Origin of the sequence: Pantoea sp. JK, assembly GCF_026130245.1 — a bacterium.
Lineage (GTDB): Bacteria > Pseudomonadota > Gammaproteobacteria > Enterobacterales > Enterobacteriaceae > Pantoea > Pantoea trifolii.
In genome coordinates, this window is record NZ_JAINFN010000009.1 from 228,304 (window position 1) to 272,264 (window position 43,961).

The 43,961-nt window shown below is 58.4% G+C and carries 35 protein-coding genes (1 of these 35 running past the window's edge); 20 read left to right on the forward strand and 15 right to left on the reverse strand.

The window, feature by feature from the left end:
* A protein-coding gene (fepB, locus tag PanJK_RS19265; protein ID WP_256698517.1) for a Fe2+-enterobactin ABC transporter substrate-binding protein crosses the window boundary here: on the forward strand, positions 1–881 show its 3' portion. It extends 70 nt beyond the left edge of the window; 881 of the gene's 951 nt are visible here — the last part of the coding sequence; the start codon falls outside the window, past its left edge; it ends in the stop codon at positions 879–881.
* On the opposite strand, the gene entS is transcribed toward fepB, so the two are convergent.
* The 4 genes from entS to fes all read right to left on the reverse strand — a co-directional run bounded on the left by entS (position 878) and on the right by fes (position 12,311).
* Positions 878–2,140: an enterobactin transporter EntS gene (gene entS, locus PanJK_RS19270; protein ID WP_256698518.1), complete on the reverse strand. Its 1,263-nt coding sequence runs from the start codon at positions 2,138–2,140 to the stop codon at positions 878–880. The two genes, fepB and entS, sit on opposite strands and share 4 nt — an antisense overlap.
* A 145-nt stretch (positions 2,141–2,285) precedes the next feature.
* Positions 2,286–10,688, reverse strand: a complete 8,403-nt coding sequence (locus PanJK_RS19275; RefSeq protein WP_265302130.1) for an amino acid adenylation domain-containing protein — start codon at positions 10,686–10,688, stop codon at positions 2,286–2,288.
* Between the two features lie 50 nt (positions 10,689–10,738).
* Positions 10,739–10,960: an MbtH family protein gene (locus PanJK_RS19280; RefSeq protein WP_256698520.1), complete on the reverse strand. Its 222-nt coding sequence runs from the start codon at positions 10,958–10,960 to the stop codon at positions 10,739–10,741.
* Positions 10,953–12,311 carry an enterochelin esterase gene (gene fes, locus PanJK_RS19285; protein ID WP_265302133.1) on the reverse strand — a complete coding sequence of 453 codons (1,359 nt, stop codon included), beginning with the start codon at positions 12,309–12,311 and terminating at the stop codon, positions 10,953–10,955. The genes PanJK_RS19280 and fes overlap by 8 nt, the downstream gene beginning before the upstream one ends.
* Positions 12,312–12,589: 278 nt before the next feature.
* Here fes and PanJK_RS19290 point away from each other — a divergent pair, with 278 nt between their 5' ends.
* Both PanJK_RS19290 and PanJK_RS19295 read left to right on the forward strand, forming a co-directional pair.
* The gene (locus PanJK_RS19290) at positions 12,590–14,776 is read left to right on the forward strand and encodes a TonB-dependent siderophore receptor (RefSeq protein ID WP_265302135.1); all 2,187 of its coding nucleotides are present in this window, start codon (positions 12,590–12,592) and stop codon (positions 14,774–14,776) included.
* A gap of 172 nt (positions 14,777–14,948) precedes the next feature.
* Positions 14,949–15,434: a hypothetical protein gene (locus tag PanJK_RS19295; protein ID WP_265302137.1), complete on the forward strand. Its 486-nt coding sequence runs from the start codon at positions 14,949–14,951 to the stop codon at positions 15,432–15,434.
* 69 nt (positions 15,435–15,503) lie between these two features.
* Here PanJK_RS19295 and PanJK_RS19300 read toward each other — a convergent pair whose 3' ends face one another.
* Positions 15,504–16,133 carry a LysE family translocator gene (locus PanJK_RS19300; RefSeq protein ID WP_256698524.1) on the reverse strand — a complete coding sequence of 210 codons (630 nt, stop codon included), beginning with the start codon at positions 16,131–16,133 and terminating at the stop codon, positions 15,504–15,506.
* A gap of 93 nt (positions 16,134–16,226) precedes the next feature.
* The gene (locus tag PanJK_RS19305) at positions 16,227–16,538 is read right to left on the reverse strand and encodes a PTS lactose/cellobiose transporter subunit IIA (protein ID WP_256698525.1); all 312 of its coding nucleotides are present in this window, start codon (positions 16,536–16,538) and stop codon (positions 16,227–16,229) included.
* Positions 16,539–16,706: 168 nt separating this feature from the next.
* Between PanJK_RS19305 and PanJK_RS19310 the strand changes: the two genes are divergently transcribed.
* The 4 genes from PanJK_RS19310 (at position 16,707) to PanJK_RS19325 (ending at position 20,657) form a co-directional block, all read left to right on the forward strand.
* Complete coding sequence (locus PanJK_RS19310; protein WP_256698526.1) at positions 16,707–18,041, forward strand: PTS sugar transporter subunit IIC; 1,335 nt, start codon at positions 16,707–16,709, stop codon at positions 18,039–18,041.
* A gap of 9 nt (positions 18,042–18,050) precedes the next feature.
* Complete coding sequence (locus PanJK_RS19315) at positions 18,051–19,478, forward strand: glycoside hydrolase family 1 protein (protein WP_265302140.1); 1,428 nt, start codon at positions 18,051–18,053, stop codon at positions 19,476–19,478.
* 9 nt (positions 19,479–19,487) lie between these two features.
* A complete protein-coding gene (locus tag PanJK_RS19320; RefSeq protein ID WP_008110135.1) occupies positions 19,488–19,805 on the forward strand; it encodes a PTS sugar transporter subunit IIB in 318 nt (105 codons plus the stop codon).
* A 78-nt stretch (positions 19,806–19,883) separates the two neighbouring features.
* Positions 19,884–20,657 carry an FCD domain-containing protein gene (locus tag PanJK_RS19325; RefSeq protein WP_036650080.1) on the forward strand — a complete coding sequence of 258 codons (774 nt, stop codon included), beginning with the start codon at positions 19,884–19,886 and terminating at the stop codon, positions 20,655–20,657.
* A 58-nt stretch (positions 20,658–20,715) separates the two neighbouring features.
* On the opposite strand, the gene PanJK_RS19330 is transcribed toward PanJK_RS19325, so the two are convergent.
* Positions 20,716–21,624, reverse strand: coding sequence for a LysR family transcriptional regulator (locus tag PanJK_RS19330; protein WP_265302144.1), 909 nt, complete (start codon positions 21,622–21,624; stop codon positions 20,716–20,718).
* Positions 21,625–21,766: 142 nt separating this feature from the next.
* On the opposite strand from PanJK_RS19330, the gene PanJK_RS19335 reads away from it, so the two are divergent.
* Together PanJK_RS19335 and nfsB are read left to right on the forward strand one after the other, a co-directional pair.
* Positions 21,767–22,768 carry a zinc-binding alcohol dehydrogenase family protein gene (locus PanJK_RS19335; protein ID WP_265302146.1) on the forward strand — a complete coding sequence of 334 codons (1,002 nt, stop codon included), beginning with the start codon at positions 21,767–21,769 and terminating at the stop codon, positions 22,766–22,768.
* Between the two features lie 28 nt (positions 22,769–22,796).
* Entirely contained in the window at positions 22,797–23,450 is a 654-nt protein-coding gene (gene nfsB / locus PanJK_RS19340) for an oxygen-insensitive NAD(P)H nitroreductase (RefSeq protein WP_256698536.1), read from the forward strand.
* A 46-nt stretch (positions 23,451–23,496) separates the two neighbouring features.
* Here the strand turns inward: nfsB and PanJK_RS19345 are convergent, their stop codons facing one another.
* The 3 genes from PanJK_RS19345 to PanJK_RS19355 are packed head-to-tail and all read right to left on the reverse strand — an operon-like array spanning position 23,497 to position 26,332.
* Positions 23,497–24,876 carry a heavy metal sensor histidine kinase gene (locus tag PanJK_RS19345; RefSeq protein WP_265302148.1) on the reverse strand — a complete coding sequence of 460 codons (1,380 nt, stop codon included), beginning with the start codon at positions 24,874–24,876 and terminating at the stop codon, positions 23,497–23,499.
* A complete protein-coding gene (locus PanJK_RS19350; RefSeq protein WP_265302150.1) occupies positions 24,873–25,547 on the reverse strand; it encodes a heavy metal response regulator transcription factor in 675 nt (224 codons plus the stop codon). The genes PanJK_RS19345 and PanJK_RS19350 overlap by 4 nt, the downstream gene beginning before the upstream one ends.
* A gap of 23 nt (positions 25,548–25,570) precedes the next feature.
* Positions 25,571–26,332: an alpha/beta hydrolase gene (locus PanJK_RS19355; protein WP_265302152.1), complete on the reverse strand. Its 762-nt coding sequence runs from the start codon at positions 26,330–26,332 to the stop codon at positions 25,571–25,573.
* 259 nt (positions 26,333–26,591) lie between these two features.
* On the opposite strand from PanJK_RS19355, the gene PanJK_RS19360 reads away from it, so the two are divergent.
* The gene (locus PanJK_RS19360) at positions 26,592–27,362 is read left to right on the forward strand and encodes a transporter substrate-binding domain-containing protein (protein WP_256698540.1); all 771 of its coding nucleotides are present in this window, start codon (positions 26,592–26,594) and stop codon (positions 27,360–27,362) included.
* A gap of 74 nt (positions 27,363–27,436) precedes the next feature.
* Positions 27,437–28,510 (forward strand): M14 family metallopeptidase, encoded by a 1,074-nt coding sequence (locus PanJK_RS19365; RefSeq protein ID WP_265302155.1) that lies wholly within the window; start codon positions 27,437–27,439, stop codon positions 28,508–28,510.
* Here the strand turns inward: PanJK_RS19365 and PanJK_RS19370 are convergent.
* Positions 28,505–29,275 carry a 2OG-Fe(II) oxygenase gene (locus PanJK_RS19370; RefSeq protein ID WP_265302157.1) on the reverse strand — a complete coding sequence of 257 codons (771 nt, stop codon included), beginning with the start codon at positions 29,273–29,275 and terminating at the stop codon, positions 28,505–28,507. The genes PanJK_RS19365 and PanJK_RS19370 overlap by 6 nt on opposite strands.
* A gap of 99 nt (positions 29,276–29,374) precedes the next feature.
* On the opposite strand from PanJK_RS19370, the gene PanJK_RS19375 reads away from it, so the two are divergent.
* From PanJK_RS19375 to PanJK_RS19390, 4 genes are read left to right on the forward strand one after another with little or no spacing between them, the layout of a single operon-like run.
* Positions 29,375–30,274: a LysR substrate-binding domain-containing protein gene (locus PanJK_RS19375; protein ID WP_265302159.1), complete on the forward strand. Its 900-nt coding sequence runs from the start codon at positions 29,375–29,377 to the stop codon at positions 30,272–30,274.
* Positions 30,275–30,332: 58 nt separating this feature from the next.
* Positions 30,333–31,631, forward strand: coding sequence for an SLC13 family permease (locus PanJK_RS19380; protein WP_265302161.1), 1,299 nt, complete (start codon positions 30,333–30,335; stop codon positions 31,629–31,631).
* A 21-nt stretch (positions 31,632–31,652) separates the two neighbouring features.
* The gene (locus PanJK_RS19385; RefSeq protein ID WP_256698545.1) at positions 31,653–32,510 is read left to right on the forward strand and encodes an AraC family transcriptional regulator; all 858 of its coding nucleotides are present in this window, start codon (positions 31,653–31,655) and stop codon (positions 32,508–32,510) included.
* 34 nt (positions 32,511–32,544) lie between these two features.
* Complete coding sequence (locus tag PanJK_RS19390) at positions 32,545–32,952, forward strand: DUF2000 family protein (RefSeq protein WP_265302164.1); 408 nt, start codon at positions 32,545–32,547, stop codon at positions 32,950–32,952.
* A 115-nt stretch (positions 32,953–33,067) separates the two neighbouring features.
* Here PanJK_RS19390 and PanJK_RS19395 read toward each other — a convergent pair whose 3' ends face one another.
* From PanJK_RS19395 to PanJK_RS19405, 3 genes are all read right to left on the reverse strand, one after another.
* Positions 33,068–34,393 (reverse strand): amidase, encoded by a 1,326-nt coding sequence (locus tag PanJK_RS19395; RefSeq protein ID WP_265302166.1) that lies wholly within the window; start codon positions 34,391–34,393, stop codon positions 33,068–33,070.
* A 4-nt stretch (positions 34,394–34,397) separates the two neighbouring features.
* Entirely contained in the window at positions 34,398–35,219 is an 822-nt protein-coding gene (locus tag PanJK_RS19400) for an MBL fold metallo-hydrolase (RefSeq protein ID WP_265302168.1), read from the reverse strand.
* Positions 35,220–35,577: 358 nt separating this feature from the next.
* Positions 35,578–36,258: an SDR family NAD(P)-dependent oxidoreductase gene (locus tag PanJK_RS19405; RefSeq protein WP_265302170.1), complete on the reverse strand. Its 681-nt coding sequence runs from the start codon at positions 36,256–36,258 to the stop codon at positions 35,578–35,580.
* A gap of 132 nt (positions 36,259–36,390) precedes the next feature.
* Here PanJK_RS19405 and PanJK_RS19410 point away from each other — a divergent pair, with 132 nt between their 5' ends.
* Positions 36,391–37,326 (forward strand): LysR family transcriptional regulator, encoded by a 936-nt coding sequence (locus PanJK_RS19410; protein ID WP_265302172.1) that lies wholly within the window; start codon positions 36,391–36,393, stop codon positions 37,324–37,326.
* On the opposite strand, the gene PanJK_RS19415 is transcribed toward PanJK_RS19410, so the two are convergent.
* Entirely contained in the window at positions 37,284–38,318 is a 1,035-nt protein-coding gene (locus PanJK_RS19415; RefSeq protein ID WP_265302174.1) for a LacI family DNA-binding transcriptional regulator, read from the reverse strand. The genes PanJK_RS19410 and PanJK_RS19415 overlap by 43 nt on opposite strands.
* A gap of 217 nt (positions 38,319–38,535) precedes the next feature.
* Between PanJK_RS19415 and PanJK_RS19420 the strand changes: the two genes are divergently transcribed.
* The 4 genes from PanJK_RS19420 to PanJK_RS19435 all read left to right on the forward strand — a co-directional run bounded on the left by PanJK_RS19420 (position 38,536) and on the right by PanJK_RS19435 (position 43,786).
* Positions 38,536–39,564 (forward strand): ABC transporter substrate-binding protein, encoded by a 1,029-nt coding sequence (locus PanJK_RS19420; protein WP_258145403.1) that lies wholly within the window; start codon positions 38,536–38,538, stop codon positions 39,562–39,564.
* Between the two features lie 126 nt (positions 39,565–39,690).
* On the forward strand, positions 39,691–41,913 hold the full coding sequence (locus tag PanJK_RS19425; RefSeq protein ID WP_265302179.1) for an ABC transporter permease: 2,223 nt from the start codon (positions 39,691–39,693) through the stop codon (positions 41,911–41,913).
* Positions 41,910–42,971: an ABC transporter ATP-binding protein gene (locus tag PanJK_RS19430; RefSeq protein WP_265302181.1), complete on the forward strand. Its 1,062-nt coding sequence runs from the start codon at positions 41,910–41,912 to the stop codon at positions 42,969–42,971. The genes PanJK_RS19425 and PanJK_RS19430 overlap by 4 nt, the downstream gene beginning before the upstream one ends.
* 14 nt (positions 42,972–42,985) lie before the next feature.
* Positions 42,986–43,786 (forward strand): inositol monophosphatase family protein, encoded by an 801-nt coding sequence (locus tag PanJK_RS19435; RefSeq protein ID WP_154183011.1) that lies wholly within the window; start codon positions 42,986–42,988, stop codon positions 43,784–43,786.
* Positions 43,787–43,961 lie beyond the last annotated feature (175 nt).

Consider the following 43,961-nt stretch of genomic DNA (forward strand, 5'->3'; position numbering starts at 1 on the left):
CCTGGCCGCGCACTCTCGCCACACCTAAAGGCCCGTTCACTCTCCAACAGCCGCCGCAGCGTATTGTCTCTACCAGCGTGACGTTGAGTGGCACTTTGCTGGCGATTAACGCGCCGCTGGTGGGATCCGGGGCTACCAGTCGCAGCAGCAGCGTGTCGGATGCGCAGGGTTTTTTCACGCAATGGAGCGCAGTGGCAAAAGCGCGACAGGTTAAGCCGCTCTATATCTCGCAGCCGAATGCCGAAGCGATTGCCGCCGAAGCGCCAGATTTGATCGTGATGGCTGCCACCGGCGGCGATTCGGCGCTACGCTTGTACGATCAGCTGCAAACCATCGCTCCGGTGTTAGTGATCGACTACGGCGACAAGAGCTGGCAGGCATTGACCTTGCAGCTGGGCGAGATTACCGGCCATGAAGCCGATGCTAAAAAGGTGATTGCAGCGTTCGACCAACGGGTAGACGCGGTGCGTCACAAGATCACGCTGCCGCCGCAGCCGACCTCTGCGCTGGTCTATTACGAAGATGGACGCGGAATGAACTTGTGGACGCCAGCATCGGCGCAGGGCGAGCTGTTGCAGGATTTGGGCTTCACGCTGGCCGCGCCGCCCGCCAGTTTTCAGGGCAGCACCAGCATGGGCAAGCGCAATGACATTATTCAGCTGAACGGCGAAAACATGGCCGATGGTATTACCGGCAACACGCTGTTACTGTTCGCCGCCGATGAAAAAACCGTGCCGCAGGTGGCGAAGAATCCGTTCCTCGCCCATCTGCCTGCAGTACAGCAGCACGACATCTTTGCCGTAGGTAACGACACCTTCCGCCTCGATTACTACAGCGCCAGCAATATGCTCAGCAGCATCGAGCGGCAGTTTAGCCGTTAAGCATCGGCGGTGGCGGGTTGTGGCGCGTCCGGTTGTTCACCGAGGCGCGCCGAGCGCAGACCGCGCGCCGCCAGCGACAGCAGCACCAGCAATCCCGCCGCCAATCCGCCAAACCACAGTACGCTGCTCAGCGGTGCCAGCGCGCGAGCCAGCGCACCTAAACCTAATGCACCAACGGAATCGCCGGTGACATCCTGCGCGGTACCGAGGCTGTTGACGCGTCCCAGCAGCGCATCCGGCGTGTGATGCTGCGTCAGCATAAACTGCAACAGCGAGGCGATGGCGTTGCTGTAGCCGTAACACACCAGCGCCAGCAGCGCGGGCAGAAGATGGCTAAAAAGGCCGAGCGAGGCGATGCAGGCAAACGCCAGCAGCGCACAGCCAATCAGCACGAATCCCGGACGCGCCAACTGCCGCACCCAGCCGCTGGTAAAGGCACCGATCATCGCGCCCAGCGGCACCGCCGAGTACATCAATCCTAATGCGGACGCATCGGCGTGATAGGTCAGCGCCAGCGCCGGGAACAGAATACGCACCGCGCCAACCATGCTGAGCAGCAAGCCAACCAGCACTACCGCGCCAACCACTTTATGCTGGCAGACAAACTGCATGCCGCTTGCCAGCGCACGCAGCGGATGCTCCGGTTCCTGCTGTTCGGGCTTCATCGACGGTAAACGCACCAGCGGAATCAGCGTCGCCAGCGTGCCCATCGCGGCGACCGCAAAGGCCCAGCCGACACCTGCCGCGACGATGATCATACCGCCGAGCGCGGGTGACAAAATCGCGCCGAGGCGCACCGTTAGCATGCTGAGCGCACCGGCTTCTGCCAGATGTTCACGTCCAACGATTAATGGGATCACCGCCATCAGCGCAGTCATGCCGAGCGCGCCAAAGAAGCCATCCCAAAAGGCGAGGAAGTAGAGCGCCAGTAACGACGGCGCTGGGCTGAAGGCGTTGAGGCTGAGCAGCACAAAGCCGATGCCGCAGGTGCCGCGTGCGAACAGGATTAGCTTGCGGCGATCGTAGCGATCGGCCAGCACGCCGCCGAGCAGCAGGCCGATAAACATGCCGATGCCGTCGAGCATGACCGCCACGCCGACCTGCAGCGTGGATCCGGTCATCGCCTGAATTTGCACCGGCACGCCAACCGCCAGCATGCCAAGGGCGAATACCGAGAGCATGCGCGCGCAGAATATCGCGCGGAACGATGCGTTGTTTTTGAGCAAACTGAAATCTAAGAATATCGAGGGCTTAGCCATGATTCTCCAGTGTATGTGAACGAGGTCGCCATTAATGGCGACCCTACGGTGCGCGGTTGTTGCCGGTCGCCATAAATGGCGACCCTACGGTGCGCGGTTGTTGCCGGTCGCCATAAATGGCGACCCTACAAAAACGTATCTAACCTCAACCCGCCAAAAAACGATTAATCAACGGTCCCAACACCTTCAACGAATCCGCCGAAAGAATATCGGCGTGCTCGCAATCCAGCGGGAAGATGGTTAATTCATCAACGAACGGTGCCCAACTGGCGCGCACATCCATATCCGGCGGCAGGGTTTTCTCAGCCATAAACAGCGTGGCGTTGCCGGCGTAACGCGGGGTGCGCGCTTCGGTGAGGCGCGCGACCGCGTCTTTGTAGTTGGCGACGATGGTGTTAAACATTGCCGCCTTCTCCTCACGCAGCAGCGGATCGCGCTCATCCTCGGTCGCAGCCATAAACTCGGCCTGCTCGCGCGCCACTTCCTGTTCCGCTTCGTCGGCATCTGGCGTGCGCCAGTCCTGACCTTCTGCCGGATAGGTATCCAACAGGCCAAGGAATGCCACCGTTTCACCCTGCGCCTGCAAACGTGCCGCGATGCCTTGCGCCAGCGTGCCGCCGAGTGAATAGCCGAGCAGGAAATAAGGGCCGCTCGGCTGCTGCTGGCGAATCGCCTGCAGATGGTGATCGCACATCGCTTCCACGCTGTGACACGCGGCAATCACGCCATGTGGACGCGGCGATTGCAGGCCGACAATCGGGAAGTCGCCGTCGAGATAATGCAGCAGGGCGCTGTACTGCCAGGCGAAGCCGGATGCCGGATGGATGCAGAACAGCGTCGGGCCGTGACCAGCGCGCAGCGGCAGCAGTTCGCCGTTACCACCGCTTTCACTGTTGGCACCGCCGTCGAGCAGCGCCGCCAGTTTCTCCACGCTGCGCGCGGCGATGATCTGCCCAACGCTGAGCGGCGGCACCTCACGACGACGCAGTTCTGCCGCCAGACGCATTGCCAGCAGCGAATGACCACCGAGCGCGAAGAAATCGTCATCGGCAAATACGCTGTCGCAACCGAGCAGCTGCTGGAACAGATCCGCCAGCAGACGCTCGTTGGCGCTGTGCGGCAGGCGACCGCTGCGCGCGCTGAGCTGCGGCATCGGCAGCGCTTTACGATCCAGCTTGCCGTTGGCGCTGAGTGGCAGATGGTCGAGCAGCAGATAGCTGACCGGCTGCATATGCGCCGGCAGACGTTCACCCAGCTGCTGCTTCACCGTTTCGATATCCAGCGCTGCGCCCGCTTCGGCCACCAGCCAGCCGAGCAGCTGACGGTTATCGACGCCCGGCGTGGCGTGCTGCGTCAGCGCGCGCGCCGCGACCACTGCCTGCGCCACGCCCGGCAGCGCCACTAACGCCTGTTCGATTTCACCTGGCTCGATACGCTGTCCGCGCATCTTCAGCTGATCGTCGCTGCGGCCGAGATACTCCACCGCACCGTCGGCGCGCCAGCTGGCGATATCACCGGTGCGATACATGCGCTCGCCCTCGGCAAACGGCGCGGCGACAAAGCGCTGTGACGTGAGGTCGGCGCGATGCAAATAGCCATCGGCCAGCTGCACGCCGCTGAGATAGAGATCGCCTGGCACGCCAACTGGCACCGGACGCAGCAGGCTATCGAGAATATGCAGCTGCGTGTTCCACACTGGACGGCCAATCGGCACGCCCGGCCCGTTGAGGCCGTCCAGCGCGCTGCCGCTGGCCGGTTGCCAGGTGACATCGACTGCGGCTTCGGTTGGGCCATACAGATTGTGCAGCGGCGCGGCGATCACCTTCTGATAGCTGCGCGCCAGGTCGCACGCCAGCGCTTCACCGCTGCAGAATACGCGGCGCAGCGTTGGGCAAGCCCGATCGGTTTGCGCGGCAAGATGGCCGACAAAGGCCGCCAGCATTGAGGGAACGAAGTGCAGGGTGGTCACGCGATAATCGTCGATCAGCTGCCACAGCGCCTGCGGATCGCGGTGCGCTTCCGGCGGAGCCATCATCAGCTGCGCGCCGGTCATCAGCGGCCAGAAGAATTCCCACACCGAAACATCAAAGCTGCACGGTGTCTTCTGCAATACCACGTCGTCAGCGCGCAGCGGATAGCAGGCCTGCATCCAGCGCAGGCGGTTGACGATGGCGCGTTGATTCACCACCACGCCTTTCGGTTTACCGGTTGAGCCCGAGGTATAAAGCACGTAAGCCGGGCTATTAGCATCCGCCTGCGGCAAAGCGTGGCGCGGCTGAATGTGTTCACTGGCTAAGCCATCAAACATCATCAGCGTGCCAAACGTGGCGAAGCGGGTTTCCAGCGCAGATTCGGTGATCAGCACCCACGGCCGCGCATCTTCTACCATGTAAGCCAGACGTTCATCGGGATAACCGATATCCAGCGGTAAATAGGCCGCACCTGCCTGCAGGATGGCGGTGAGCGCGATGCTGAGACGCACCGAGCGCGGCAGCGCCACGGCAACGATATCGCCCGGCATCACGCCCGCTTCAATCAAGCGATCCGCCAGCAGCATGGCCTGACGCTGCATTTCGCCGTAGCTCAGACGATGCTCCATATCCATCAGCGCCAGCGCGTCCGGCGTGCGCGCCGCCTGCTGGGCAATCGCCTGTTGCAGGGTTTCATTTTCCAATTGCACGCCAGTGTTGTTGACCCAGGCGAGCAGCGATTGCTCGGCCAGCGTTTGCAACTTCCACTGCGTCAGCGGCAGATCCGGCGTGCTGACCAGCTGTTGCAGCAGCAATAGCAGCCGCTCGGCCAGACGTTCCGGCTCGCTAACGCAGTCGCGATACTCCATCAGCAACGTCAGCTGTTCGCCCGGCAGCACCAGCAGCGTCAGCGGATAGTGCGTGTAACCACGGTTGTGAATCGCTTCGCAGCGCACGGCGGCGTTGGCGTCCAGCAGCGTTTGGTTGTCCGGATAGTTCTCCACCACCAGCAAGGTATCGAACAGCGTTCCGGCACCGACCAGCTGCTGGATCTCGGCGAGACCGAGGCAATCTTGCTCAATCAGCTGGATTTGCTGCGCCTGATGATCGGCGAGCTGCGCCAGCAATGGACGATGATGATCGAAGCGCAGGCGCACCGGCAGCGTGTTGCTAAACAGGCCAACGTGCTGATCGATGCCGTCAATCTGGCCAAAACGGCCAGAAACCGGCGCACCAAACACCACGTCTTGCTGGCCGCTGGCGACCGACAGCATCAAGCCCCACAATCCCTGCATCACGGTGTTCAGGGTTAAGCCGCGCGCCCGGCACAGCGCATAGAGTTCCCGCTCCAGCGTGGCATCCAGCGTAATGCGCTTTTCATTGACCGCGCTGTCGGCAGCCTGCGGATAGAGCAGCGTCGGACGCACCTCTTGCAGGCATTCCTGCCACTGCTGACGCGCTTCGTGGCTGTCGCGCTGGCTGAGCTGACGCACAATGTCGGCGTAGCTGCTGCTGTGCGCGGGCAAGGTGTGCTGGCGCAGCGCGCTGAGCAGATCGTTGAGGATCACCGGCGTTGACCAGCCATCCACCACCAGATGATGCGCGTTGAGCAGCAGCGTCCAGCGCATGCCATCGCGATGGGAGATCAACGTGGCTTGCAGCATGATCGACTGGCTAAACAGATCCTGCGCCAGCGCCTGATGTTCCAGCGCTACAAGGTCATCTTCGTCGGCTAGCTGATGCAGCGTCAGCGGCCAGTGCAATTCCGTTTCAGGTATCAGCTGCAGCGGTTGCAGGCTGAGTTCAGCATCGAAGCGCGCCGCCAGCTGCGGATGGCGTTGTAACACCGCGTCGAGCGCGGTTTGTACCGCTGCGGGGCTGATATCGCCGCTGATTGTCAGGCGGGTTAACGAGTTATAGCTGCCTTGCTGCGCGGTGGTTTGTGCGTGGAACAGCAGACCTTTTTGCAGCGGCAGCAGCGGCAGCGCATGGCTGAACGCGCCGTGACGCGCATACAACTGTTGCAGCACAGCATCATCAACGCCTTCCAGCGCCACCTCGGCGGCCACCAGCGTATTGGCGGCGTGCTGCGGCTGCTGTTGTGCCAACGTGATCAGCGCCTGTGCGGCAGCGGCCATTGCCTGATGTAATTTGGCAATCGCCTCGGCGTTGAGCACGCCTTCCGCCCAGCTCCAGTTCAGCGCCAGCTGCGCCGCATGCGGCTGCTCTTCAACGAAGACGTTGAGTTCCAGCGCGTGCTGCAGCGGCAGCGCCTCATCCTGCAGTACCGCAAAGGTGTCGCGGAACTGCTGCGCGGTGCGCTGTGGTGACCAGTCACCGCTGCGCTGCGTGAAACGTCCAAGGTAGTTGAACAGCACCTGCGGCGCGTGTTGTGCCGCCAGTTTTTCCAGCGTCACGCCGCGATGGGCATCAAGCCAGCGCAGCTGCCCGTAGCCAATACCGCGATCCGGCACCGCACGCAGCACCGCTTTCACCGCGCGTACGCACTCATTGAGCGGTGCGTGTGGATTTTCGGGTAACGGCAGCAGCAGCGGGAATTCCGCCGTCAGCCAGCCGACGGTGCGCGCCAGATCCTGCTGTGCATGCAGTTCGGCACGACCATGCGACTCCAGCGTGACGCGCTGCTGTGCGCTGCCGTTGAGTTGGCGCAATGCCATCGTCAGCAGCGTCAGCAGCAGCTCTTCGCTGGTGGCGCGATAGTGTTGCGGCAGCGTGTTGAGTAGCGCGTGGGTAGTCGAGGCATCCAGCAGCGTGCGTTGATGCTGGTGGCGATCGCTGGGCTTAATTGGTCGTTCACCGACAAGTGGCAGCGGTTCGGCCAGCATCTGTTGCCAGAACGGTAACTCCGAGGCGCGCGCCGAAAGGTTCGCCAGCAGCGCGGCCGACCAGTCATGTAGCGAGGTTTCCTCGGCGGGGATCACCAGCGGCGTGTTATTGATCAGCGCGTCACCGGCCTGTTGCAGCTCATCCAGCAATACGCGCCAGGAGACGCCATCAACAATCAGGTGATGCAGCGTCAGCACCAAACCACAGCTGATACCGTCTTGCTGTAGCAGCGTGGCGCGAAGCAGCGCGCCGTTTGCCGGATCGAGCGCCTCCGCATCTTCGCTAAACGCCTGTTCCGCTGCGCGGTCGCGATCCTGCACCTCAAGCACACGCACGCGGGCAGGGCGCGACGCCAGCGCTTCGCCAACAAACAGCTGATCGCCGCGCGTGAAGGCGTTGAGCGCCGGATGCGCCTGCGCCAGCTGATCGATCAACTGTTCCAGCTGTGCGAGCTGCAACTGCGGCGGCACCGACAGCAGCACGCCGTGCGCAAAGCGCGCATTGATGCCCGCCTGGGCGTTGAACCAGTGCAGAATCGGCAAGCCGCCAATCGCGCCCTGTTGCGCTACGCGCACGCCAGTGTGGTGCTGCGCCAGCGGCTGCAAATCCCGCGCCATGCGTGCGGCGGTGCGTTCGGCAAAGATTTCGCGTGGACGCAGCAAATAACCGGCGCGACGTGCGGCGGTGCTGAGCCCCATTGCAGAGATACTGTCGCCGCCCAGCGCGAAGAAATCATCTTCTGCACCAACGCTCTCCAGCCCCAGCAGGCTGGCAATCGCGTGGCAAATCAGCTGCTCCTGCGGCGTGCTGGCGGCGCGACTTTGACTTTGCTGCGCCTGTTGCGGTTTCGGCAGCGCCTGGCGATCAATCTTGCCGTTAACGTTGAGCGGCAACTCATCCATCACCATCAACACCGCAGGCACCATGTAATCCGGCAGCTGCGTGGCGAGCTGAGCCAGCAAACGGGCATTGAGATTGGCTTCGGCGCGCAACGCGTCATCTTGCACCGAGCAGTAACCGATCAGGCGATGCGTGGCGCCCATCACTTCGGCGATCACCACGGCGGTGCTGACTTCCGGCAGCGCCACCAGCGCGTTTTCCACTTCACCAAGTTCAACGCGGAAGCCGCGCACTTTAATCTGGTGATCGGTACGCCCAATAAACGCCAGCTGACCATCCTGCCGCCAGCGCATCAGGTCGCCGCTGCGGTACATCACATCGCCGTCGCGGAAAGGGTTAGCGACAAAGCGTCCGCTGGTGAGATCGGGACGGCGCAGATAACCGCACGCGATGCCGGTTCCGGCGATATACAGCTCGCCAGCGCAGCCAATCGGCACCTGACGCAGCTGGTTATCCAGCAGATAGACTTCGCTGTTGCCCACCGGACGACCAATTACCGGCTGCGGCGAAGCCATGACGCTGGCGCCCAGCGTATCGATGGTGTATTCCGACGGGCCGTAATAGTTGTGAATCTCCATCTGCTGCTGTTGCTGCATCAGCTTCCATAGCGTTGGCGTGGCCGCTTCACCGCCAATCATCACAAAGGAGGGACGATGGTTGTCGGCTTCCAGCAGGCCGCTGTCGATCATCTGCGAGAAGAACGACGGGGTGATATCCAGCAAGTCGACCGGCACCGCATTCATCTGCTGAATCAGGCCCCATGCATCGCGGCGCAGCTCTTCGTCGAAGATATTCAGCTCGCAGCCCATCAGCATGCAGAACAGCGGTTCCCATGAAGAATCGAACGAGAAGGAGGCGGTGTGACCGGCGCGCATGCGGCGCGGGCTGTTGGCAGTGAAGCGCGCAATCGCCGGGCCGAACAAATGCTCGCGGTGCGACAGGAACAGATTGAGCAAACCTTGATGGGTGCTCATCACGCCTTTCGGGCGGCCGGTCGAACCTGAGGTGTAGATCATGTAGGCCAGATCGTCGCCGCACAGTTGGGTGTCAGGTCGTGCGGTGGAATAATCGCTCAATACAAGCTGGTCAATGCGCAGATGCGGCAACTCAGGCATTTGCGCCAGCGTGCTGGAGTGCGTCAGCAGCAGCTTAGGCTGCGCGTCATCACACATCAGCGCCAGGCGTTCGCGTGGATAATCGAGATCGAGCGGCATATAGGCCGCGCCGCTCGCCAGCACGCCGAATATCGCCACCAGAGAATCCACTGAACGTGGAATACCAATCGCCACTACGTCGTCCGCTTGTAAACCGCGTGCGATCAGCAGGTGCGCCAGTTGCATCGCGCGATCGGCGAGCTGGCGATAGCTGAGGCTGCGCTCGGCGCACACCACCGCAGTTTGCGCGCCGTATTGCTCCGCAGCTTGCAACAGGATATCGACGATGGTGCAGGTATCGGCAGGCGGCACGATGGTGGGGCCGGTCGACCAGCGTTGCAGATCGATCTGCTCCTGCGGCGCCAGCAATGACAGCGCGCCCAGGCTCATGTTGGCATCCGCCGCGAACTGCGTGAGCAGATGGCTGATACGCTCGGCGTGACGTTGTAGCGTTTGCGCATCGTAGCGGCGCGGGTTAGCCACCAGTGTGAGCTGTAATACGCCATCGCGGAAGCCGACTTCAAACTCCAGATCGTCTACCGGGCCCATCGCCAGCGTGTGGGTTGGGGCAGCATGGCCGTCGAATTGCAGATCGTCGTGGTAAACCTTGACGTTAATCACCGGGCCATACAGCGTCTGGCTGCTGCCGACCAGGCCGAGATCGCGGCGCAGCTGTTCTGCTTCATAGCGCTGATGACGGCGCGCTTTGCGGATTTCGCCTTGCACCTGCTGCACCAGCATCGGCAACGTCATCTCATCGCTAACGGTGAAAATCAGCGGCAACACGTTGACCACCGGGCCGAGCGTGGAAATCGCCGCCGAACCCATGCGGCGCATAAACGGGAAGCCAATCGACAAACGTTGGCTGTTGCTGAAGCGGGCCAGATAAGCCACCAACAGCGCGCTGACGATATCGCCTTCGCTACTGTCGGCCAGTTGTTGTTGCTGACGCAGCGTGGCCAGTTGCGGCAGCGTGACCTGACAGCTGATCGGACGATCGCCATGATCGCTCACATTTTCGCTGGACAGCGTCAGCGTCTCTGGCAGATCCGCTGCGTAGCTTTGCCAGTGGCTAGCGGAGCGCGCATATGCAGGTGAATCCTGCCACTGCTGAATCTCTTCAATCACCGTGGTGAACGGGGTAAACGGCGAGGGCGCGGGCGTTGCTCCGGCGCAAAGGGCGGCATATATCGCCGCGACGCGTTGGGTCAGCGCTTCAAAACTGAAACCATCCACCAGCAAATGGTGATAGCGCTGATACCACAGCCAGCTGCCGTCGCCGATGCGCATCAGCGCGTGACGATAAAGCGGTTTGTCGCCGTCGGCGGGCAGCTCGGCGGCGAGATCGGCCTGCATTAGTTTGTGCGCCTGGCTGCTCGCATCGGCACGCTGGCTGAAATCGTGCCATTCCGGCGCGACCGGCGCTTGCGCATCAAACCACTGCGCCGGATTGCCATTATCGTCAAGGCCGAAGCGCGCCTGCACAGTATCGGCTTCCGCCATCGCTTGCTGAATGGCGCTGTCCAGCGCCGCCCGATTGATGTTGCCGTGCAGCACGCTGTAGTGCGCCACGGTAAATTGGTTGCGCGGCTGCGCAATGCTGTCAGCGATCCAGATGCCGGGCTGCGCCGCGACTAAAGGATAGGCCGCTGAAGGGGCCGGATTAAACGTTGCCAAAGGACAATTCCTGTCGAGAAAAACGATTAAAAAAAGAGAAAGTTAAAAAATTAATGCGCGGTAGACGACGTCTGTTGCGTCGCTGGCCGCATGTCGTGCCAGTTTGCTTCGATAAACTCAATGGCGGCGCTGCGCGTCAGCGGTCCCGCCACGTTGTGCCAGCCTGCCGGAACCGGAGCAAAAGCCGGCCACAGGCTGTATTGCTGACGCGCGTTGAGCAGCACCAGAAAATCGAGCGTGTCGTTATCAAACGGATTCTGTTGTTCAGACATGGTTATTACCTTCAGAAGGTGAGGTTGTAGGGAGAAAATCGGCCAGCAGCCAGCGGCAGCCGTCGATCAGACCGCCGCGCCAGCACAACGCATCGTGCCCTCCGGCGAAGCGGCGAAAATGTAATTCATGGCCTGCGGCTTGCAGCGCCGGGACGATCTGCTGGTTGACGTACACCATGTCTGCCTCGCGATCGCCCACTTCCTGGAAAATCTTCAGCTTGCCCGGCGGTAAATCGCCCTGTTGCAGCCGTTCCAGTATCAAACCCGGCGCGTGCTGCTCGCGGTTGGCGTAGTCGCGGATGTATTGCAGATGCGGCCACCAGAAGGAGCCGGATTGCGTGAGAATGCGGCCAAAACGCTGCGGCCAGTGCAAACCCGCATACAACGCGGCAAGTCCGCCATAGCTTTGTCCGGCTACCAGCGTGCGGTCGGCGTCGCCGCTGAACGCTGCGTGCTGGCGTGCCAGCGGTAACAGTTCCTGCTGCACCGCCTGCCAGAAGGTTTCATTGCACGGCAATTCGGCTTCGCGATGCTGGCTATCGATGACATCGATAAACAGCCAGCAGGCGGGCGGAAGTTCGCCATCGGCGGTGACCTGATCCAGCGCGCTGAAAATCGGTTGGCCGTACACCCAGTTTTGTCCGTCGAGTAGGATCGCCAGCGGACGCTGTTCGGGCTGAGTTGTTGTGCCGGTGCTGTAGAGCCAGACGTTACGCATGACGTTGAGCAACGTGCTGTGCCACTGCAGGGTTTGCAGCGTATCTGGCCAGGTTTCCGCCATGCCGGCATCCAGCGCGCGCCAGGCGGATTGATCCGGCGAATCCGGCATGTGCGCATTGCTTAAGGCAAAACGGCGGCTGCTGAGAAATGGCGGCGTGGGATTGAATTTGTCGGGGATCGCCAGCGGCATCAGCGAGATCCACCACTTGCGCTGTAGCGCGCGACAGGCGGCATCGTCGCCACAAAACAGCGGCGGCAACTGCTGTGCGGTGGCGGGAATCAGGCTGTAACTGCCGCGCCAGTCGGACTCAATGGCGGACGACCAATGCCAGACGTTGCTGTCATCCACGCGCACCAGACTTTCTGGCGCTTTGCTGTGGTGATCGGTGACGCCGTTAATATCGACGTAAACCCGTTCAGTGGAAGAAAGTGCGGAATGTCCTTCAGGATCGCGCCAGAAGAAGTGCATGGTCGTTTGGCCATTTTCGTCACGCTCAACCAGCGGCGTACCGACCGCATAAAGCCGCTGCCACCAGCCTTCGCTACCCAAATCCGCCTGCTGCAACCATTGCGCAACTGTCCCGGCGGGCAACCACGTCTGTGTCGTTTTTTCTGCGCTTATCAGAAACATCCTGCAACCCATCTCCACATTTTGTTCACTGTCTTTACTTAACCAAAGCTAATGCAAATGCTATTGATAACGATTTACATTTGCAATATGATTTTTCGCGCCTAAGAAACCTTCGGATTATCAGTGGATTATTTTGTGAAGGACGTCACGCAGGGAGATTAGGGCCGTAAATAACGCAAGCGAGTAATATTTCAATCCGTTACAGCCATTGTCGTTGGGCGAGGGCGACTGAACGGATTATTTCATCTACAAGGCAGTTTGAAATAGAGATGGCAACTATGTCCGTTAAAGCAAGAAATTCAGCAATACCTGCTGTGGCACGTCAATTCAGACTTAATCCTCTGTACCTTTCTCTGGCCTCAATTCTGTTGGTGGCACCGGCTGCCTTCAGCGTGGCCGCCGAAGAGACCCTTACCGTAAACGCCGACACGCGTGAAAGCGTGACCTCGCCGCTGCAAGGTTATGTGGCGAAAGAGAGCGCGGCGGGCACCAAAACGTCCACGCCGCTGCGCAAAACCCCGCAATCCATTTCGGTGATTACCCGCGAGCAGATGGACGATCAAGCCGCGGCCTCTGTTGCAGATGCGTTGAGCTACAGCAGCGGCGTGCTGACCAACTATCGCGGTAACTCCAACCGAAACGATGAGATCATCGCGCGCGGTTTCCGCTATGCGCCTAAATTCCTCGATGGCCTGAGCTACGGTTTATCCGGCCAGGCGGGCGCAGCGGGGCAGATCGATCCCTGGTTGCTGGAGCGCGTAGAGATGATCCACGGCCCAGCATCTGTGCTGTATGGCCAGGTGAATCCAGGCGGCATTGTGGCGATGACTAGCAAGCGCCCAACCGCGCAGAGCATTCACAAAGTACAGCTCAGCACCGGCAACCAGCATTTGGGTGAAGCGGCGTTTGATTTCGGCGGCAAGCTGAATGATGACAACACGCTGTTCTACCGCCTGAACGGTATCGCCAGCACCAAACATGAGTTCGTGAAGGACAACAAACAGCAGCGCATGGCGATTGCGCCAGCGATGACCTGGCTTCCGAACGCGGATACCAGCTTTACGCTGCTGACCATGTACCAGAACGAGCCGAAAGCGGGTTATCGTAACTTCCTGCCGGCCAGCGGTACGTTGAAAGAGAGCAGCGCGGGTTACATTCCTTACGATTTCAACGTCAGCGATCCGAGCTTCAATGAAGCCAAGCGCGAACAGACCTCGATTGGCTATATCTTCGAGCACAATCTCAACGACAACCTGAGCTTCACGCAGAATCTGCGCTACAGCAACATGGACGAATCGTACAAATATCTGGTGTACACCTTTGATGCGGATAACGATCACTCAATCAACCGTCGTCCGCAGCATGACAAGATCAAGTCGAAAGAGTTGGGCCTTGATAACCAGCTGAAAGCCACTTTTGAAACCGGCAACATCGCGCACACTGTGCTCGGCGGGCTGGATTACAAATGGAGCGACGTGGATAACAAACTGTGGCGCGACAGTGGCGATCAATACATTCTCGACTGGGCCAATCCAACGCGTATCAGCATCAACGAGAGCGATTTGACGTTGACCACCAGCACGCGTAAAAAGCTCGATCAAGTGGGCGTTTATCTGCAGGATCAGCTGGAGTGGAATCAGTGGAACCTGCTGCTCTCCGGACGTCACGACTGGAGCGAAGTGCGCACCCAGGATCGCACCGACAACAGCCAAACCCAGCAGAATGACAACAAGTTCACTGGCCGTGCAGGTCTGCTGTATGCGTTCGATAACGGCATTTCACCGTACGTCAGCTACAGCACCTCGTTCGAACCCAACCTCAACAGCGGCGCGCCAGGCACCGATCCGTTCAAACCGACTACCGGCGAACAGACCGAAGTGGGCGTGAAGTATCAGCCGGTCGGTTGGGATGCGGTGTTCACCGTGTCGGCATTTGATATCACGCAAAAAAACATCACGGCGTATAACAGCGTGACCGGCTACAACGAACAGATTGGTAAAGTGCGTTCGAAGGGTATCGAAACCGAAGCGCATGCGCAGATTACGCCGGAGATCAAACTGTTAGCGGCCTATACCTACACTGATGCGGTGACCAAAGAGAGCAGCATTACGGAGCGTATCGGTCATTCACCATCGAGCATTCCGCGTCATGCGGCGTCGGCGTGGGGCAGCTACACCTTCCTCGATGGCGTGCTGAGCGGCTTTACGCTGGGCAGCGGCGTGCGTTACACCGGCACCGCACCAGCGGACGAAATTGGCGTCGACAAAGTCCCGCATTACACCTTGTATGATGCGATGGCCAAATATGAGCTGGGCGAAGCGGCGAATTCGCTGCGCGGCACCACGCTGCAACTGAACGTCAACAATATCGCGGATAAGCATTACGTAGCGTCATGCAGTAACGAAAGCGCCTGCTTCTACGGCAGCGGTCGCACCATCGTAGCGTCCGTCAGCTACAGCTGGTAATTCCCACTGGCGGCCTCTCTGGCCGCCATTTCTTTCGCATTCCGTGCGGCTCGCTTGCCACTAAGACACTTCTTAGCCGGTTTTCGGAAAATACTGTATTTGTGTGACTGTCATCACTCTGCAAGGCGCGTTAAAATGAACGCTTCTCATTTAGCAGGGGTTTTTCGTCACGATGTTATCGCGCTTCACATTAGCCACTTTGATGGCAACAATCATGCTTACCGGCTGCGCCCGCCTTGCCGCCGTAACAGGTACATCACATGACAGCACTGCGACTGCGGATGCGTCCGCCGCTCAGCCTGCAACCGGCGCGCCAATCGACAGCAACGATTCGCCTTCACCGTTCGAAACCGGCCCAACGGTAATCAACATTTCGCATGTGGTGACGCGTACCGATGACGGTTCTACTATTTATGTGACGGTAGATGGTCAGGATGCGGGCCTGCTGAAGAAGGGTGAGAAGAGAGAAATTCGCGTTTCGCCAGGTAAACACCAAATTGGTGGTTACGTGCAGACGCTGTTTGGTTTTGGCAAAGTGACCATCGCCTCTGTGGATGTCACCACCGATCCCAACAGCCCGAAAAACGTGGTCTATTCTGTGACGCGCCAGAAGCCCGCGTTCAGCGAAACCGACGCCACCCCGCCGAATAATTCGTGATGTTTGGGTGCGTAAATATGCGCACCAGCAAGGTTTCGTAGGGTCGCCATTCATGGCGACCTCTCCACATCAACTCCGGCTAAACACCAACTTCAACCCGGCAACTGTAAAGCAACAAGCCAGCAGCGCATCCAGCCCACGACGGATGCGGCGATAAAATGTCGCCATCACCGCAGTGGAAAACAACACCGCATAACCGCCAAACACCAGCACGCAAATCGCCGCGCAGCCTGCAATAATCATCGGCAAGGTTGATGCCGCTGCACCCGGTTTTAACGCCACCGACATAATCGCCACCCACGTCAAAATCGCTTTAGGATTGCCGACGTGCATCAACATGCCCTGACGAAACATTTTGCCGAAGTGCGCTTTTTCACTGCCCGGCGCAAATTCGCTGGCATCTGGCTTACGCAATGCCGATTTTCCCGCCTTAAACGCCAGCCACAACAGATACAATCCGCCGCCAATCTTCAGCACAATCAGCAGTTGCGCGAAAGTGGCCAGCACGGTGAGCACGCCGCAGGCCGCCAGCAGCGCCCACATCATCGAACCGCCAATCACGCCGCTGGCTAATGCCAGCGCCGCGCCGCGTCCCTGTTTCATCGCCGTACCCATAATCGCCATGTTGCTCGGGCCAGGACTGGCGGTGGCGACGAAATAGGTGGTGTAGATCAGAATCAGTTCATGTGACAGCGCCATAGGTTCCTCTACGATGGCGGAAGGGAACTCACGTTATATCGCCTGAAACTGGATTCTTCCAGAATGGTTTAGCGATTTATCTCTGCTGCACGATTAATTCCCGTGCAACTCCTTCCGTAACAGCACCAACTCGCCCGCCAGGTCGCGGCACAGCATCGCCGTCATCAGATGATCCTGCGCATGCACTAAAATCAGCGTGACCGGCACTTTGCCGCAGCCTTCATCGGCGCCAATCAATGCGGTCTGGATTTTATGCGCCGCTTTGGCGGCCTCATCTGACGCCGCCAACGCCTCATCGGCACCTTGCCAGTCAGCTTTGCGCGCCTGCTGAATCGCCATCATGGCTTGCGATCTTGCCTCACCGGCATTAATCAGCAACTCCATCATCGTTTGTTCAAAATCCATATTCGCCTCACTTATTGGTATGCCAAAATGGTGGTAACGATGCTACCGGAATACCAAAAAGGAGTTCCGCGAGCATGATCACAGAAATTAAGCGCGAATATCGCCATTTTGGTATGCCACGAACTATCAAGCTGATGCATAACACCTAAAACCGCTGAGGGTTGACCAATGTCTCTACAGGAACGTCTTATCGATTCGCTGGGTAGCTTTGCCACGCGATTCAATAGCTACCGCTACATCATGGCGATAAAAGCCTCGTTCATCACGCTGATGCCGGTGATCATTGTCGGCGCGTTTTCGGTGCTGATTTCCAACATGGTGCTGGACCCGAAAAATGGACTCGCCAGTTTCTCTGCGCTGTCGTTTCTCGCCGATTTAAAACCGATCACCAGCAGCATTAACTACGCCACGCTGAGTTTTCTGAATATTGGCGCGGTGTTTCTGATTGGTATCGAACTGGGCCGCATCAACGGTATCAAAACGTTGTTTCCCGGCCTGTTGGCGATCATCTGCTTCATCTCGGTGACGCCCACCACGCTGCAAATGCTGGTGGATGGCCAGATGCATGTGGTCACCGATGTGCTGGCGAAACAGTTCTCCGATACCAAAAGTCTGTTCCTCGGCATGTTTATCGCCATTCTGTCGGTAGAGATTTACTGCCGGCTGGAGCAGGTTGAACGGCTAAAAATCAAAATGCCGGATACCGTGCCGCCGAACGTTGCTGCGTCATTTTCCGCGCTGATCCCGTCGATCATCACCGTCTCGCTGGTCGCTACGTTTGGCTTTATCTTCCATCAGATCACCGGCATGTACCTGTACGACGCGGTGTACAAAGTGGTGCAGCAGCCACTGGAATCGGTGGTGCAGAGCTTGTGGGGCATTCTGTTGCTGATGTTTGTTGCCCAGCTTTTTTGGGTGATTGGTATTCACGGCAACCAGATGGTGAAACCGATTCGTGAGCCGCTGCTGCTGGGGGCGATTCTGGTCAACATGAACGCCTTCGAGCAGGGCAAGGAAGCGCCGAACATCATCACCATGCCGTTCTGGGATGTGTACATGAGCATCGGCGGTTCCGGCCTGACGATTGGATTGTTAACCGCGGTGATGATTGCCACCAAACGCAAAGAGATGCGGGAAATCGCCAAGCTGTCGTTTGGACCTGGCTTATTCAACATCAATGAGCCGGTAATTTTTGGTATGCCGATCATGCTGAATCCTATTCTCGCCATTCCTTTCATTATTACGCCGTTAGTCACCGGTTCAATTGGCTATTTCGCCACGGTGATGGGCTTCGCCGGTAAAGCGGTGGTGATGGTTCCCTGGACCACGCCGCCAATTATCAACGCGTGGCTTTCTACCGCCGGTTCGATGGGCGCGGTAGTGACGCAAATTATCTGCATCGTGGTTTCGGTATTGATTTATCTGCCGTTTGTCAAAGTGGCGGCACGTCGCGCCGAAGCGGCGGAAGCAAAAAATCTGCAAGCCGAGCTGGCACAAAATTAAGGAGATTCGATGAGTAAGCACACCATTGCGCTGCCGCAGGGCTTTATCCTCGGCGCGGCGGCATCGGCCTGGCAAACCGAAGGCTGGAGCGGCAAAAAAGCCGGGCAGGATTCCTATCTGGATGCCTGGTACCAGCAGGATCGTCATGTCTGGCACAACGGTTATGGACCGGCGGTGGCGACCGATTTTATCAACCGCTTCCGCGAAGACGTGGCGCTGATGAAAGCGGCAGGGCTGACGCACTATCGCACCTCAATCAACTGGTCTCGTTTTCTCACCGACTATGAAAACGCGGTGGTTGATGAAGGGTACGCGGCCTATTACGACCAGTTGATTGATGAGATGCAACGTCAGGGCATTGAACTGATGTTGTGCCTCGAACATTACGAACTGCCGCTGCAGTTGCTGGAAGAGTACGGCGGCTGGCAATCAAAACATGTGGTGGAGTTGTTTATCCGCTATGTCGAAAAAGTGTTTGCCCGCTACGCCGGAAAAGTGACGCGCTGGTTTGTTTTCAATGAGCCGATTGTGGTGCAGACGCGCGTCTATCTTGATGCGCTGCGCTGGCCGTATGAGCAGAACACGCATAAGTGGATGCAGTGGAATCATCATAAAAATCTCGCCACGGCGAAGGTGGTGAAACTGTTCCGCCAGCAGGGTTATGCTGGCACGGTGGGCACCATTCTTAATCCTGAGGTGACCTATCCGCGCTCGTCGGCGGCGCACGATGTGAAAGCCGCGAAAATCTACGATCTGTTCTACAACCGGGTATTCCTCGACCCGGCGATCAAAGGCGTTTATCCAGCTGAATTGTTGCAGCTGCTGGATAAACATGAAGTGCAGTGGGACGTCACCGAGGAAGAGCTGGCGATCATTGCCGCCAACACCGTCGATGAAGTGGGGCTAAATCTTTACTATCCGCATCGCGTAAAAGCGCCGTCTCGTGCGTGGCATCCGGAGACGCCGTTCCATCCGGCCTTTTACTACGAACATTTTGAGCTGCCGGGCCGCCGCATGAACAGCTCGCGTGGCTGGGAAATTCAACCGCGCATTGTCTTCGACATGGCGCAGCGCATGAAAGAGGAGTATGGCAATCTGCCGTGGTTTGTGGCCGAGAGCGGCATGGGCATCGAAAACGAAGCGCAATTTAAGGATGCACAGGGGGAAATCCAGGACGACTACCGCATTAACTTTATTGCTGAACACCTTTACCAGGCGGTGCGTGCGCGTGAAGCGGGCAGCAACTGTCTGGGCTACATGTTGTGGGCGTTTACCGACAATGTTTCGCCAATGAACGCCTTCAAAAATCGTTACGGACTGATCGAGATCGACCTCGACAACCAGCGGCAGCGACGCATGAAGAAATCCGCGCACTGGTTCCGTCAGTTGCGTGACACCCAGCAATTGACCCTCAATATTGACGATGAAGCCAAATAAGGACGACCGATGAAACGCATTATTTTGGCCTGTGCAGCAGGCATGTCGACTTCGATGTTAGTCACCCGCATTGAGAAAGAGGCGGTTGCACGCGGTCTTGAGTATCAGATCTACGCCATCCCGGAACAGAACCTGCGTGAAGAGTTACAAAATTACGGTCAGGACGTGGTAGTGGTGCTGCTGGGACCGCAGGTGCGCTTTAAGCTTGAGGAGAATAAAAAGCTGACCGACAGCTATCAACTGCCGATTGCGGTGATCGATACCGTGGCTTACGGTACGTTGAATGGTGCAAAGGTACTCGATCAGGCGCTGGCTTTGGTACACTAGCGCCCAGATAGCAGTCAGGTTCCGGCTCGCACAGGACGCGGCCGGGCCGAATGCACCATGATGCAAAAGGGTGAGAGCGTGGAAAAAGCCGAAGCGCCACAAGAGAAAAAGCAGTATCAGGAAATTGGTCAGCATCTGCGTCAGCAAATCCTCGATGGCCATTACCCGGTTGGCTCACGACTGCCGCCAGAGCGCCAGTTGGCGGAAACCTGGGGCGTGAGCCGCACCATTGTGCGTGAAGCGTTGCTGATGCTGGAGCTGGAAGGCACTGTGGATATACGTCAAAGTTCCGGCGTTTACGTGATGCGCATTCCTTCGGAAAGCGAGGATGCGGAAGAGGCGTTTTTCCGCAGCGATGTCGGCCCGTTTGAGATGTTGCAGGCGCGTCAATTGCTGGAGAGCAATATCGCCGCCTTTGCTGCGAAAATGGCCACCAAAGCCGATATCGAAAACCTGCGCCGCACGCTGGAACAGGAGCAGCGCGCCATCGCGCTCAACGACAGCAGCCAGGATAATGACAAGTTATTTCATTTGCTGCTGGCGGGCGCGACGCAAAATCAGATGCTGCTCGATACGGTCACCAGCGTCTGGCGCCACCATGAAGCCAGCCCGCTGTGGCAGCAGCTGCGGCCGCAGTATGAGACCCGCGCCTATCGCCTGAAGTGGCTGGGCGATCATCAAACCATTCTGGCGGCGCTACGACGTCGTGATGTGATGGGTTCCTGGCAGGCGATGTGGCAGCACCTGGAAAACGTCAAGAACACGCTGCTGGAGTTATCCGATGCCGATGCGCCGGACTTTGATGGCTATCTGTTCGAATCGGTACCGATTTTTCAGGGTAAGTTGATGTGATGAGGTCGCCATAAATGGCGCCCCTACAAAACCCCGCTATTTACGGCATTGATTGGCATTACAGCTTCGCCGTTAACCCGCGCAGCGGCGTGCGCAAAACCTCATGCAGCGCGCGGATCGCCGGGGAAAACTGTTTGCGATGCGGGCAGATAAGGTGCAGTGGCGTGCTTTCTCCCGGCATCTCCGGCATTACGCGCTCCAGCCTGCCGGCCAGCACGTCGTCACACACATCAATCCACGATTTATAGGCGATGCCCATACCGGCAATGGCCCAGCGCCGCGCCACTTCGGCGTCATCACATAGCATGCGGCTTTTCACCGTGATCTGGCGGCGCATGCCATCCTGCGGAAATGTCCATTTGTCGTAAACGTGGCCGCCCATAATAAACAGCAGGCCATGATGATGCTGCGCGATCTCCTCCAGCATCTGTGGGCGCCCGTGACGATCGAGGTAATCCGGCGACGCCACCATCACGCGGCGATTGTCTTCTGCCAGCGGCAACGCCACGTAGCTGCTGTCTTCCAGCTTGCCGTAGCGAATGGCAATATCCACGGGATCGCGGAACACGTCGCTGATCTGGTCGGAAAACGAGAGACGCACCGCCAGCGCTGGATGCTCGCGGCAAAAATCGGTGATCAGCGGCAGGAGAATATTGCGGCCAATGTCTGATGGCAGCGCGATTTTAAGCTCGCCGCTCAGCGCATCTTCATCGCTCTGCAAGCTGTCGGCACCGGCATGCATCAGCGCCAGCATCTCCTGCGCATAGGGCAGATACTTTTCCCCTTCGGCGGTTAAGCGCAGGCTGCGGGTGGAACGGGCAAACAAGCGCCGGTCCAGTTCCCGTTCCAGCCGCTGGATCGCCGCGCTGACCTGTCCGGGCAGCAAATTCACCTCGCGCGCCGCGCGTGAAAAGCTGCCGAGTGCGGCGGAACGCACAAACAGGGTGACATCTTCCAGTCGGATCATCTTCTTATACATCGTGGTAGTCGGCAGGGATTTTCACTCTAAGAGTGAAAGTGTTCACCTGCAACTGGCATTTTTCATTGCGCTGCGGCCCGCTATGCTGAATTCACTTCACGAAACCTGCTGATGAATAAGGATCTGCCTGATGAAAGCCATTGTTTATAGCCAAAACGGTTTACCGATTTCCGATGAAAATGCGCTGTTTGAGCTGGAGGTTGATAAGCCAACGCCGGGCGCGCGTGATCTGCTGGTAAAAATTCACGCCATCGCGGTGAATCCGGTGGACACCAAAGTGCGCGCCGGTGCGCCAACCGATAAGCCGCGCATTCTGGGTTGGGATGCGGTCGGCGTGGTGGAAGCGGTGGGCGCAGAGGTCACGCTTTTCCAGCCGGGCGACGAGGTGTTTTACGCCGGTGATATCACTCGCGCCGGCAGCTATGCCGAATATGGTCTGGTGGATGAGCGCATCGCCGGGCACAAACCGCGTTCGCTGAATGACGCCGATGCCGCCGCGCTGCCGCTGACCTCACTCACCGCGTGGGAACTGCTGTTTGATCGTCTGGAAGTGCAGGCCGATGACAACGCCGCGCTACTGATTATTGGCGCAGGCGGCGGCGTTGGCTCCATGCTGACGCAGCTTGCCAGCAAATTGACCAGGTTGACGGTGATCGGTACCGCATCCCGCCTGGAAACGGCAGATTGGGTGCGTTTACTCGGCGCGCATCACGTGATTGATCATTCTCAACCGCTGGGCGAACAGCTGGCGGCAATTGGGCATAAAGAGGTGCGCTATGTCGCCTCGCTGACGCACACCGACAGCTATTACGATCAGCTGATTGATGCCCTTGCGCCACAGGGCAAGCTGGCGTTGATCGACGATCCCGAGACGCTGGATGCGGTGCCGCTGAAGCGCAAAGCGATTTCGCTGCACTGGGAATTGATGTTTACCCGCTCGTTGTTCCATACCGCCGATATGCAGCGCCAGCATGAGATTCTTCAGCGCGTGAGCCAGTTGATTGATGACCAAACCCTGCAAACCACCGCGGGTGAACATCATGGCGTCATCAGTGCCGCCAATCTGCGCAAGGCGCATGCGTTGATCGAGAGCGGTCGCGCACGCGGTAAGATTGTGTTGAGCGGGTTTTAAGTATTTTAAATAAATCAGGAGATCTCACATGACACTCAATGATGCAGTCGCTCGTCGTCACACCGTCAAAGCGTTTGAGGGCGGTAAAAGCCTGCCGCAGGATGAAATCGACACCTTGCTAAACGTGCTGCGCAACAGCCCGTCATCGGTGAACTCGCAGCCGTGGCATTTTGTGGTGGCGTCCACCGCCGCCGGTCGCGAGCAGATGGCCAAATCCACCGAGGGCGCCTTTGTCTACAACAGCCCGAAAGTGCTGAACGCCTCGCACGTTATCGCGCTGTGCATGCGTACCGATCTCGATGAAGCGCATTTACAGAATGTGCTGGCGCAGGAAGAGAAAGATGGTCGTTTCGCCAAACCAGAAGGCAAAGCGGGGCAGGATAAGAGCCGTCGCAGCTACGTGGATATGCACCGTTACGAGCAGCGCGATGTGCCGCAGTGGATGGAAAAACAGGTTTACCTGGCGTTAGGTGGATTGTTGCTGGGTGCGGCGATGTTGGGCATTGATGCCACGCCGATGGAAGGTTTTGACCAGCGTGCGCTGGATCAGGCGCTGGGCCTGCGCGAGAAGGGCTTTACCAGCGTGGTGCTGGTGTCGCTGGGCTATCGCAGCGAGGCGGATTTCAACGCTGCATTGCCGAAATCACGCTTGCCGCGTGAAGAGATTTTTACCTTTATTTAAAATTTGCGGTCGCGATTTCGTAGGGTGCGCATTTATGCGCACCGTTTCAATGGCCGCACCCAACCGATGGAAACCGCAAGGTAAAACGATTCACGCCATCTTCGCTGTGCACCTCACAACGTCCCTGATGCAGCCGCATAATGCTGCGTACAATCGATAATCCCAAACCGCTGCTGCCCTGATGCCGTGACGCGTCGGCGCGCCAGAAGCGATCAAAGATGCGCGCCTGCTGTTCGGCACTCAGCGGCGAACCCTGATTTTCCACCATCAAACTGTTGCCCTGATTGAAAACTCGTACGGTGGAATCTCGATCGCCATAGCGCAAGGCATTCGCCATCAGATTCGCCAGCGCGCGTTGCAGCAGTTGCGGATCGGCGCGAAGTTCGCCGTGCAGCGTCATCTCCAGCCGCATCGACTGCTCTTCTGCCATGCCGTCAAAGTAGTCCTGCAACTTCTCGCCAAGCTGCGCCAGATCGATGTCCTGCAGATCCATTGCCTGGCTGGCATCTTCCGCTTTGGCGAGAAACAGCATGTTGTCGATCATCTTCGCCAGCCGGTCCAGCTCCTCGTAATTGGAGCCGAGCAGCGCCTGATAATCGCCGACGCTGCGCGTCTGACTCAGCGCCACTTCGGTTTGGCCGATCAGCGTGCTAATCGGCGTGCGCAGATCGTGCGCCATATCGGCAGAAACCTGGCTCAACTGGTGATAACCCATTTCAAGGCGGCTCAGCATCTGATTAAAAGCCGCCACCAGCGGCTGCAGTTCCGTTGCCGCCTGTTCAGGCATGCGCTGCGCCAAATGGCGCACGTCAATGGCATCCGCCTGCGCCGCCAACCGACGCAGCGGTGTTAAAGCGCGCCGCACCAGCCAGACGCTGATCGCCGCCACCAGCAACGCCGCTAGCGCGGTGGCGAGGATGATTTGATCGCGATAACTGTTGAGCGTTTGCGTGCGGTCGCTCATCAGGCGGCCGGTGATGATCTCAATCTGGCCGTTGCCATCGCGCGTTGGCGCCAGCGCGGCTGCCGAGATAAACGGCGTGCCGTCTGCGGCGGCGAGATGATGTACCGAGGACAGCGCCAGCGGTTGATCGGCGGCAACCGGCGTAATCGTCGGAATCGGGCGCTGGCCGGGATTGACCACAATCAGCGGCGGCTGGCCAGGAAAACGCAGCACCAACAGCGATTCGGTATTACCGAGCATGTTGGCGAACAAACGCGGCTTTTGCTGAATGAGCGTAATCGCATCTTCATCGCGCAGCAGCGTGCGAATCTGATCGATGCGCGTTAGCAGCGCCGCGTCATCGCGCACGCCAATTTGTGTCGCCAGCGAGTGATAAAGCGCAATACCGCTGAGGGAAAAGATGACGAACACCGTGGCGCTGAGCAGCAGCGACAGGCGCGCGGCGAGCGAACGGGTCTTCATGATTCGGCTTCGCAGCGATATCCCACGCCGTGCACGGTGTGAATCAGCGGCTGGGCAAACGGGCCATCAATTTTCTGTCGCAGACGTTTCACCGCTACATCCACCACGTTGGTGTCGCTGTCAAAATTCATGTCCCACACGCGCGAGGCAATCAGGGTGCGCGTCAGCACTTCGCCGGGATGCAGTAGGAACAAGTGCAGCAGGTTGAACTCTTTATTGGTGAGATCGATACGCTGGCCGCCGCGCTCAACGCGACGTTTCAGGATATCCAGTTGCAGATCGGCCAGTTGCAGCACATCCGGCAACTTCTGCTGCCCGCCGCGCCGCAATTGGGTACGCACGCGCGCCAGCAGCTCGGCGAATGAAAAGGGCTTCACCAGATAATCATCGGCGCCCAGCTCCAGCCCTTTGATGCGATCCTCCAGCGTGCCTTTGGCGGTGAGGAAAATCACTGGCGTATGGATCTGCTTATCCAGCGCCGCCATCACTTGCCAGCCGTCCATGCCGGGCATCATTACGTCGAGCAGAATCAAATCGTAATGATGCTCCTGCGCATAGAACAAACCATCCTGACCGTTTTCCGCCACATCGACGATAAATCCCGCTTCGGTCAATCCTTTGCGCATGTAATCGCGCGCTTTGGCTTCATCTTCAATCACCAAAATTTTCATGCGCTTCTCCGCGGGATAGGGTTTCAGGGCTGGGCGTGTAACGCGGCTTGCTCGATCAACTTCGCGACGTCATCAGGATGCGATTGATACACCGAATGGCTGGCTCCGGCAATCTCCACCGTGTGGCTGTGCGCGCGTTTGGCGTACATGCGCTCCAGATCGGGACTGATGATTTTGTCAGCTTTCGCCACCATGTACCAGCTAGGCTTGGTCTTCCACGCCGGGTCAGGAATGTTGGCGGTGAACACGGCTGAGTTGGTTGGCATCTGCGCGTGCGCTTCAAAATCAGCCTGCGCCGCCGGTAAATCGGCAGCGAAATCACTGTGGTAATTTTCCGGCGCGATGGTTAGATAACCGTCGCTGGATTTAGCAAACGGATGCGCGCTGTTGGGGAATTTTTTGCCGTTGCTGGCTTCGGTTTCGCCGTTATCCAGCGCATGCGCTGCGATATAAACCAGCCCAGCCACTTTCGCGTCGTTACCGGCTTCAGTGATGATCGCACCGCCGTAACTGTGGCCGACCAGAATCACCGGGCCATTTTGCTGATCGATAATGCGGCGCGTCGCCGTCACATCTTCCGGGAAGCCGGTCAGCGGTTCTTGTACCAGCGTCACGTTGTAGCCGTCATGCGTCAAACGGTCATACACCGGACGCCATCCCGCACCGCCGACGAACGCGCCATGCACCAGCACAATATTCTTCACCGGCTGCGCCTGAACCTGCGCCGCGCCGCCTGCGATAGCCAACAGCATGCCCGCTGCAAGGGTAAGTTTGTTCAATTTCATCGTAATGCTCCTGATGGGAAGGTAGGCCATCAGGATATGCAATCGGCTCTGACATCAGCGTGAGCGAGTTATGACAAAAGAATGACATGCAACTGGCGAGCATTAAGTAAAACTTAATGGGGCATCAATAAAAGCTAACCTACTAACAATTATAAGTATTTACTCTGCATTAAATCCGTAATTTCTGTAGTGGGATCATGTCCACCATGTTATTAACTCTGTATGACGTTGTGAATTTAGCTACCTGCCGGAGAGAACAATGAAGAAAAGTTTGTCCTTTGCCTTACTGCTTTCACTGAGCGCGTTTAGCCACGCTTCTTTTGCTCAGGAAACCTTGCGTTTCGGCGTCGATCCCACGTTCCCGCCGTTTGAATCCAAAGCCAGCGACGGTTCGCTGCAGGGCTTTGATATCGATCTGGGTAACGCCATTTGTGCCCAGGCGAAAGTGAAGTGCCAATGGGTGCAGATTGGTTTTGATGGCAGCATTCCGGCACTGCAGGCGAGAAAGTTTGATGCCATTCTCTCGGCGATGTCGATGACCGAAAAACGTCGCGAGCAGGTGGCCTTCAGCGACATGCTTTATGTCACGCCGAGCGCGTTACTCACACCGGCCAACGCGCCGCTAACCGGAGACATTAACGCGCTGCGTGGCAAAAGAATTGGCGTCGCGCAGGGCACCATTCAGGAAACTTACGCCAAAGCGCAATGGGCAACCAAAGGCGTGAGTGTGGTTTCTTACCCCAATCAGATGGAGATCTATCCGGACTTGGTGGCAGGACGTCTCGACGCCAGCCTGGCAAATGCGGTTTCGGCAGAACAAGGTTTCCTTAACACGCCAGCAGGCAAAGACTACGTCATCAGCGCCACGCTGGTGGATAAAGAAGTGTTGGGCAATGGCGTGGGCATTGGATTGCGGAAAGACGATGCGGCCAATCTGAAGTTGATCAACACCGCGCTGGCGGAACTGCACAGCAACGGCACTTACGATCAACTGGCGAAGAAGTACTTCAAGTTTAAGGTCTATCCGTAAAAGTCATATGCACGTAGGGTCGCCATTTATGGCGACCTCGCTCACCAACCGCACCCACACTCATTCAAAAAATCATGCAAAACTTACCTCACTACCCAACTCAACGCGCCCGTTTTCTCGCTGCCGTTAAACGACAAAACGGCGCATTAACGTCTTACGCGCATCCGTTACCCGGTCCGCAAGGAGAGGAACTTGTCACCGATGTGGCGGTGATCGGCGATGCTAAGGCATCCCGGCTGATGCTGGTGATCTCCGGTACGCACGGCGTGGAAGGCTATTACGGCTCCGATTGCCAAATCGCCTGGCTGGATACCTTCAACCTCACGGCGCTGCCCGCTGACACCGCCATCGTGATGCTGCATCTGCTCAATCCGTGGGGCGCAGCGCATTTACGCCGCGTCAATGAAGACAACATCGATCTCAATCGCAACTTCATCGATTTTTCACAGCCCACACCCGCCAATCCGGATTACGCCGCGTGGCATGGCATTTATCATGGCGATCGCGCCAGCGCCGATAAGCTGTTAACGGAAACGCTGAACAGCGCCGGTTGGCCAGCGGTAAAACGCGTGGTGGAAGCGGGGCAATATGGCGCGGCGGACGGTTTCTTTTACGGCGGCCAACAGCCTAGCTGGTCGTATCGCACGCTGGAAACCATCATCGCCCATCATTTATCGCAGGCCAAAACCATCATCAGTTTCGATTTGCATACCGGCGCGGGCGCATGGGGACATCCGATGCTGCTGTCGATTGCCGAGCAGCGCTTCGCTGCGCATGACTGGGGCAAAGCGATTTACGGCGAATGGTTAACGCTGCTGTTCACCGGCGCGGGACGCGACAGCGAAACCGGCGTCACCGCGACGGCCACCGGCTATGTCTCGCAATTCCTGCTGACCTCGCTTCCGAACTCGCAGATTTTGCCGCTGGTGGTGGAGTGCGGTACTTATCCCGGCGAGGAGATGCATCGCCGCGTGCGCGACGATCACTGGCTGCATCTGCAAGGCGATCCAGCCAGTGAAAGCGGGCAGGCGATTAAGCAGGAACTGGTGGAAGGATTCTGGCCCGCCGACGCTGACTGGCGGGCGCTGGTGGCCTTTCGCACTCAGCAAATCTTCGTGCGCGGCTGGCGGGCATTAATCGATTTATAAGCGTCCGTAAAACGTCATGCGGGCGGTTTCCGACAGCGCAATGCCCGGCTCGGTGTTGTACGCCAGCACCGCCAGCATGCGCGTAATATCGCCTTCGGTTGGCGTGACGCGATGCAGCGAATTGCGGCCACGGAATAGCACCAAATCCCCGGCATCAATCGCCAGCGCTTCCACTGGCTGGCGCTGATCCAGCACCGCTGCCACGCCGTCGAAATTCATCTCGCCGGCATCGGCATCGCGCAGATCCTTCACGTACTGGAACACCGCGCCGGCGCGCGGCTTCTGCACCAGCAGCGTGATGGCGAACGACGAGTTATCAAAGTGCCAGCCCAGTTCCTGACCGTCGGGCGCGTAGTGCAGATTGATCGACGACAGCGGATCGGCATACGGATAGAGCGCCTCTTCACCCAGCACATCGCACAGGAAGCTTTTAAACAGTTCATCGTTATAGAGCTGACGCAGCGGTGAATCGGCGGCAATCACATCATCGGTGATGCAGCCTTTGGTGCTGATGACATCGCGATTACGCGGATGATCGGCGCTGAAAGCCTCATCTTTCTTCATCAGATAAACGTTGTGTTTGCTGGCGGTGTGATACGCCAGATGGCGCTGCGCCTCACCTTCGGCAATGATGGCTTGCAGCGCGGCGGGCTGCAGGAACTGACGCAAAACTAACGCGCCGTGCTGATTAAGTTGCTCACGGCAGGCGCGACGCCAGTCGGCATCGGCCAGCGGATGCAGATCGAAACGAATCAAGGCAGACATAGTTTCACTTCTCATGTGTTACAGGTGTGTAAAGACTGTAACTCGCTGATATGTTAATACGTAGCGATAAAAATTTAACACCTTGCTAAGGAAACCTTAATGCCCGCGCCATCACCGCGTTTGCCCAAAATCAGCGTTATTCAATCGTTCAAAGTGGCGGCGGAACTCGGCAGCCTGGCGAAAGCGGCTGCGCAACTGGCGTTAACGCCCGCTGCGGTGAGCCAGCAAATTCGCCAGTTGGAAGAACAATTAGGCAGCGCGCTGTTTGTGCGCACGCAAAGCGGCGTGATGCTGACGGAGATGGGTAAAGAGTATCTGCGTTATGTCACCGAGGCGTTCGACATTCTGCACCTTGGCCAGCAAAACCTGCGCCATGCGGCATCAACACCGCGTTTAACGCTCTACTCGCTGCCGGCGCTGGCCTCAAAATGGCTGCTGCCAAGTATTGCGCAGTGGCGCGAGCAGTGTCCCGCGATCGATTTAGCACTGCACGGCACGCATACCCAGGTGGATTTCAACGCCACGCCTGCCGATTTTGTTATCTGTTTCGGCGAAGATCGCTATCCGCAGCTGGATAAGCAGTTGCTGTTCCTGGATGAGGTGTTGCCGGTGGCGAGTCCGGCGCTACTGCAACGTTTTGCCGATCAGGATGTGTTGCAGCATGCGCCGCTGATCCACCTTGACTGGGGCAACGATGGGCGCTTTTTACCCGACTGGCGCAGCTGGTTTCAGGCGAAGGGCATTGACGATCCGCCACCGCAGCCGTCGTTCAGTTTCAATCTCACCTCGCTGGCGATTGATGCCGCCGTGGCAGGCGCGGGCTTGCTGCTCGGTCAGCGGCGTTTGATTGCCAACGAACTGGCGTGTGGCGATTTAGTCATCGTCGATTCACTTAGCCTGCCGCTCAGCAAACCCTATTTCCTCGCCTGGCCGCAGCGTTCGCTCAGCCAGCCGGGCAGCGACGCGCTGATCGGCTGGCTCACGCAGCTAGCGGGTTAACGAAACCACTCGTAGGGTCGCCATTCATGGCGACCTGGAAAAGAAAGGGAGTTCACCAATGACCACAGATCTCAACTTCTGGCTCACCGCGCTGGTGGTCGGCACCACCATTTTGCTATGGGCCAGCGCGCGTTTGCCGGAATACGTCACCGCGCTGCTGTTTTTCGCGGCGGCGATGTTGCTACAGCTGGCGCCCGCCAGCAGCGTATTCAGCGGCTTTGCCTCATCGGCGTTCTGGCTGGTGCTCAGCGGTTTTGTGCTGGGCGCAGCGATCCGCAAAGTCGGCCTTGCACAGCGCTGGGCCAACTGGCTGGTGGTGCCGCTCAGCCAAAGCTGGCCGCGCATGATTGCAGGCACCGTGCTGCTGACTTATCTGCTGGCGTTTGTCATGCCCTCTAATATGGGACGCATCGCGCTGCTGATGCCGGTGGTGCTGGCGATGGGCGAACGCGCAGGAATCAAAGCGGGCAGTCGCGGCAGTATTGGCCTGGCGCTGGCGCTGGGATTTGGCACGTTCCAGCTCTCCGCCAGTATTTTGCCCGCCAACGTGCCTAATCTGGTGCTGAGCGGCGCGGCGGAGAGCGCCTATCAGCTACATCTGCAATGGCTGCCATGGTGGTTGCTGCACATGCCGGTGGTGGGCATCGCTAAAGGATTGTTGTTGATTGCTTGCCTGCTGTTGCTGTTTCGTGCTCAGCCTAAAGCGGTGCTACAGCGCGATAGCTTAAGCGCGCTCAGCCGCAGCGAGTGGCGCTTGATTGGCCTGCTGGCGGTCACCTTGCTGCTGTGGATGACCGACAGCGTGCACGGCTTACCGGCTGCGTGGGTGGGATTGGCAGCCGCCTGCATCTGTTTGCTGCCGCGCGTGGGGTTTATCTCCAGCGAGGACTTTGCCAGCGGGGTGAATTTTCGCACCTGCATCTATATTGCCGGGATTCTCGGCGTCGCCACGCTGGTGGTGGATTCCGGTCTGGGACGGATGATCGCCAACGCGCTGCTGAGCGTATTGCCGCTGCACGAACACCCATCCTTCAGCAATTTCGCGGTACTCAATGCGCTAGTGTCGTTGCTGAATTTTGTGCTTACCGCCAACGGCGTGCCGGCGATGGTGACGCCGATGGCGCAAGAGCTGGCGAATGCGTCCGGCTTTCCGCTGCTCACCGTGATCATGTTGCAGGTGTTTGCCTACGCTACGCCGCTGCTGCCGTATCAGGCATCGCCGGTGGTGGTGGCGATGGGGCTCGGCAATGTTCCGGCGAAGGCCGGTTTGCAGCTGTGCGCGCTGATTTTTCTGCTTAGCGTGGTGTTGCTGTTACCGCTGGATTATCTGTGGTTTCGGCTGCTAGGCTATGCCTGATATCTCTGCGTGAGAATGCTTATGCCAGCCAATAACGATTGGGTTGATTTTCGTCGTGACGATGAGACCGGAATTGAAAGCGTCAACGCGCATTTTCGCGGACACGCTTACGATCCGCACGATCACAACGAACTGCTGGTGGGCGTGACGCAGCAAGGTTTACAACGCTTCAACTGCCACCGTTCGCTGCACACCAGCACGCCGGGACGGGCAATTCTGATTGAACCAGGCGCGGTTCACGATGGACACGCGCCGGACGCCGAGGGTTTCACCTACGTGATGCTTTATCTGCCGCAGAGTTGGGTGGCGGAGATGATGCAGCGTCGCGGATTGGGCGATGTGTCGAATATCGAAGGCGCTTTTCGCCACACATTGACGGACGATGCGCTGTTAGCCAGCGCCATTCAGCAAGCCTGGTTTGCGGTGCATCAGGGCGAAGGGCGGTTGGCGCGCGATCAAAGTCTCGATCACTTGCTTACCATGCTATCGCGCCATCTGGATACCAAACCCAGCGTGCAGCACAGCGAAGCGATGCGTCAGATGCAGCTGCTGCGCGACTATCTGCACGATTTTATGGCGCAGGATATTGGACTGGATGAGCTGTCGCGCCTTTCCGGCATCGATCGTTTCCGCCTGACGCGCCAGTTCAAACAGGCGTTCGGTCAATCGCCGCATGCCTATTTGGTTCGTTTGCGCTTACGCAGCGCACGCACCTTGCTGGCACAGGGCATTGAGCCGGTAAACGTTGCAGCGCAGGTAGGATTTGCCGATCAAAGCCATCTCGGCCGCTGGTTCCAGCGCGCCTATCGCATGACGCCCGCCGCTTATCAACGTCAGTGCACAAACGTTCTATACGCTTCCCCGTCCGCTCTTAGATGATGAGGTTTTCGTTGTCATTGGAGAGTTGTTGCAGATGTTTGATACCAAAATCGCCCTGATCGTACGTGATGATTTAGCCACCTGGCAGCGCCTGAATGTGGTGGCGTTTCTCGCCACCGGCGTGGCATCCGCCGCGCCCGAGATGATGGGCGAACCCTATGTTGATGCCAAAGCGCGACAGTACGGCAACATGGCGGGCCAGCCGATGCTGGTGTTCGCCGGGGATTTAACCGGTTTACAGCGCGCGCATCGTCAGGGATTAGAGCGAGAGTTAACCATTATTCCTTATGTTGAAGCGATGTTCTCCACCGGCCACGACGCGGCGAACCGCGAAGTTTTTATGGCGGAGGATGCCGATAATTTGAATCTGGTCGGCATTGCGCTGCGCGGTCCAAAGAAAGCGGTGGATAAGGCGATCAAGGGATTGACGTTGCACGGGTAGTGCGGGTTTTCCCTCACCCTAACCCTCTCCCGCATGCGGGAGAGGGAACCGAATGTGCAGTTTAGCGGCTAATCATCCCCTCTCCCTCTCGGAGAGGGCCAGGGTGAGGGCGGCGCTAGCAAACAAACCTATCCGCCGCGCTCAGCAACAAATCTTCCCGTCCTCGCAGCGCCAGCAGCTCCAGCCCAATCGGCAAACCCTCATTGCTAAATCCTGCTGGAATGCTGATCGCTGGCGCACCGGTCACCGCTGAAATCAGCGCGTTGCTGCCTTCCTGCATCTCACCGTGCTTAACCGGCGCACGACGCACTACTGGATAAGCCAGCAGATTGATCTGGTGCGCAGCGAAAAATTCAGCCAGCTGCTGATACAGATCGCGCTGACGCTGCTGCACCTGCGGATAACCTTCACTCGCCACGCCCGGATGCTGCGCCCGCGTGGTAAACACCGTTTCCAGCTGAGGATGGTAGCGCTTTGACGCCACCACTTCTGCCAGCGTGCGACTCTGTGCGTGCGGTTTATCTTCCAGATATGCCGCCAGCGCTCCGGCAAATTCGTAGCCGATGATACTGGCGTCAGCCGCCAACGTCTCCAACTGCGGATAACTCACCTCACGCGGCGCGAAATCCGCCAGCGCCGCGCGCACCGTCTGATTAATCTCGGCTTCATCGGCAGCAAAACCTTCCTGCCAGATGCCGATGCGCAGCGGCTCATCGCTCTTCGCAAACTGTTGCCCGCTCAAAATCTCAGAGGCTAAACGCAGATCCGCCGCCGAACGCGCCAGCGGGCCGGGAATATCCTGAGTTGGCGACAGCGGCACGATGCCGTCGGTGCTGATGGCGCCGCGCGTCATGCGCAGTCCAAACAACGCATTAAACGCCGCCGGAATGCGCACCGATCCGGCGGTATCGCTGCCGATCGCCAGCGGCACATAACCGGCCGAGACCGCTACGGCGGAACCGCTGCTCGATCCACCCGGCGAGCGGCCTTCAACCCACGCATTGTGGGTAAAACCGCTCAACGATGACGCGCCGGTAATGCCCGCCGCCAGCTCATGCATCGCGGTTTTGCCGATCAGAATCGCGCCTGCCTTTCTCAATCGAGTAACCAACGGCGCATCGTCGCTGGCGATAACCTCACGCAGCAACACCGAACCGGCGCTGGTCGGCCAGCCTTGTACTTCGATATTGTCTTTAATCAGTACAGGAATTCCTTCCAGACGACCCGCCACTTCTCCGCGCTGGCGACGCACATCGCTGGCGTCCGCCGCTGCTAAGGCCTGATCGGCAAACAGCCAGGTAATGGCGTTGTAGCGCGGTTGATCCACCTCGCCAATGCGCTGCAGCGCGTAGGTGGCTAACTGGCGAGCGCTCACCGTGCGCTGCGTCAGCGCCTGCTGTAAATCGTTAATCGACGCGGTGAGATAATCGGCGTATTGCATCAGGTTAAACCTCCAGCGGAATCCATTGCCCGTCGCGCGTGACGCGTCCGCACGAGCTGCCATTAAAGTGGGTGCTGAACCAGATTGCCTGATGTTGTGCGCACCAGTCCACCACGCGTTGCCGCGACGTTGCCGCCAGCGCTTTATCCTCGCAAAACAGTGAGTTCCAGTGCGGATACTGAAACTGGATGGCATTGTGCATCACGTCGCCGGCAAAGATGGCCGATTCACCGGCGCTTTCCAGCACGATTGAGGCATGATCGCCACTGTGACCCGGCGTGGAGAGATAGCGCAGCACGCCCGCAAACAGCGGGGAATCCTGCACGTTGATGGTCTCAAGCTGTCCGCTCTCGATCAACGGCAGAATGCTATCGCGATAGAGTTCCTGCGCCGCCGGATTTTGCTGGCAATGCGCCAGTTCCCGCGCCGAGCAGATATAGCGCGCATTCGGGAACATCGGTTGCCATTCACCGTCTTGTTGATGGGTGTTCCAGCCAACGTGATCGGTATGAATATGTGTCATCAGCATCAGTGTCACGGCCGCCGGGTCAACGCCCGCGCGCGCCAGATTTTCGGCATACGGCGTATTCAGCTGATGAAACAGCGGTTTGTTATCGCGATTGCGGCCGTTGCCGGTGGCAGTATCGATGATGATGGTGTGTTCGCCGGTTCGCACCACCCAGCTGTGAATCGACATTTCAGCAGGTTGATTGGCTAATTCATCACTCATTTCCGCGCGATGCGGCGTAAACAGCACGCCGATTGGGAAGATGGCGGTTTGTTCGCTCACTTTGGTAATCAGGCAATCGCCGACGCGAGTCATCATGAGGTGCTCCTTATTGCTTGGTTGCAGCGAAGAAGCCTCACTATACTGGCGGCACGGTCATTATTTAAATCGATTAAAATTATGCAAAGCATCAACGAAAATGATTTTGCCCGCATCGACCTGAATTTACTGCCTGAGTGCCGCGCCCGTACCAATCAGCATGCCGGATTATGAGGTGTCGCTGCTGTGGCACAACGCGTGCAGCGAAGATGCCGCCAACCGCTGGCTGCGGGATGTGCTGCGCGGGTTGATAATGAATAAGGTTTGATAAAGTCGCCATGAATGGCGACCCTACGACAGGGCGGCGGGAATTCCGTAGGGTCGCCATTTATGGCGACCGTTATGCCGACCTGCTCGCTTACCACGGCACCACGCGGCCTAAATAATCCAGATAATGGATTCCGCGCCGTCCGGCGTAACTTTCCATGGTATTCAGCAGATTCGGGATGCTCTCCTCTATGGTCAGGCGCGCTTCCGGGCCGCCCATATCGGTGCGCACCCAGCCGGGCGCCATCAGCAATAATGTGCGCTCGCCGCCACTGCGCGCGGCAAAGCTGCGCATAAACATATTCAGCGCCGCTTTGCTGCCGCGATACACCTCGTAATTGCCGTTGGTGTTGTTGGTCAAACTGCCCTGGCCGGATGACATCACGGCGATGGTGCCGCTGGGCGTGACGCAATCCTTGAAGGTCTCGATCACCCGCAGCGGACTCAGCGCGTTGGTCACCATCACACGAGTAAACTCACTGGTTGAGACATCGGCGATGGTTTCGCGATCGTCATTTTTCACGCCCGCGTTAATAAACAGCATGTCGAACTGGCGATCTGCCAGTCGCGCATGTAGCGCCTTTACCTGTTCGGGTTCATTGATATCCACGCTTTCTACCGTAAGTTGTGCGGGGAAGCGATCGGCCAGTTGCTGTAAATTCCCTGTCGAATTTTCACGTCCGGTGGCGACCACCTGATAACCGCGCTGCAGCATGGTTTCCGCCAGTGCCAAACCCAATCCACGCGATGCGCCAATCAGTAAAATGTTCATGTTGTTCTCCTCGGTGTTTGCGATGGATAGAGTGTAGCGCCGGGTGAGGGCAGGCGGAACGCGCAGCATTGACAGTATTAACCTGCGCCAAACGCCTTGTCTCGATGCGTCGAATCGGCGAGGATAAACCGCATGAATGATGCCGATCTCAACCTGTTAATTGCTTTGGATGCGCTGCTGATTGAAGGCAGCGTGATTGGCGCTGCGCGTCGCTTAGGCTTAAGCGAATCGGCGATGAGCCGCACGCTGGGACGCTTACGCGCCACCACCGGCGATGCGCTGTTAGTGCGCGCCGGGCGCCAAATGGTACTGACACCTTATGCCGAAGCGATCCGCGAGCGCACGCATCACACGGTAAGTGAAGCGCGTGCGGTGTTAAGCCCGACGGCGCAATCGCTGGATTTGCGTCAGCTGGATCGCTGCTTTACCCTGCGCACCAATGAAGGATTCATCGAAGCGTTTGGCAGCGCACTGATCGCTGCCGTGGCGGAACAAGCGCCGCACGCGTGGCTCAGTTTTGTGCCCAAGCCAGAGAAAAGCGCGCGCGATTTGCGCGAAGGCAACATCGATTTGGAGATTGGCGTGCTGGGCAATATGGGCCCGGAGATTCGTTTGCAGGCGCTGTTTCGCGATGACTTTGTCGGCGTGGTGCGCGCCGGACATCCGCTCACGCAGCAGCTGGATATCGCACAGTTCGCCGCTTTTGGTCATATCGTGGCGTCACGGCGCGGTGAGCTGGGTGGGCCGATTCATGATGCGCTGCGGCAGGCCGGATTAACGCGCAAGGTCGCGGCGCTGGTACCGGCATTTTCCAGCGCGGTGGCGCTGGCGCAGGATTCAGATCTTGTCGCCTTAGTGCCGCGTTCGCTGTTTCTTCACCATCCGCTGATCAAAAACAGCACCACCTTAGCGATGTTTGAATTGCCGTTCGCCACGCCGGAAATGACCGTGTCACAGCTGTGGCATCCGCGACTGGAAAACGACGCCGCGCACCGCTGGCTGCGTGGCGTGGTAAAAGACGTTTGTCAGCCGCCGCGCACCGAACCGCGCCACACCACATCGGCCTGATACAGCAGGCTGTCGTGCTGCTGTTCACCTTGCGGCGTGAAGCCGGTTTCCTCCTGCTTCGTTTGTATGAGCCACTTCACTGCATCCTGCGCGAACTGCTCAACCGGTTGGGAAAAGGTGGTGAGATTATAGGAGGACCAGCCAGCCTGCGCGATGTTGTCGTAGCCGATCAAACACAGATCTTCCGGCACGCGCAGGGCAAAGCGGTGACGCGCTTCATCCATAAAGCCGCAGGCCACCAAATCGGTGACGCAAAACACCCCGTCTGGCCGCTGATGACGCGTCAGCAAGCGGTGCGCCAGAATCTGGCCGCTCTCATACGATGTGGTGCCAAAGCGTTCCACCGTCACGCTCAATCCCGCACGTTCCGCAGTCGCGACAAAGGTGTCTTCACGCTTTTTTAGGCTCGGCGTGCCCGCCAGCGAATTGGCAAACGCCAGATGCTGACAACCGGCGCGCTGAAACGCCATCACCGCCGTTTGTGCAGCGCTCTCTGCATCGAGATTAATGCTAAGCGAACCCGGCAGCGCTTCATCGCGGTTGATCAAAATGATGCGCTGGCCGTGCTTATAACACTGGCGCGTGATGGTGCGATCCGGCATGCCGGAGAGAATGATCGAGGCATCGGCGCGGAAATTAATCGCCTGCTGCAGTGCCGCTGAAACGCTGTTATCCGAGCGATCGGTGTTGATCAGCATCGCCACTTTGCCCGCTTCCTGCAAAAACTGCGTCAGCCAGCGCACCAGGCTGGCGCGATAGGGCGTGGCGATCTCCGAGACGATCAGGCAGACAATGCTGCTGCGATTGCTTACCAGACCGCGCGCCAGATGATTGACGTGATAACCCAACTCTTCCGCCGCTTTCATCACCCGTTCACGCGTTGCCGGTGACACGCTGGCGCCCGGCGTAAACGCGCGCGACACCGCCGAGCGCGAAACGCCCGCGCGCTCAGCGACATCCTGCGCACTGACCACCGCTTTCTCATGCTGCATGCTCAACACCTCTTCACAATCTGGCTGCCACTGAGTCTGCCTCAGATTGCAAAGCTGTGCAAACCGCTTTAGATCTCATTTGTTGCATTTTTGTGACATCGCCTAACAATTGCGCAGTATGGTGTTTGACAGGACATTTCTTGTTCATTACTACTTTGCACACACGTGCAAGAAAAGGTGCCAATGAAGCACCCACCCTACAATCCAGGAGAACACTATGCGAGTCACCTCAATGGCCATCGCGCTATCCCTCTGTTGCACTGCACTGCCGTTTGCCGCCTCGGCGGCGGGTAATCTGAATATGGTTTGCTCCGCCGATGTGGTGGTGTGCGAGCACATGACCAACATCTTCAGCAAGGCGCATCCGGATATCAAAGTCAGTATGGTGCGCCTCTCAGCGGGCGAAGCCTATGCACGTCTGCGCAGCGAAGCACGTAATCCGCGCACCGATATCTGGTGGGCGGGCACCGGCGATCCGCATATGCAGGCGGCGGAAGAGGGGCTGACGCAGCCATACAAATCGCCGCTGCTCGATCAGCAGCAGGATTGGGCGCAGAAGCAGGCGGAAAACTCCAGTTATCGCACCGTGGGCATTTACGCCGGCGCGCTCGGCTGGGGCTACAACACCAAACTGCTGGAGTCGAAAAAGCTGAAAGAGCCGAAATGCTGGGCCGATCTGCTGGACCCAAGCTTCAAAGGAGAAATTCAGATAGCCAACCCGAATTCGTCGGGTACCGCCTACAACACGCTGGCGACGCTGGTGCAGATCATGGGTGAGGATAAAGCCTTTGATTACCTGAAAAAACTCAACGCCAATATTTCGCAGTACACCAAATCCGGCTCGGCACCGGTGAAATCGGCGGCGCGCGGTGAAACCACCGTTGGCATCGTGTTTATGCATGATGCGGTGGCGATGGAAGTGGACGGTTTCCCGATCAAGACCGTCGCGCCGTGCGAAGGCACCGGCTATGAGATTGGATCGATGTCGATTGTCAAAGGGGCGCGCAATCTCGCCAATGCCAAAGTCTGGTACGACTGGGCGCTGAGTGCCGAAGCGCAATCGCATATGAAAGAGGCCAAATCCTTCCAGCTACCGTCGAACCGTAATGCGGAGATTTCGCAGTATGCGCCGCGCTTTGAGAACATCAAACTGATCGATTACGACTTCAAGACTTACGGGGATTCGGCCAAACGTAAAGCGTTGCTGGGACGTTGGGACAAAGAGATCGGTGCCAGCGCGCAGTGAGAACGGTGCGGTTTGTGGGAAGGTCGCCATAAATGGCGACCCAACAAAACCCGATGAGTCCCGTAGGGTCGCCATTTATGGCGACCTGGTTAAGCACCGCACAAAAACCCGAATTCGAGGTATGTGATGAATGCAAATAATCGCCGTCTGACAGGCGCGCTGATCATCGGCGCAGTGGCGTTACTGCTGCTGCCGTGGTTCAGCCTGGAAGCCGGTTTCTTCAGCAGCGGCTGGCTAACCAGCCTGTGGAGCGACAGCGCCAACGCGCCCGCGCTGTGGCAAGTGGTTGAACATCCGTGGCTGCTTATCGCCATCGCGCTGTTCGTGCTGTGTGCCGGTTGCGGCATCCTGCCGGGCGCGGCGCGCAGCCGTTTGCTGCTGCTGTTCAGCGCGCTTGGCGTGCTGTTTCTGGTGATTGAAGGTCACGCGATTGGTTACAGCAGCTGGAGCTGGCTGTGGCTGGAAAATCGCTTCGGCGCGCTCGCATCGGGGCAACCGGCGATGGGCGCGGGTGCGCTGCTGTTGCTGACCACTTTCCTACTGCTGTTCTCCTTCGCGCTGGCCGAACGCGGCGTAATGAAAGGTGATGCCTTTGTGGTGGCGTCGCTGGTGCTGCTCACCGCGCTGGTGAGCATCTTCGTGCTTTATCCGGTGCTGAGCATGTTTGTGGTGTCGGTGCAGGATGTGGACGGTAGCTTCAAACCGGATGGCTTGATCAGCAACATTCAGGACCCGTCGATCTGGAGCCTGTCCTGTTTGTCGGGTGGCACCTGCGGCACCGCGTGGCGCACCTTGTGGCTGGCGCTGATGACCGCCGCCGGCTCAACGCTGCTGGGTTTAGCGTTTGCCTTAGCCGCCACGCGCACGCCGCTGCCGTTTAAGAAAGCGCTGCGCATGTTGACGATTCTGCCGATCATCACGCCACCGTTTGTGATTGGTCTGGCGCTGATCCTGCTGTTTGGCCGCTCCGGCGTGGTGACGGAACATCTGGCGGCGCTGTTTGGCATCGAACCGGGCCGCTGGCTGTATGGCTTAACCGGCATCTGGATCGCGCAGGTTTTATCGTTCACGCCGATTGCATTTCTGGTGCTGATTGGCGTGGTGGAAGGCGTAAGTCCGTCGCTGGAGGAGGCGTCACAAACGCTGCGCGCCAATCGCTGGCGCACCTTCACGCGCGTCTCGCTGCCGTTGATGGCACCGGGTTTAGCCAATGCTTTTCTGATTAGCTTTATCGAAAGCATGGCCGATTTCGGTAATCCGATGGTGCTGGGCGGCAGTCACGGCGTGCTCTCCACTGAGATCTTCTTCTCGGTGGTCGGCGCGCAAAACGATCCGAGCCGCGCAGCGGTGCTGGCGATGATTCTGCTGTGCTTCACGCTGACGGCCTTTATGCTGCAGCGCTGGTGGCTCGGCGGCAAAAACTTCGCCACCGTCACCGGCAAAGGCGACGGCGGCAAACATGTGCAGCTACCACGCGTGCTGCGCTTTGGCGTGTACGGCATGGTGATTCCGTGGGGCCTGTTCACGCTGGTGATCTACGGCATGATTGTGGTCGGCGGCTTTGTACAGTCGTGGGGATTGAATGATGCGCTGACCATCGAACATTACGTGCGCGCCTTTGGCGTGAGTTTCAGCGACGGGCATCTGCTGTGGAGCGGCGTGGCGTGGAACTCGTTCTGGACCACGCTGGAGATCGCGCTGATTGCCGCACCGCTCACCGCAATAGTTGGGCTGCTCACCGCCTGGCTGATTGTGCGACAGAAGTTTGCCGGTCGTCAGACCTTCGAGTTCCTGCTGATGCTGAGCTTCGCCATTCCCGGAACGGTGATCGGCGTAAGTTATGTAATGGCGTATAACCTGCCGCCGCTGGAGATCACCGGCACCGCGATGATCCTCGTGGCCTGCTTTGTGTTCCGCAACATGCCGGTTGGCGTGCGCGGCGGGATCGCGGCGATGAGTCAGCTGGATAAAAGTCTGGATGAAGCGTCACTGACGCTCGGGGCTAACAGCTTCCGCACGCTGCGCAAAGTGGTGCTGCCGCTGCTGAAACCGGCGATCAGCGCCGCGCTGGTCTACGCCTTCGTACGCGCCATCACCTCGATCAGTGCGGTGATCTTCCTCGTGAGCGCGCAGTACAACATGGCAACCTCTTACATCGTCGGGCTGGTGGAAAACGGCGAATACGGTGTGGCGATTGCTTACTCAACCGTCTTGATTGTGGTGATGCTGCTGATCATTGGCATGTTCCAGTGGCTGGTGGGCGAACGGCGTCTGCGCCGCGTGGCCCGTCCGGTCGACATGGCAATTCCGCCAGCTTCAACGTCCTTAACCCAGGAGAGAGCCGTATGACACGCGTAACCGCTGGATCTGTGGTGTTTGAACACGTCTCGAAACGCTTTGCCGGTTTTGATGCAATTCCCGATCTCTCGCTGACGGTGGAACCCGGCACGCTGGTGACGCTGCTAGGTCCATCCGGCTGCGGCAAAACCACCACGCTGCGGCTGCTGGCCGGGCTGGAGCATCCCACCGCTGGCCGTATTTTGATTGGCGGCAAAGATGTCACCAACTTGCCCGCCAATGAGCGCGACGTGGCGATGGTGTTTCAGTCTTACGCGCTGTTCCCGCACATGAGCGCGCTCGACAACATCATGTATGGCTTGCAGTCGTCGGGCATGAATAAGCGTGAAGCGCAGGACCGCGCCCGTGAAGGGCTCAAGTTGGTGGGCCTCGAACATCAGGGCCAGCGCCTGCCTTCGGAGCTTTCCGGCGGGCAGCAACAGCGCATTGCGGTGGCACGCGCGCTGGTGCTGGAGCCGCAGGTGCTGCTACTGGATGAGCCGCTCTCGAATCTTGATGAGCGTTTGCGCCGCCGGGTGCGTACCGATATCCGCGACTTGCAACAGCGGCTCGGCTTCACGGCGGTATACGTCACGCACGATCAGGAAGAAGCGCTGGCGGTGTCCGATAAGATTATTGTCATGAAAGAGGGTGATATTGCCCAGCAGGGCGCGCCGGAAAGTCTCTATCACGCGCCGAACTCGGTGTTTATCGCCGACTTTATGGGCGAGGCCAATATTCTGCCGTGCGAAGTCGAGCAGCTTGATGGCAGCGAAGCGCTGGTGCGGCTCGGCAGCCAGCGCTATCGCGTGCGCGGCAACGGCCTGAAAACCGGCGCGGCACAGCTGTCGGTGCGACCGCAGTTCATTACGCTGCGCAGAGAAGGCGCGGGCGCACTGCGCGGCGAAGTGACGCACAGCACGTGGCTCGGCGACCATATTGAATATGAAGTCGCTACTGAATTGGGTTCGCTGTTTATTGTCGATGCCGAGATGGAGCAGCAGCTGCCGCTGGCATCGAACGTCGCGATTGATTTTAAACCTCAGGGTTTGGCCCTGATTGCCGGTTAATTTAAGGATGGATAATGAGTGAATTAGACAATGACCCGCTGTTATCACGCCTGATTTTAGCGGAGAAGGTGGCACGCGCCGGTGGCGCGAAGGCGCTGGAGTATTTCCATCAGCGCGACACCTTAGTGGTGGAGACCAAATACGATTTGCAGGATGTGGTATCTCGCGCTGACCGCGAAGTGGAACAGATGATCGACCAGCAGATTCGCGCACAGTTTGCCGACGACGGTTTCCTCGGCGAAGAGTATGGATTGCAGGACGGTTCATCGGGTTATACGTGGGTGGTCGATCCAATCGATGGCACCAGTCCGTTCCTCAACGGCATGCCAAATTGGTGCGTGTCGGTCGCGGTGCTACACGACGGCGTGCCGGTGATTGGCGTGATTTTCGCGCCCACTTATCAGGAGTGTTACGTCGCCGCTCTCGGACAGGGTGCGACGCTCAACGGCAAGCGCTTGCAGGTGGATGCCAGTCGCACGCTGCAAAATCATGTCACCGGATTTGGTGCCAACAGCCACGTTAGCCCGGATGAAGTGGGGAAAATCCTTGCGTCGCTGCTGGCGGCAGGCGGGAATTTTATCCGCATTGGATCGGGTGCATTGATGCTGGCGTGGGTCGCAGCTGGGCGTGTGGTCGGTTATTACGAGCCGTATATGCATGCGTGGGATTGTCTGGCAGGTTATTGCCTGGTGAAAGAGGCGGGTGGCTGGTATCACCCGTTCAACACCGAAGGCGAACGTTTGCTGAAAGGCGCGCAGGTGCTGGCGGTTGCGCCGGGTGCGGAAGCGGATTTGAAGCGGATTGCCGGATTGTGATGTTGGTTGCGGTCGCCATGAATGGCGACCCTACAAAAACGCGCAGAATCGTCGTAGGGGCGCCATTTATGGCGTAATGCCGATCAGTTAAGCCCGAAATGATCGGTTGAACGATCCTCCAGTTCTGCAAAAATCCGTAATCTCACAGGGATTACGGATTTTTTTATGTTACTCA

Excerpts from the sequence above, each read along its gene's own strand:
- entS (WP_256698518.1), bottom strand. The coding sequence starts at position 2,140 with ATGGCTAAGCCCTCGATATTCTTAGATTTCAGTTTGCTCAAAAACAAC.
- PanJK_RS19280 (WP_256698520.1), bottom strand. The coding sequence starts at position 10,960 with ATGTCTGAACAACAGAATCCGTTTGATAACGACACGCTCGATTTTCTG.
- fes (WP_265302133.1), bottom strand. The coding sequence starts at position 12,311 with ATGTTTCTGATAAGCGCAGAAAAAACGACACAGACGTGGTTGCCCGCC.
- PanJK_RS19290 (WP_265302135.1), top strand. The coding sequence starts at position 12,590 with ATGTCCGTTAAAGCAAGAAATTCAGCAATACCTGCTGTGGCACGTCAA.
- PanJK_RS19295 (WP_265302137.1), top strand. The coding sequence starts at position 14,949 with ATGTTATCGCGCTTCACATTAGCCACTTTGATGGCAACAATCATGCTT.
- PanJK_RS19300 (WP_256698524.1), bottom strand. The coding sequence starts at position 16,133 with ATGGCGCTGTCACATGAACTGATTCTGATCTACACCACCTATTTCGTC.
- PanJK_RS19305 (WP_256698525.1), bottom strand. The coding sequence starts at position 16,538 with ATGGATTTTGAACAAACGATGATGGAGTTGCTGATTAATGCCGGTGAG.
- PanJK_RS19310 (WP_256698526.1), top strand. The coding sequence starts at position 16,707 with ATGTCTCTACAGGAACGTCTTATCGATTCGCTGGGTAGCTTTGCCACG.
- PanJK_RS19315 (WP_265302140.1), top strand. The coding sequence starts at position 18,051 with ATGAGTAAGCACACCATTGCGCTGCCGCAGGGCTTTATCCTCGGCGCG.
- PanJK_RS19320 (WP_008110135.1), top strand. The coding sequence starts at position 19,488 with ATGAAACGCATTATTTTGGCCTGTGCAGCAGGCATGTCGACTTCGATG.
- PanJK_RS19330 (WP_265302144.1), bottom strand. The coding sequence starts at position 21,624 with ATGATCCGACTGGAAGATGTCACCCTGTTTGTGCGTTCCGCCGCACTC.
- PanJK_RS19335 (WP_265302146.1), top strand. The coding sequence starts at position 21,767 with ATGAAAGCCATTGTTTATAGCCAAAACGGTTTACCGATTTCCGATGAA.
- nfsB (WP_256698536.1), top strand. The coding sequence starts at position 22,797 with ATGACACTCAATGATGCAGTCGCTCGTCGTCACACCGTCAAAGCGTTT.
- PanJK_RS19345 (WP_265302148.1), bottom strand. The coding sequence starts at position 24,876 with ATGAAGACCCGTTCGCTCGCCGCGCGCCTGTCGCTGCTGCTCAGCGCC.
- PanJK_RS19350 (WP_265302150.1), bottom strand. The coding sequence starts at position 25,547 with ATGAAAATTTTGGTGATTGAAGATGAAGCCAAAGCGCGCGATTACATG.
- PanJK_RS19355 (WP_265302152.1), bottom strand. The coding sequence starts at position 26,332 with ATGAAATTGAACAAACTTACCCTTGCAGCGGGCATGCTGTTGGCTATC.
- PanJK_RS19360 (WP_256698540.1), top strand. The coding sequence starts at position 26,592 with ATGAAGAAAAGTTTGTCCTTTGCCTTACTGCTTTCACTGAGCGCGTTT.
- PanJK_RS19365 (WP_265302155.1), top strand. The coding sequence starts at position 27,437 with ATGCAAAACTTACCTCACTACCCAACTCAACGCGCCCGTTTTCTCGCT.
- PanJK_RS19370 (WP_265302157.1), bottom strand. The coding sequence starts at position 29,275 with ATGTCTGCCTTGATTCGTTTCGATCTGCATCCGCTGGCCGATGCCGAC.
- PanJK_RS19375 (WP_265302159.1), top strand. The coding sequence starts at position 29,375 with ATGCCCGCGCCATCACCGCGTTTGCCCAAAATCAGCGTTATTCAATCG.
- PanJK_RS19380 (WP_265302161.1), top strand. The coding sequence starts at position 30,333 with ATGACCACAGATCTCAACTTCTGGCTCACCGCGCTGGTGGTCGGCACC.
- PanJK_RS19385 (WP_256698545.1), top strand. The coding sequence starts at position 31,653 with ATGCCAGCCAATAACGATTGGGTTGATTTTCGTCGTGACGATGAGACC.
- PanJK_RS19390 (WP_265302164.1), top strand. The coding sequence starts at position 32,545 with ATGTTTGATACCAAAATCGCCCTGATCGTACGTGATGATTTAGCCACC.
- PanJK_RS19395 (WP_265302166.1), bottom strand. The coding sequence starts at position 34,393 with ATGCAATACGCCGATTATCTCACCGCGTCGATTAACGATTTACAGCAG.
- PanJK_RS19400 (WP_265302168.1), bottom strand. The coding sequence starts at position 35,219 with ATGATGACTCGCGTCGGCGATTGCCTGATTACCAAAGTGAGCGAACAA.
- PanJK_RS19405 (WP_265302170.1), bottom strand. The coding sequence starts at position 36,258 with ATGAACATTTTACTGATTGGCGCATCGCGTGGATTGGGTTTGGCACTG.
- PanJK_RS19410 (WP_265302172.1), top strand. The coding sequence starts at position 36,391 with ATGAATGATGCCGATCTCAACCTGTTAATTGCTTTGGATGCGCTGCTG.
- PanJK_RS19415 (WP_265302174.1), bottom strand. The coding sequence starts at position 38,318 with ATGCAGCATGAGAAAGCGGTGGTCAGTGCGCAGGATGTCGCTGAGCGC.
- PanJK_RS19420 (WP_258145403.1), top strand. The coding sequence starts at position 38,536 with ATGCGAGTCACCTCAATGGCCATCGCGCTATCCCTCTGTTGCACTGCA.
- PanJK_RS19425 (WP_265302179.1), top strand. The coding sequence starts at position 39,691 with ATGAATGCAAATAATCGCCGTCTGACAGGCGCGCTGATCATCGGCGCA.
- PanJK_RS19430 (WP_265302181.1), top strand. The coding sequence starts at position 41,910 with ATGACACGCGTAACCGCTGGATCTGTGGTGTTTGAACACGTCTCGAAA.
- PanJK_RS19435 (WP_154183011.1), top strand. The coding sequence starts at position 42,986 with ATGAGTGAATTAGACAATGACCCGCTGTTATCACGCCTGATTTTAGCG.